The following is a 57,671-nucleotide window of genomic DNA, read 5'->3' as shown; positions in this document are numbered from 1 at the left end:
CAAGTACCATCGGTGCATGGCACTCTTCGTGATGGCATCTAAGGCAGAAAAAGGTTCATCGAAAAGGGCTACTTCTTGCGAGAATAAATACGTTCTCAGCAAGGCTGCTCGTTGTCGCATCCCCCCAGATAACTGGGTGGGATACTTCTTAGCAGTCCCCTCAAGGCCGAAATCCCGGAAGTGGCTGGCAGCCTCCTCTCGAGCCTGGACCTTCTTCATACCCCGGATGAAAAGGGGTAAAGCCACATTATCCAATACTGTTAAGTGAGGCTGCATGAGGTCCTTTTGCTGCATATAACTCACTTTACCGGTCTGCCCCGTGATGTCCTGCCCCTCCATCAGCACTTGACCAGAGTCTGGGACTTGCACACCGGCAATTACATTAAAGAGTGTACTTTTGCCAATGCCACTTACCCCGAGCAGACTCACCAGTTCCTTTTCACCCAAGTGGATATTAATATCTTTGATGGTTAATTCACCCGCATAACTTTTGGAAATGTTTCGTGTTTCCAGCTTTATCTTACTCATTATAACTCCATTTTTTGTGCGTTTCCGCACCTACAATCTTGTCAAAAAAGCTGTCTACTTCGATAGGTAATCATTGGTAAAGCCTTGACCAGCCTCGATCTTCTTGGCGATTAGCTTGTTATCATACATCCATGCATAGAAGTTATCCCAACGACTCTGATCGATATAGCCCCATTGCTCTACTTCAGCTTTATACTCCTTAGCTAAATACTCTTGGCTAGCGGCGACGAGCTCCAGATCCAGTTCCGGTGCGTTTTTAACAAGAATGTCTGCTGCTTCTTTAGGTTGGGCAATCGCATATTCATATCCTTTAGCAACAGCTGCTAGAAAGGCTTTAGCCGTTTCTTGGTTTCCTTCTAAGTACTGAGGGCTTGCCGCAATAACTGGTGTGTAAAAGTCTAGGACAGGATCGATATCCTTGAACGCGAAGAAGTTTGTTTCTAAGCCCTTAACCTCTGTAGCTACACCGTCCCAACCAAAATATACCCAAATGGCGTCTACATCAGTTTGTAAAGCTGAAATGACATCGGTTACCGTACTAGGAATCATGTTGATCTCATCATAGTTGCCGCCATCCTTCGTGACAACTTGTTTAATGATGGCTTTCTCTACAGGGGAATCCCAAGTCGCATAGATCTTGTTCTCCATCCCTTTGGGGCTAGCAATTTCTTTTTCTTTTAAGGAGATGATTCCGGAGGTATTATGCTGTAAAATGGTCCCTACAGCCACCACATCGAGGGGGCTGTCTGAGGTAAGAGCTGAGGCCAGCTCCTCTTGGAAGCTGACACCGAACTCTGCCTTTCCGGCAGCTATTAAAGATAAAGCTCCGCCTTCAGGTGGTTGAACAATTTCTACATCAAGGCCTGCTTCTTGGAAGTACCCTAATTCTTTAGCTACATAGAGACCGGTGTGGTTAGTGTTGGGAGTCCAATCGAGAACAAAGGTAATCTTCTTATTTTCTGTCGCCCCTTGCTGGTTATTCCCGGTGTTTCCGGCATTATTCTGAGCGCCACAACCAGTTAAACCTAAAACCATTAAAACACTGATCATTATAGCAATAAATCTTTTCTGCATCTCAACATTCTCTCCTTAAATGGGTGTAATATTATCGTTTGTTTTTAACAAAGCACTATGGTTATGCTTCTTTTTGCACATCCTCAGTCTGAAGCCAAGGCATGGCTCTTCGTTCGATGAGCTCCACGCATTTCATAAGCACTAAGCTCAAGATGATAATGAGGAAAATCACGGCAAACATTTTATCAAAGGAATAGGATTTCCTGACCCGAGTCATATACACTCCCAGACCACTATTCCCCCCAAGCCATTCCGCGATGACTGCCCCCACAATGGAATAGGACACCGATATGCGCAAGCCGGAAAAAAAACCGGGCAGAGCGTTGGGTAACTTAATATAACGATAGATTTGCCACTTTTTCGCCCCCATAGCGCGCATGAGATTCATGGCATCTTGATCCGATGACTTAAATCCTCCTAAAAGAGCGATCGTCATGGGGAAAAAGCAAGTCAAAACGATTAGGGTAATTTTCGGTGCCATATCGAAGCCCATCCACAGCACCAACAGGGGCGCGATAGCTACCGTGGGAATGGTCTGAGTGATAACCAAAATGGGATGAAGGGCTTTATAAAGGCCCTCAAAACGATCCATCAATAAGGCAATCCAAAAAGCTAGCAAAATACTGATAGTTAGTCCCACAAAGGCCTCAGTCAAAGTAATCCGTGCGTGTATCATCAAATCAGGAAAAGAGCGTATCAAAGCACGGACAACATCCCCGGGGGAGGGCAACATGAACTTAGGCACGACTTCCAAGAAGGTCACCGCGTACCAGATTAATAATAAGCCTAAGAGTACAGCCGCGGGATACAGTCTATTGGTGATGCTTTGTAACCTTTTCATCGATGGTCAAGATCCCGCCTTCCGGCCTATAGCTAATTTTTACATAGGACATGACACTGGGAGCTCCTTCTTCAATACAGATTAGTTGGCACCGTTTGACCATTTCCATCAGTTGATCGTACTCTCCTTCGATGGTGGTTTCAAAAGGGCCCACATAAACATTTAACCCTGAGGATTTTAGGTATTGAATCACCTTATCCACCACACGGATCACGTCTTTCCCTTCTACAGAGGGTAACACTTGAATGGCAACACTGGCGTTAATCATTTTTCTCATTCTCCTTTTTAGATAAAACTTAATAAAAATAAAAAACCTTCTGCTAGCAGAAGGTTTCATTAATAAATCATAAGTGCATAAGCAGAAGCTCATACATCTTAGTCCCTCCGCTAGCATTACCTAGATCAGGTCTAAGGGTCGGAAACACTCGTTTCCCTCTCAGCCGTTCCACAGCTCCCCTATCCATATTCTCTTACTTTGTATCATATCACCTATCAAACAAAGGTGTCAAGAAGCATCTATCCTACCAACGTCTCGTGCTGCCACCGCCACCGCCAGAACCACCGCCGCCTCCGAAGCCTCCTCCACCTCCACCGCCACCACGGCCGCCTCTCATCAGCATGCCAATAATCATGCCGAAGATGAAGCCGTTGAAATAACGATGATCAAGATAGAAGAGAAAAACAAGCCCGATGATACCGAGAATTTTGACCCCTAGGGGCAAGGCAGCTAATTGATCGAATTCATCTCCAGAGGAAGAGGAAGATGGGTAAAGAGCTTGGGGTGAGCGGCTATCCAACACAACCTGGTACTCCGCAGCCACTTCCTGGATAAAGGCAAGATACCCGTTCAGTATCCCCTGATCATAATTATCTTCTTGGAAATACGGAATCATATATTCATCCTGAATCCGGCCCGTCTTGGCATCAGGAAGAGCTCCTTCCAGTCCATAACCGACCTCGATTCGAGAAACCCGCTCTTTGGGGGATACTAGAATCAACAAGCCATTGTTGAGTTGCTTATCACCGATACCCCATTCCCTTAAAATGGTTAAAGCGTACTCCTCCGGCTCATACCCGTCCAAATCATTGGTGGTGACTACCACAACCTGGGCCTTGGTTTTTTGGGCTAAGGCTGCAGAATTTTGGACAATGGTTTGCTCGGTAGCGGGATTCAATACATTAGCTTGATCTAATACAAAAAAGTCACGAGTAGGTTGAGGGATAGAAGGGGCAGCTTGTAATGGAGCTACTAAGGAAAGGAAGAATAGTACCAATGCAGCAAGTAGATGTTTTTTCTTCATGTGCTTCATTCCCTTCCTTTAAGCTATATCAATCTCTAACCTATACCTGTTGCACTCTTTTCCAATACCCTATACAGCATGGGAGTCTATTTTGAAAAATCGACAGTCGGTGTTTCTTGGGCACCTGCATCCGCTTTAAAGTATTCACGCTCATCAAAGCCAAGGATTCCGGCGTAGAAGGCCGTTGGTATGCGTTTGATCTTCGTATTGTAGGTTTGGACCACATTATTATAATCCATACGAGTTGTCGCAATTCGGTTTTCCGTTCCGGCCAATTCATCCTGCAAACCCCGGAAATTAGCATCAGCCTTGAGCAGTGGATAGCTCTCCGATATGGCTAACAAACGGCTTAAAGCACTGCTCAGTTCAGCATCAGCTTCGGCAGCCTCGCCGACGCTACCTGCACCAATCAAGCGTGATCTCGCATCCGCTATGTCAGTAAACACTTCACTTTCGTGTTCAGCATACCCTTTAACGGTGTTCACCAAGTTTGGAATCAGATCTGCTCTACGCTGCAGCTGGTTTTCCACCTGGCTCCAACTGCTGTCTACCGTCTCGGAAAGAGTGACTAAGTTATTGTAACCTGAGCTAAGTATCATACCCAAAATGAGAATGATTCCTACGGGGATTAACCATTTCTTCATTACGATTCCTCCATTCGTATAGTTCCCTTTTCATCTTCACTTTTTTTCCACACTCAATTATACCATTTCAAGGTCATATTACCTATTACCGCACAAGAGGATTCTTGATCTACAGCATCTGCATTGAAAAATAAAAGATAACAATGATGCCCAAGATAATTCGATACCACCCGAAAGCCTTAAAGTCATTCTTCTTAATATAGCCCATCAAGAACTTTATGGATAGAATGGATACAATAAAGGCTACAACCATGCCGATCAATAGAATCATTATTTCTTGTCCGGTAAAGTTAAAACCAAACTTTACTAACTTAAGAGCGCTCGCACCAAACATGACAGGAACAGCTAAGAAGAAAGTGAATTCAGTGGCAACTGTACGGGATACCCCTAACATAAGCCCTCCCACGATAGTAGCACCGGAGCGGGATGTCCCGGGAAAAACCGCAGCGATCAGCTGGAAAAGCCCAATCATTAGGGCAATCGGATAAGTAATCTGCGCAAGATGATTGATGCGTGATCGTTTACCCTTATTCTTGTTTTCAATGATAATGAAGAGAATACCAAATAAAATCAGCATAATTGCAACTGTCTGGTAATTGTAAAAGAGGGCATTCATCTCATCGTCATATAATAAGCCAATCACCGCAGCGGGAATGCAGGACACGATAATCTTCATCCACATCTCGATAGTCTCTCGTTTTACTGTAATTCTATTCCCCGCACCTCCCTTTTGAACCGAAAAGGGATTGAGCTTATGCCAATATAACAGCACGACAGCTAAGATAGCTCCCAGCTGTATCACCACGAAGAACATTTCCATAAAAGCATCGGACATATTCAGCTTAATAAATTCATCCACTAATATCATGTGCCCGGTGCTGCTGATGGGCAGCCACTCGGTAACTCCCTCAACAATACCTAAAATAATCGCCTTCAAAATCTCGATCAATTCTACTGTTCCTCCCTAATATAATTAATACTTCCCTCTAGGCAATTCATAACCCTATTATAACTGATGAAATCTCGATATAACCTTGTACATTTTCTTAAATTTTTATTAAGACTTTATACTTTGAAAACACTCTAGTCCACATTCTCAGCCTGAGACTTAATTATTGCATTAATCATGCCTCGAGAATTAATCTGAAAAGCAAACAGAGGTTGTTCTACATAATATTCTTTACTGCGAAAAACGTTTTCATATTCCACTAAAATCTCATCGACTGTATAGCCTAATTTCAAATAATGGAGTACTAATTGACGAGAGTATTCTGCAACATCAAGGCATTCCTGCCAATAATCCGGCTTAAGCTCTTGGTCGATCATTCCATAATGGGGGGAATAGATTACCTTGGGATTGAGAGCCTGGCATCTTTGGATGGACTGAATCGCTTGATCATAATCTACGATAAAGGACGGAGATATCTTACCTGATTGGTTCATAACACCCAAAGATTCACTGCCATAGAGAATCTCATCATTAATTAAAAAGGATAATGTACAACGGGTGTGTCCCGGAGTTTCTATGACCTTGATCTGTGTATTTCCTAAATCAATACAACGACCTTCAACTACCACTGTATCGATTTTCATCAGTTCATCATTGTATTCCTCGATGGTTTCCCCCGAATACATTTGGGCAGCTTCACTACTTAATTCCCGAATTGATTCCAGTGCACTTGGTCGTTCTAAGATTCTTAAGTCATATTCAGAACCCATAGCCTCTAGACTAGGCCATTCCTTTTTTAAGTAGGGCAGAGCTCCCACATGGTCATAATGAGAGTGGGTAATAAAAACATAATCCAACCGACGTCCTTGAAGAACGCCCTTTAGATTATCAATTAAATCCGCTGCACTAAAAGCCATGCCACAATCAAGCAGTGCCGCCTTTCGATCCCCCACAACAAGGTAAGAGTCTCCACCTACCCCACCCCTAACATCATATAGGGTATTCATCTTACAATCACATCCATTTAAACATTTCACCGTTTAGTATAACAAAGTTGACTTAACTTTCCTATGAGTTAATGTTAGAATGAAAGGAAGTGGACAACTTTAAAGATAAGGAAGTGAATTGCATATGACCAAAATCTTAGTACCTGTTGATGGATCCGCCAATTCAGACAAGGCTATTCGCTATGCTCTTACTCTAGCTGAAGGAAAAGCCGATTTGCTTATCTTCCTAAACATTCAGCCGAATTACAACAACGCACCCAATGTAAAACGTTTTGCAACTCAGGAGCAAATCAAAGATATGCAAGAAGATGCTAGCAAAGAAGTCCTCGATCATGCTCTGGAAATTGCTAAAGATTCAGCGGTCCCCATCCAAACTAAGATGCGCATCGGCGATCCCGGTCGGGAGATTTGTGCCGAAGCTGAAGAAAGCGCCATAGATAACATTGTTATGGGTTACCGTGGCCTAGGTGCCGTTAAACGGGCCATTCTTGGGAGCGTTGCAACCCATGTGCTTCATGAGACGCCTTGCCCTGTAACAATTGTTCCATAAGAGGCTATTGACATGAATAAAACCCCCTGGTTTGCCATTGTAAATCCCGCATCTGCAAACGGTCAAACGCGCAAAATCTGGCCCAAAATATACAAACGTCTTATCGATCAAAAAATCAATCTTGATTATGCTTATACGACCAGTCCAGGGGAAGCTACTACACTAACTCGACAAGCCTTGCATAACTATACACGAATCCTATCTGTTGGTGGAGACGGCACCCTAAACGAGGTGGTAAACGGCCTTTTTGAGAATCAACAACCCGTTAATTCGGAGGCAAGTCTCGCAATTTTCTCCCATGGAACAGGGGGAGATTTTCTCCGCTCTCTTAACCAAAGCCGCGGACTTCCTTCTCTTCTGGAGGTTCTGCACCGAGAGCAGATTACTTCTGTGGATTGTGGACTTGCTCAATACCAAGATTCTTCCGGTATCCTGCACCACCGTTATTTTCTTAATGTAGCGGATGTGGGCCTAGGGGGAGAGACCGCCGATCGCGTCAATAAGCGCAGTAAATTTCTTGGCGGAAAACTTTCTTTCCTTCTTGGCAGTCTGATGAGCATTATTGCTTATAAGAATAAGAATATGAAATGCGTTATTGACGGGGAAGTTGTCGTGAATGGTCCCACCAACAGTATTATGATCGCCAACGGACGTTACTTCGGCGGCGGGATGATGATTGCTCCTCACGCCGAACTAACCGATGGTCTCTTTCATATTACTGTGCTCGGAGACCTCCCCATCAGCAAAATTTTACGTCATTTGCCCAAAATTTATCAAGGACACCACCTAGATATTTCTGGAGTCTCAGTCTATCAGGGTAAGGAGATTTCCATTATCGCCAATCCTTCTGCTTTCCTAGAGCTCGATGGAGAGCATCCTGGCTTTACACCTGTGCATTTTTCTCTGATTCCCCAGGGAATCAAACTTTGGACCTAGCTCAATGGATGGTACACTCAAGGAAAGTGTACCATCTTTATCTTTAAAGAATTTTCAAAATAAACCCTAAAATCCCTACTTCGTTTAATCGCTGTATAATGAACGTAGAAATTACAAAAAATCAGAGGTGTTATGAATGTCTGTGACTATCGATGAAAAAGAAAAGATGATGAAAACCTGCCGCGAAATTATAGAACTCTGTGATCAGCCTTTTGTTTGGGAAGACGACGGAATCTATGAATCTGAACAAGCTAAACATCCCTTTAACCTTTTCTTGCCCCATGAGCAGATCTCTCAAGAATTGAATACCCTTTTTGAAAACTTCTCCGGCACATCCTATATCTACGACCAAGTAAAAGCCGTCTGCACTTTAGAGGCAGAATGGTATGAATATGGAACCTACGGCTTAGATCGTGATTTTACCAGAGTATTAAGCCGCTATAGCCTCAAGCCTGAATATATAGAACCTATCAAAACATATTTCAAAAAGAGACTTAGTGAGCTTGAAACCCAGAATTAAGCTAATACTATAGAATTCCGAAAGAGGAAGTGGCAGAGACAGTTGATATTTCTCAAGCCATTAATATTAAAAGATCATGGCCATAAGGGAGAACGTTTTGCTCAGATGATTGAGCGCCTTTCCTTCGAAACTTGTGGAAAAGGCCATGTTCGGCTAGGAGGACAAGTCGATGCACATTGGACAAAATCTTAAGGAAAAGATAATAGCTAAATTTAATACGTTCCAAGATGAAGCCAAAAGGACCCTCCTCAATCACGATGCAACCCAGGAAAGACTCAATGCTGTCTTTGCTAAGGCAGAGAAGCTCAATATCAACACCGGGCCCATTAATAAGGTCTACCAAGATATCCTCCTATTAATCCAAATCGTCAAAGCTTATATCACGAAAGAGTATCGTGATATCCCTACTGGATCCATCATTGCTATCTTTGCCGCTTTAATCTACTTCCTATCCCCTATCGATATCCTTTTTGATTATATCCCCGGAGTAGGCTATGTAGATGATATGTTCGTTCTGGGCTTGGTACTCAAGCAAGTGGATTCCGATCTGCAGAATTTCCGGAATTGGCTAAATAATCGTTAAACCAGCGACTTCGCCTTTTTGGATATATGCTTTAAAGGCAACAAGTGCGCAAGCAGTGCTTACGTCGCGAAGCCAGGTTTTCTTTATGCTTAAAGTAACTGGGCAGCGCGGGCTGCCAGTTCGCTGCGCTCTCCTTTGAGCAATCCTACTTGACCATAGAAAGACTGTCCCTTTAGTCGGGAAGCCACATAGGCCAACCCGTTGCTTTCTTTATCCAAATAAGGATGGTCGATTTGATCCGGATCGCCGCAAAGAACGATTTTCGTTCCCTCACCGGCACGAGTAATAATGGTCTTGATCTCGTGAGCGGTGAGATTCTGGGCTTCATCAATGATAATAAACTGATTAGCAATACTTCGGCCTCGAATATAGGTAAGGACTTCGATTTCCAGCTGCTTTCTTTTTTTGAGCAAATCCACAGTGCTTTCCACCAAAGCTTCGCTGTCTTTATCGCGAAGCTTATCCTGCTTTGGCCGCAATAAGAACTCTAGATTATCATAAATTGGTTGCATATACGGACGTACCTTATCCTCTTTTTCGCCGGGCAAAAAGCCAATATCCTTCCCAAAGGGGATCACCGGCCGGGCACAGAGGATTCGCGTATAGAGATCCTGATGTATGGTCTGCTCTAAGGCGCTGGCCAAAGTGATTAAGGTTTTTCCAGTACCTGCAGGCCCCATGAGGTTAACTAATTTGATTTGAGGGTTGCTCAAAATGCCTAAAGCCCATGTTTGTTCAATATTCTTCGGGACAATTCCCCAATGATCCTTATTGCGACTATGGAGCTTGATTAGCTTTGTTCCATCGCAGGAAACGATAAGGGGTATTACAGTGCCATCACTGAGCAATCCTTTGGCACAGCTATTAGGCAACTTTGGTTCAATTAAGCTGATATGGCCTATCTGATAGAGTCCATTTACCTCACTATCTTTTAGTTCAAGCTTGATTACATCATCATTTAAAGAAGTGAGGCTGATTTTATCATTGTAGTAATCTTGGGTTTTGACAGAGAGGGCATCCGCTTTCACACGCATAGCGATATCCTTGGTTACCACAATAACGGGTCGCTCATCTTCACGGCCTAAATTCAAGGCCACAGCCAATATCCGATTATCCGGCAACTTAATGTCTGAGTACAGTGGCAAAGGATTCTCCGAGTAATGGTTGAGCTCGATTCTGAAGGTTCCACCATCGGGTAGGCTCACCCCTTCGGCAAGTTGTCCGTTTTGCCTTAGCTGATCAAATAGGCGTATGGCTTCGCGTGCTGATCGACCTACCTCATCGAGAAGTCTCTTCTTGTTTTCCAGTTCTTCTAGTACTGCGTAAGGCACAATCACCTCATTGTCATCAAAATTGAAGATTGCCTTAGGATCATGAAGTAGGACACAAGTATCAAGCACAAACACCTTTTGCAAATTCTCCACCTCGCTAAATTAAATTATTCTGTATTCTGTCAACTCATAGGTAACCTTTTCATTCGTTGCTGTATAAACTCTAATCAATTGATACATTTCTTCGCAAGAAACTTCTCCGTAAGCTAAACTATACATTTGCGTCCTCCTCGTACTTATTCTGACGGGTCATTTTGGATAATACATTCCTATTACTAATATAAAGCAAAAAGCGAGTCCTAATGCCACTAGGATACTCGCTTTTGTGTTTGTTTCTTAGATCGAATCTTTTCTCTATAATCTCTACGTCAGATGAACAAAAACATTAAGCTAACCTCCTACTCTAGACATGAACTGGAATCGAAGGAAGCGCTTGATACAACCAATGAATTCCAAAAAGAACTTGAAAAAAAACTTGTTGTTATTTAGGCTAAACCTTATTGTCTTTACTATCCCCTTTAGAACTTAACACTACAAGTCCCATGAGATAAAGTACACAAGGCATCAACATAGCAATGTTTTGATAACAGGAAGTTATATAAAGATTATATAATGCATGGATCGTTACAGACAAAGTGAATAGCCCGAAAAGGATGGGCCAAACCGAGCCATCGAATTTTTTCGTCATAGTAAGACCAAAGCCGACCATGCCAGTGGTTATTGCATGAATCAAACAAGAAGTCACACTGCGAGTGATAACAAAGAGGACGGGTGACCCATCCCCTGTCATATGACTGAAAAGATACACATAGTTTTCCTGGATTGAAAACCCTATCCCTGCGGCAATCCCAAAATAGGCAAAAGGAATGTTCGTTTTTCCCGGTCTTAATATAAAGTAACCTAAAGGAAGAGCTTTAGTAAATTCCTCGACAATAGGAGCCCAAGTAATAGAAAGTTCTCGTGTATCAATGACCAAAATCCTCACGAGAGTGTTGTTCAGGGTTAAGGAGAGTGCAAAGGCAATCAAACCCCATGTGAAAAACAGCATCAGCAGTTTGTTCTCCCCTTTAAGGATAATGATTAAAAATGCAAGTGGTAAAATAGTTCCTACAAAGATTGCTTCACCCATCAGACATCTCCTCAACTTTCATAAATCCATAGGCAGTTAAGGAAAGAGCTATCGGGAATAAGGCCTCTGTCGTCAGGGTATATCCCTCAGGAAATAAGACCGCACTCAGCATGTATATGATATCACTCAAACACAGTAAGCCAATACCCGAAAGAAACAGCTGATACTTAGGCAGAGTGTAAATGGGCTGAGCCTTCCAAAGCAGATAGACAATCGCTAGAGTCATTGCAAAATTGTCGAGGTTGTGTACCTGCGAACATTCACCTACAAGGGCAATAAAGATTGGAACGACCAACAAGGCAAGTGGCCAAAGATCTCGGTATTTTATTACAATGGTATATTTAGGTATCCTGTTTGTGATTGTGCGCATTACCCCAATTAAAAAGAAATAAATACTAATAAAACCTAAATCACCGATTGATAGGCAAGGTATCATAGGCCCTTCTAACAGAAGATAAGAGAACCAATAGAGTTGCCCTAATGTCCAACTCAGCACCCCCAAGGCAATCCCCAATACTAAATAATATTCTTGGCTAAACCGAGCATAAACGAGAGTTTGGATCCCGATGATTAAACCACAGAACAATTGTATAGCATTGGCTACCTTATTAAGCTGCGCGAAGGGCATAGCATGGGACAAAGCATACATATAAAAAAGCACTGCCCAAAGCATTGTAAAAACAAGAACAGCCTTAACGGTAAGAAGCAACCATTCTTTTCTTTTCAGGATCCTTTCAACCACTTGATCCCGTGAAATCATGATAATCCCCTACCTTGATAATTCTACACAAAACATATCGACTGATTATTCAACATAATTTCCTAATTCTAGGGTCAGAATTTATCTATCCCTAATTTATATTATGGCATAGAAATCATAAGAATGTTATAATTTTCACAGATTTCTAAATAATTCTTTTGAATTATCCCATATTAATTTCTTATAATTAAAATAAGCCATCCCCCGATTTGGGAGACGGCATCAGTAGCATTTTATTCGCTTAACAAGCTTAACTATTTACAGCAATATTTTGGCTGGTCCGGTTTGCAATATGATTCATAACCTTCGTGATGGTAGCAGGCGAATTCGTCAATCTTACAACACGGTATTCTCTGGAGGTTTCGCCAAATAATGCTTTGAGGACGTTCAAGACTTGTTCTTTTAGATTTGAAAATTTGCTCTCAGCATTGAAGTTATGCTGATCAAGCTTGGAAAGCTTCTTAATCTCGCCATGAAGGGTTAGAAACTCATTTTGGAAACTCATAACAACCTCTTTCTTTCTCACTCAGTATTAACATATAGTTTGCGCACAACATTTGCACGCAAGGGGTATTGTAACAAGGATGGATATTGTTGTCAATAGTTTTTTTCTCTTTTTTTACAAATTTTAATTATTTCGGATTTTAAAGGAAGTAAGCTTTAAGATGCATCAAGCAAAACCCCGGGGAAACCAATTCATCAAGGTTCCCCCGGGGTTTTGCAATAATTATTCTATGAAGTTTCTTGAACATAATAGTTTTCAATCAGCCACAGTTCACGAACCTTTTTAACCTCAACAAGATAATTCATAGTTTGAGAAAAGGCTACCCCATTTTCAGTTCCTGACCCTTGAACAGCACACTCAACTTTACCAGAAGTATCAGAATCGAAAGATATATTTCCAATCTCTATAGAATCGAATTTTTCAGTGAGCTGTATTTCCGCAAATGATTTTCTGTATTCTGGGAAAATCATTTTCAATTTCTCAGCAAATCGATCTGTCGCATACTGAAGCTCAGCTTCACCATCCCAAGTGCTATAGTCAATAGTATAAGATGCTCGAAAGTAATCTTCCACTAACTGCCCAACAGCGACCTTCTCTACATCTTCTGAAAAAGCGGTTTTTTCAGAATTACATCCGGTAAGGGCTACAGCCAATAATAGCATGGTAATCAAAAAAAATACAATCTTCTTATTAATAATATACCCCCCTATACTGCATATTCTTATCTAGTTGATTGTGAACATTTACATTATATCAAGTGATCCCTTGCTAATCAATGTGCTAAAAAACTGGACCCCGTCATTGACAGAGTCCAGTGAAGAACGCTTTGCAATTTCATGAATTATTTATTGAACAGCATATTTACTTATCAACCATTTTCCATCTGTTTTTTGAATCTCAAGGAAGTATTTACTCTTCTGCGTGAAGGGCGTCCCACTTTCTTCCCCAGATGCTTGGACTAGGCAAACGACATAACCCGTTGCTTCCGTTTTTAAAGATATTTCGTCTATGACAAGAGAGTCCAACTTTTCAACAAGTTGCTTCTCCGTAAATGATGTTTTGTATCCCGGAAACGTCTCTTTTAGCTGTTGCGAAAGCTCTGGAGTCGTATATTGAAGTTCTGTCTCACCAGTCCAAGTCCTGTAATCAAGAGTTTGCGACGCTTCAAAGTAGTCTTTCATCAATTGCTCGATAGCAGGTTTTTCAGTCTCTAGGGTGGTGGTGGTGGATCCTGAATTACATCCAGTGAGTGCTACAGTTAATAGTAGAATGGTCATCATAAAAAAAGCAATCTTCTTACTAATAGCAAATACCCTCCTTATTAGTATTAATTATTTGTGAAATCTTTGTCATTATATCAATAGCTATAGAAATAATCAACGTTTTCGGGGAGTTCTTTAATTCAACCTGTATCTTTTCACGATAATACAGTTTCAGACCTGTTTCTGCCTTCATTCTTCGCCTTATATAAAGCAATATCCGCCCTCTTGTAGATCGTGTCCATGGTGTCACCCTCAACATACTGCGCAAGGCCTAAGCTTATGGTGATTTCCCCAACATGTTTGAAGCTATGAACTTCAACAATTTTTCTAATTTTTTCAGCTCTCAAAGGCAACATCTATCGATTCAGGAATGAGTATTGCGAATTCTTCTCCTCCAATCCTGAATAGTAGATCAGACTTTCTAATATTAGCCCCTACAAGATTGGTTAATTCTAATAAGACATAATCACCTACATCGTGGCCCAATCGATCGTTAACTCGCTTGAAATAATCAATATCATACATGATCAGTGATAATGGCTTCGCGTATCGTTGGGATTTTGAAATTTCCAGTTTTAAATATTCGTTAAAGTGGCGCCGATTATACACATTGGTCATTTCATCTCTATTGACTAAATGCTCCAGCTTATCTTTGACGTATTTCTTTATCAAAAGGATGATCAGCAATCCCAATACTAGATTCATCGCAAAAAAGGCATTGCTAATCTGATAATTGATGAGCTTCCTCTCACTGACAATCTGGGATATCAAGACCATGCTATTAGACTTTTCCCAAACTTCTTCACTCTTATCAATTATTGCTTGTCTGATATCCTCAGATGGATTGCTTCTGTAAGCATAGATCATCTGCTTTAATTGCAGCCAGGATAGGGATAGATTATCTAGAGCTTGATCAATCTCATGATCGTCATCATACACTACTATTTTGTTTTCATTGAATTCTTGAATTCTTGAATCGATCTCGCCAATTATATCGTCCCTTGCCGTACCTTGGGCTTCAAGCTTCACCAGACGCTGTAGCGATCCTCGAATAATACCCAATTTATTGATGATTTGAGCATCAGACCTTATCGTATGCGTTAAATAAATAGTATAGATTCCACCGCTACTCAGCAAAACCATTAAGCACACAACGGCAATAATAAGCACGGAGGATCTCGTTGTCTTACTTCTCATGGGTCATCCCCCCATTCTTATAGGTTGGTCCCAATATTAATAGTATTCTGATATAATTCATCTTTTCCTTTGAAATATCCTTTAATTTCAACTAAATCTTTATAAATTTTCATTACAAAAAAGGGCTGTTCCCGTGATGGTAACACCCCGACAGGGCAAATTCCCAAACGTGGGTCTGTTGACAAAAGCACAGAAGCTTATCAGCCAATATCAAGCCGTGGCAAGTTTGTTCAAAACCAAGTGTTTTTAGGACATACCATTTAGCTGAGCCAATATCAGAAATCGGCTAATATTTAAATTTATCACCGGAAATCTCCAGAAATCGAGAGATATCACCCTCAAACGTGGTATAATAGAGTAGGGGGTGGAGCCAATGATGAAAGAGGAAAAACAGAAACAAAACCGGATGCTTTGCGTCTTTATGGAGAACCTTGTTCCTAAAGGGCACTTTCTGCGCAGGTTGGACGCAGCGATAAACTTCAGTTTTATCTATGACATCATGAGACCGTTATACAGCGATAAAGGAAGACCATCGATTGATCCGATTGTTCTGGTAAAGATGCTCTTGATCGGCTACCTCTACGGAATAGACTCTGAACGGAGGTTGGAACAAGAGATTATTGTGAATAACGCCTATCGCTGGTTTCTAGGCCTTGACTTAGAAGATAAGGTTCCGGATCACTCCGTTTTCTCCCAAAATCGCAGACGCCGATTTAAGGATACAGAAGTATTTCGGGAGATATTCACCACCGTGGTTGAGCGTTGCGCTGAAGCGGGACTCATCGGAGGAGAATGTGTTGTCATGGATTCAACCCATCTCAAAGCCAATGCTGCTAACGGTCATGCGGAGAAAGTTATCCTTATGGAAGGTCCCAGTGACTACTGGCTTAAGCTTAACGACGAGCATGGTGGTCATATCCAGCAAAAATCAGAGGCGGCCGACATCACTTCGACGGTAAAAAAGAAGTCCCTCGCCGATCCTGAAGCAGGGTGGATGCACAGACATCCCAAGCCGGCTGGCTTTCACTACCTTTGCCATCAAAGCTCAGATATCCGCTATGGCATCGTAACCGATGTCCATGTCACGCCAGGGGATGTGACCGACGCACCTTATTGTGTCGAACGGATAGCTTACCAAAAGAAAGAATTACGGCTTCCCTTCCGTTATGCCGGATTGGATAGTGGTTATGATACAGTGGCTGTTCATCATGGTTTACATCAGCTCGGAGTAAGAGCTTATATCCCTATTAACCCCGGTCATACAGCCCATTGGCGTAAAGAAAGAGGATTATTTGCCATTGAGGATTTCCACTATGATGCTCTGAATGACTGCTACATCTGCCCTAACGGCTGTACGCTGCGTTACATAGGTGTAAGAAAAGTACGATACAGAGTGGGCAAAAATTATGTCACACGATCAGAAGATTGTAAAAACTGCCCGTTGAAAAGCCAATGTATTGCCGGTAAGGCTAATTATAAAGAAGTCAGACGGGACTTCTATCAAGAGGATCAGGAACGCCATCACGCATTAGTGGGAACAGCCTTATACCGCTACATCATGCGCAAGCGGCAGATAATATGCGAAGGGAATTTTGCTCTTCAAAAACGATGTCACAATCTAAGGTTCACTCGGAAGCGAGGCATTGAGAAAGTCCAGGAACAATGCCTCTTTTCGGCGATGGCCCTGAACCTAAAAAGACTGGTAAAGTATGGGGCAGCACCGCTAAGGCCGGCTGTCGCATATCCGCGTGTTGGGCTGATGATGTTGGGGCTGCAGAAAAATCTCTCAGTTAACTTTGCTAATTGTCCTTAATAGCTATTATTTACCCTGTTTGTCAACAGACCCACGTTTGGGAATTTGAACTTACACCAAATATGAATACTCCGGGTCAAAATGAGCCTCGATTCCGGGCTGTGAGAGCCACATTTCTGGAATTTCAGAGCCACCATTCTGGATAGGGAGCCACCTGATGTTATTCCGCGAATGTAGAATAACTGGAAGTTCACTAAATGGGAGTTTAGCGAACATCCCTGTCGGGGTAAAGACGCAATCACCGAAATTCTTTTCTATTCCTCAGCGATCTCCTCCAAATAAATTTATGCAGGTATCATTTAATTAGGCTATTGTATCTTTCAGGGCCTTTTTTGAATTTCTTGTCCAGTATAAAATGAAGCGGAACTAATCATAATAAATGCGAATAATAAAATTCTATATTTTACCTTTATCGCTAAATTATTAATCTAAGGTGTTGACCGCTTATGTTTTGGAAAAAGAGGAAGAGTGGAAGCGACCGGAAACAAAATGACCCTAACAAGGAAGTTGAAAATACAACTTTAACACTAGATACTCTGAAAAACATTGTGGTGAACATGGATGATGCAGAAATCATTGAACGTCAAATTAATCCAGACCATAAGGTTACACTTCTGTATATAAGAACGTTGATTAATCAAGAACGTTTGAATGATGAAATTATTGAACCGTTGATCCATCATTCTCCAGCCCCTATTCACGAATGTATAAACGTTTGTAAAGCATCGAAAGTCAATGACTTAGATGAGGCTCAGAGGCAACTGATGGAGGGGGCGATACTTCTTCGTGATCGTAGTGAGGACCAATGGTTGGCCATTAAACTAGAAAATCCATTAAGCCGTTCCATTGAATCCTCTGAAACGGAAACCATTTTATTCGGTCCAAAAGATAGCTTTAGTGAACAAATAGAACAAAATGTTACACTGATTCGAAGGCGGCTACCACTGACGACACTCAAAACGGAAAAGTTCACAGTCGGTTCTCTAACTAAAACACCGATTGTACTTATGTACATTGAGGGATTGACTAATCCTGAATTAATTACCATTGCGAAAAGTAAAATTCTTACGATTGATTATGATTTGTTTTTAGATTCATCTCAAGTTGCCGCGTTTATGGAGGATCACGTTCATAGTATCTTCCCCCAATTCCAACAGACAGACCGTCCGGACTCATGTGTTTATGCTTTGGGCGCCGGAAAACTCACGATTTTGGTTGGCAATACTCCATTTGCATTAATTGCCCCTATCACATTTTTTGATCTCTTTATCTCTCCCGACGATTATATCCATCGATGGCTGATTGGAAGTTTTTTGCGTGGCGTTCGCTTTGTAAGCTTTTTTCTTTCGTTGACCATGATCCCTCTCTATGTCGCTTTAAACACACATCATTATCAGATGTTTCCCCTTCAAGTGCTATTCGTTTTATTAGAATCCAGAAGCAAATTGCCTTTTACCCCATTTTGGGAAGCATTTCTAATGTTAATCATAATCGAAATCATAATTGAAGCCAGTCTTCGAATGCCTACGAAGACTGGACAAACTTTAGGAGTAATTGGCGGGATTGTCATTGGGCAGGCTTCTGTTGAAGCCGGATTCGCAAGTAAAGTGTTAATTGTCACAGTAGGTATTTCCACAATTGCTTCGTTTTTAGTTCCCAATTATCTGATGGTCAAAGCTAACAGGCTACTTTTATTTGCTTTTATGCTACTTTCGTCAATTCTTGGAATATTTGGTATGGCACTTGGGTTCATTATAGTTCTCGTTCATTTAAATGGGCTTACATCACTGAAGCAGCCTTACTTTGCCCCAATCGCTCCTTTACATATGAGCGATTGGAAGGATCTTTTTATTCGAGCACCCCTGCAGTGGATCAAGACGCGTCCTGTTTCTTTATATCCCCGACAGAAATGGCGATCCAGCCGAAGGAGATGATCACTTGCCCTCACCTTCGTTATTTGAAAAATCGTCTCCCTTTAGCGGCGTTTATTTCATGTTGATGGTCAATCGAATGCAAATGCTTTACTATTTTATAATCATGCCGAGGCATTTAGTTCATCCTTATATGATTATGGGGATTATGGCCGTAGGAATCTTATCGCAAGTTAATTTGATGCTGTTATCCAAGTGGTTTTCATCTGATTTTTCAGTGCAGGGTTATCAAGGATTCGTGCAGCTATTAGGTGAAAGGACGGTTAGAGTATTTGCTTTTCTTGGTTTGTTTCTAATCTTGCTCAGAATAACTGTAATGACACTGGGATTTGTGGAAATCGCGCACCAATATATATTTCCCTCGATGACTTCCAATTGGTTAATTCTTTCCATCTTTATAGTCTGCTTTTACCTAGCCTCTCAAGGGATGGAGAATACCATACGTTTTGTTGTGATCGCATTTCTAAGTACAATTTGGATGGTGATCATATATTATTCATTTTTCTTTCCGCCGATTGCTTCTATGCATGATTTATATCCTTTGATGCCGCCGGAATGGTCGGCAATTTCTTGGAAAGGGTTGTTATTGGTTTGGTCATCACTGTCAGGAGTTGAATTTTTGGTATGTTTGACTCCTTGGCTAAGGCCAAAGCAAAAGATGCTAAAATACTTGACGATCGCCAATACGATCTCAGTCTTTGAATATATGGTTTTATTTATATCATCGTTATTATTTTTTAGTTCCAATTACTTAGACAAAACGAAGTATCCTGTACTCGATATGGTTCGGTACCTGCAATTTCCTGCCTATGAACGAATTGATATAGTTTTGATCTCGGTCCATCTGTTTGTCCTTGTATTTGTTAACTCAATTTTCATTTTATTATTTTATGGGGCTACCCGAATCCTCTTGGGAAAAGGGGTGCGACAGACCACACGAATGGGTTTTGCGGCAAGTTTTATAATAATTCTTGTAAGTATCCTCATAGTCAATCAGTGGTTCTGGAAATCCGCCGAAGAACAGAACATTTGGCTGAACCTTCAGATTGGAGTAGGGGCATTCACCTACCTTTTAGTTCCGGCCTTCCTTCTGGTAGCCACAAAACTGAAGGGGCGTTTCAAAGTATGACGCATATAAAACCAGTAGTTTTATTGATGATAATAATGAATATCGTCTTGTTGAGCGGATGTTCTTCTTTTTTTGTGGAGAACAATACGGTCGAAGAAATCGCTCCTGTTATTTTCTGGTCTATCCAAGAAGGTGAATCAGGTAAATTGAAAATAAGCACATTGGTGCCGCCATTGATCAATGAGAAGAAAAGTATGCTCACCCTCCAAGTTAATCTATTAAAACAGGGAAGAAAGGACTTTAATTTAGTTTATTATCGCGAATTGAAATCAGGACAACTCCGAATGTTGTTTATCAGCGAAGAGCTTGCCAAGAAAGGGATTCTTCCCCTTATCGACACCCTTCTCACAGATCCCGATATCTCCCAACGGCTCTATCTCGTGGTCATCAAAGGAAATTTTGAGGATTACATCAGAAATCAAGTAGATAAACAAGAGAACCTAGATTATTTTCTTTATCGTATGCTTAAACATTATGAAACAAAAAATCAAGGGGATATCACTGTAATTAATTTGCATCAATTCTTGAAACGGTTGTACTCTCCATTTTCAGATCCCATACTGCCTGTTTTTAAAGTTAACAAAGAAAATTTCATCTACGATGGAACTGCCTTTTTCAAGGATGACAAATTAGTTGCAACCATCAGCGACATGAATGATCAAATTCACCAACTCCTTAATAACGATTATTACCTCAAAATTTTACCGATTCCGTCCTTAGCCGTCTCTTTAGGTCAGATTCGTTCAAAGGTTATTATAAAATTAGCTCCAGACTACTCGTCAATTTCAATTAAGGTGAATTTGGTCGGCAGAATCGAGGAGTACCGGGGGGATAAAAATATAAGCGATAGTGACGAATTAGAGGACCTTAATCAAGAGATCAAATCCTATTTAGAAATACAAACAACTGCGTTACTACAGAATATGCAACAGTGGAAAGTTGATCCTTTGCAAGTGGGGACACACTCGCTTACCCCCTTCTCGCAACCGATCAAGGACGAAGAGTGGTTAAGGAAATGGGGGAATATGGAATTACAGATCAATTATCAGCTTGATCTCCAAACAATGACGAATGTGAACAAATAAGTGATGGATGAATTAAGATTGGTCGTTGATTAGTGGACAATCACATCTCAAATACATCAAATAAAGTTACTCGACTAATCTAAACATTGCTATTAGCATCTCACAGTTTAATCTGTGGTTTTTTGCACAGGATGCAACTCGCACGTATAGCGTTGTTCATATAGTGTTAGATATAGATGGATTTTTAAAAGAAGATGGTGTATGGGTTAAGGGATCTAGTATTGATTTTTTAACAACAAATTTTGGACTTTATGTAACCGCAAAAGAGATGGAAAACGCAACACAAGAGGACGACCTCAGGCGATTTTTAAATTACTGTAAGCGGTCAAGTAAAATGATCTCTTTTTGGCCACAAATTGATCGGTTTTTTTGACCGCATTGATCTTAATAACAGTACTAGAATATTTAGCATCACATTGTGGATAACTCTTGTGAGATTATAATATCGTCTTTCGGTTTTTGAGCCGGTAACCTTCTCCAGTCATGTTGAAAATCTCACACTTGTATACCAGTCGATCTAGGATAGCCGTTGTAATGACCTCATCTCCCAAGAAACCACTCCATTCGCTAAAACCTTTATTGGATGTAATAATGAGCGAAGTCTTTTCATGCATGGCTGCAATGAATGTAAAGAATAGATTAGATTCCGTTTTGCTCACAGGCAAGAACCCGACTTCATCTATTATGATGAGATCCGCCTTATAGAGATATTTAAGCTTTCTCCTTGATGACGCCGTAATTTCGGCCGTTTTAAGGATTTTGATCAATTCATCCAAGCATAAAAATGATACGGTATACCCTTTCTGAAGCGCTAGATAACCGAGGGCACTGGCCAAATGCGACTTCCCAACGCTTGGTGGTCCCAAAAACATAATGTTATAAGCCTGTTCAACCCATGTAAAGTCGGATAACCTGAGCATTTGTTCCTTGGTTATACTTTGTTGAAAGCCAAAGTCGAATTCTTCTAGGGTCTTAAGTTGTGGCATACCTGATCGCTTGATTCTGCTCTCAGTAGCCTTTTGATCTTTAAGACGAATCTGCTCGGACAGGAAAAGGCTTAGGCTTTCCAGCGGACTGTGTTCTCCTTGGAAAAGATTCTCGAATTCTACTTTTTCAAGATGGAGTGCTGTCAGCATTGATTCAATAGATTCCATGGTTTTTGTCCTCATGATAACCCACCAACCCGTTCATACTGCTTAATCGACCGCTTTTGAGTGATTACAGCTGCAGCCTTTGGATTGGTCAGGGTCTTAATGACAGGGGCAACTTCAGGAAGATTATCCTCACATTTTTTGCCTTTAAGATAGATTACCGTATCTCGAAGATCTGTCGCACTGTAGATTTCCAGAGACCGACAATAGTCGATCGACTCTCTTACCAAATTAACTTCATGCTGGCGTACAAGCTCCATGACGAGCTGGCTCTGGTCTTTAAAATACCGTGGCTTCAAGGTTCTCATGGTTTCGAAGTAGTCATGGTATTCATGACCAAGAACTTCGCAAAGATTATCTAGATGGCGATGTGCACTTTGCTCATAATCCTTTCTGTGAGCTGGGAGTTTTATGAGTTTCCCTTTCTCCGTTGAAATAGTATGCTCTGCGATGATATAGTCGCCATAAACTTGCTCGACGACAAGCTTTTCACCGTCAATCCTTAAGACAACATCTTCCTTCTTACCAAATGTCCCTTGAGGGACTGAGTATCGATTGCTTAGGTAAAGAACGGTATTGTCTTTTCGAACACTTCGAGTTATACTTTCCTCACACATAGATATTTTCGTGGGAAGTACTGGTTTTAAGTGTTCTTGTTCGAGCAGAAACACTTTAGCCGGTACTTTTTTTGTTGTTCCATGAACTTTCGCATTCCCTGTGCGTTCAAGCCAGGCTTCAAAACTTTGATTTAAAAGATCTAAGCCCATGTAGAACCGATTCTGAAGAAAATTAATCTTGATGAACTTTACAACCGATTCGACCTTGCCTTTACTCTCAGGGTCGGCCTTTCGACAGAGATACACATCAATTTTCTCGGCTTGCTTGAACTGCTCAAACTCATAGGTGAACATAATATCCCCATAATTTTCATTCGCGGAAACGATACTGTCTTGGTCAAATACTAACTCACGGGGTTTACCCCCCATGTATTCAAAGCATCCGTAGAGGCTTTGAACAAGTTCCCCACTGGTAAATGGCTTATCCTTAAAGCACCCCCACTTGTAACGAGAATGAGACAGGACAAATCCCACAAAGTGCACTTTGACGTACTGTCCATCTGGAGTTCTGATGTGCTTTTGCCCAAAGTCTACTTGCATCTGGTGCCCCATGGGAAGTTCATCAACGGCCTCGTACGATCGGGGAATCGATGCCTTCTTGATCTTGTGGGTTTCACGAAGTAACTCTACAAGTCTTCGCGTAGTTCGTTCGGCTGTCTTAATTTTGTAATGCTCCAACAACCAGTCATGGATCTGAGCCGAACTAATCGATGGATACTCGTAAAGCCATTTAAGTATTACCGGTTCATATTGGGCTAAGGTATGAGATTTCCTAATAACTTCTGCACGGGCGACGTATTCATCAGGGGTCATGTCCCAGTACTTACGTACTGTGTTCTTGCTCATGTGTAGCAACTTAGCTACGGGTTCTTTCTTAAATCCTTGGGCTTTCAATTGTTGAATTTGACTGTACACCTTAATCTCCTTCATCTTTTCTTCCTCTCATGCTTGATTCTTTGTCTTATTTAGCATGAGGGTGTAGTTGTATTTTTTCAAGATGATACCGATCAATTTGTGGCCAAATTCCGATCAGTTTTGATGTCCGAAAACCGATCAATTTATTTTACCACTCACAATTACTTAGCGCGATAGGAATTACTTGCAGAATTACATTCGCTAAAGACCCAAATTATGAACGTATCTTTAAAACTTTGACTTCCAGTTATTCTTATACTGCGTACTTAACAAAAGAATATCAAAATGCCATTATTTAGCAAAGCTCACCTTGTCTTGATCTTTAAGAGAAGCGAGCTTTGCTAATCTGTTCACTGGAGAAATATTTGATTAACACGAATTTGCAATCCAAACGTGGCTCTCAACCCGGAAGGACGGCTCAGTTTTTCCGGAGAGATGGCTCAGCGACATCCGGAACATCGGCTCTCTCGAACCGTAATATTCAAGTATAGAGGAAATAAAAGAATTTCTTTCATTCTCAATTGCATCTTTAAATTTTCTATTGCCTTGTAGTTGAAGACATGCAAAAATTATAGCTTTAAGAAGCTTTTCAAAAAACTTCTCATCATTGGATATATCGGCCATTCTTTTATCGAATTCTTTTATAATATCATCAGGCAATAAATCTGTATAATCACTAAAATTAATGCCAAAGGCGTTTTCGGCAAAATCTGGATTTAATCTATAAACGTCAATAAACATATGTAAATCTAAGAAATCGAGATCTTGGAACATGTTCTCAATGTAAAAATGAATATCATCATTTATCCAATACTGTTCTTGTTCGTTTTTAAACTCATAACCATCAAAATTGGTTATAAAAGTAATATAACCATCGCGAAAATTTTCCTCAGTAACGTCAAACCACCAATTAATCATTTGGAATAATATATACTCGTATAATGGTTTTAAATAGTTTCGTTTGTAATTATCCAAAACCATGTCCCTAAGCTCATATAAAACCCCCTTACATTTTACTATGTTTTTACAGTAATGCTTGGGAAATACGATAGGTAACATTTCTTTATAACAATCAGCCCCATCCGCTGTAACAATAAACATATCAAACATGTCACTAATATTTTGATTAATTCTTTTAATGAATTCATCTGATACTTTATTAAGATATACCGGTAACAAAATAACACCTCCAAAAATAAAAGCTTTATAAGCTCATCAAATCGAACTAATCTTTATAGTATACACTGGGATTTTTTATCGTCATTAGGAGTTTCACCTAGCGAGGCTGTGTAATCTTTAACCTTGCCTAGAAAGTTTCCCATACCAATTAAACTCCTTTATGCTTATAGATATATGTTTTTCATCACATTAGGATAAATATCCTTCAGAGTCCTACAAAAAGAACGTTATGAAAAGAGCTGATAAATACTGCTTCTTTTCATAACGCCCCGTTATTCCCTACTCTCTTAAAGCAAGTCTTTTAGTCCCTAACTTTATTATCAAGTCCATTTCTTTATTATTTAGTCCATAACTATATTACTCGAAGACAACATTAAGCATCTCAATCTCTTCCCCTACTCCACCGTCACACTCTTAGCCAAATTCCGTGGCTTATCCACGTCACAACCTCTGGCCACTGACACATAGTAAGACAACAGTTGCAGTGGAATCACTGTAAGAATCGGAGCAAGCTCAGCAATGGTCTCAGGTATATAGATCACATGATCCACAGACTTAACTAAATCCTTATTACCCTTGAAGGTAACTCCGATAACGCGAGCATCCCGGGCTCTGACCTCGATGATATTGGAAAGAGTTTTTTCATAGACATCCATCTGGGTAGCTAGGGCAATTACAGGTGTCTTTTCGGTGATCAAGGCCAAGGTACCGTGTTTTAGCTCTCCTGCTGCATAGGCCTCTGCGTGAATATAAGAGATTTCCTTGAGCTTCAGGGCGCCTTCCATAGCCACATTCCAATCTAAGCTGCGGCCGATGAAGAAGGTGTCTTCTACATCCACAAAGGATTCAGCAAAGTCTCTAATATGCTCAGCCTCATCAATAACTTCCTGTGCTTGAGCAGGAATCCTCTTTAAGGCAGCGATGACCTCTTTAATTTTTTCAGGTGCTAGGGTGCCTCTAATCTGGGCAAGGTAAAGTCCCAAAAGGACCATGCCTTCTAGCTGAGTAGTATAGGCTTTAGTCGAGGCTACGGCGATTTCCGGTCCGGCCCAAGTGTAGATGACATCATGAGCTTCCCGGGCTACGGAGCTACCGACTACGTTAGTGACGGCGACCACACGGGCACCGTTTCTTTTGGCTTCCCGCAGAGCCGCTAGGGTGTCAGCGGTTTCCCCAGATTGGCTGACAACGACAACTAAGGTATGCTCATCCACTAATGGTGCGCGATAACGAAATTCTGAAGCTATATCCACTTCCACTGGGAGGCGAACCCAGCGCTCAATCAAGGTCTTGCCCACTAAGCCAGCATGCCAGGCAGTGCCACATGCCACGATAAAGACTTTCCGGAAGTTTTGCAGCTGTTCTGCAGTAAGATCAACTTCTTGAAGGACAACTTTATCATCTTCTAAGCGACTGATTAAAGTATCACGCAGCGCCCGTGGTTGTTCGTGGATTTCTTTAAGCATGAAATGGTCATAGCCACCTTTTTCAGCTGCTACAGCATCCCACTTCACTTCATAAAGCTGCTTTTCTTTTTCTTGACCCTTAAAATCCATAACCTTGACTCCGTCTTTAGTAAGAACAACCATCTCACCATCTTCGATGATATAGGTATTACGGGTATAGTTAAGGATAGCAGGAATATCACTGGCGACAAAGAACTCATTCTCTCCCAACCCTACGACCATCGGACTGTCTTTGCGGGCAGCCACGAGAATATCTGGATTTTGACGACTCATGACCAAGATGGCGAAGGACCCTTTTAAATGATTAAGTACTTCACGAACGGTTGCGACGAGGTCTCCCTGATAGAAATATTCTACCAAGTGCGGCAATACTTCGGTATCCGTCTCCGAAATGAAGTGATGACCTTGCTCGATCAACCATTCCTTCAACTCTAGATAGTTCTCTATGATCCCATTATGGACGACGGCAAATTTGGCTTCTGTATCCATATGAGGGTGAGCATTCAGATCGGAGGGGCGGCCATGGGTTGCCCAACGCGTATGCCCAATGCCCATACAGGTCTGAGAAAAATCTGCACCTAATTTATCTTCTAAAGCGACTAGTTTGCCCACTGCCTTGCAGGTGGTAATGCCTCCCTGCTCAAGCACGGCCACGCCGGCAGAATCATACCCGCGATACTCCAACTTTTTTAAGCCATCTAACAGGACGGGAATAGCCGGACGATGACCGATATATCCAACGATACCACACATATTTATTCTGTTCTCCTCTCAAATCATGATTCTCATGCATACTTACGCACGAAAAACATTAAAGTGAATTTTTTAGTTAAACTGCTGATAAAATAAAAAACCGCTTTTCTAAGCGGTTTGAACTATTCTGGCGATATGAACAGGGAAAACCCAAAAGGGTAGACTGCTCCCGTTCCTTGATGCTTACTCTTTGTTCCGCAAATCACTTCGCGGTTTTGTAATAAGCCTGCGGTGCCAAGACACCGAGAGGGCATCCGCCGAATCTTTCGATAACCCTCTTCCTCGTCAACCATGCTCAATACTTGATGTTCGCTCACGGTCCAGGCGCTGTATTAACTTGCCAGATTTTCAAACCACACTGGATTCAATACTTCGCTAACGCTCAGTAAGATTAGACTTAAGCTCGAAGCTCGCAGATATTGGAACCTCGCGCTTCGCTATGAACATGGCATCCCTCCCCTTAAAGGTGTTCATGTACGCTCTCAAGCCTATTGAGCTCCTTAGCTTTACCTATTGTTCTTGCAACAAAGATAAAGTTAGAGGTACATGAACATTATACGTGTTTTTTAAAAAATAGCTACAGTTAATATTTGCTTTGCAAGATTTTGACCAAAAACTTCGCTTCAGAAGAACACCCTTGCCTTTAAATACAACCTTACTCAACTCTTATCGTTCTTCGCGCTTAATAATCTCAACGACGGATTGTGCAAGCCTTGTCAGTTGATCATGATCCTGCCCTTCGACCATCACCCGAACTAATGATTCGGTGCCTGAGGGTCGGACGAGCACTCGACCACGGTCCCCAAGGAAGCGCTTAACTTCCTCAACCTTTTGTAAAACATAGGGGTTCTCCATGGATTTCTTTTTATCCTTGACTTTAACATTAATGAGTACTTGAGGCAGACGTTGCATTTGAGCCGCCAGCTTAGATATAGGTTTACCTTGTTCCTTGAGGACAGCCATAAGTTGCAATGCTGTAAGTAGACCATCACCGGTGGTATTGTAATCCAAGAAAATAATATGACCGGATTGTTCCCCACCGAGCTTTGCTCCCGTATTCAGTAGCTCTTCCATGACATAACGGTCTCCTACTTGGGTCTCATGAATCTTAATACCCGCATCCTTTAATGCAATATACAGGCCCAGATTGCTCATGACAGTGACCACGATGGAATCCTTGGCAAGCCCCCCTTTGGCCTTTAGAGCAAGGGCACAGATGACCATGATAAAATCGCCATCAATAATCTCACCCTTTTCGTCTACGGCAATCAGTCGGTCTGCATCACCATCATTGGCTAGTCCAATATCTGCCTGATGCTCAATGACGGCTCGTTGAAGAACCTCAGGATGCGTCGACCCGCAACCCGCATTAATATTGACCCCATCAGGAGAAACGGCGAGTGGGATAACCTCTGCCCCTAATTCCTGAAGCACTTGCGGGCCCACCCGATAGGCAGCACCATTCGATCCATCATATACTACCTTGAGCCCTTCGAGAGAGCCTACCGTGCCTTTAAGAAAATCTATATATTGACGCTCGGCGTCAGTAATTTCAATGACTCTTCCTACTTCCCCACCAGTAGGAATGCTCCAGGGTCTTTGATTGTTCAATACAAGCTCTTCTATTTCTTCTTCCAAGGTGTCGGGGAGTTTGTAGCCTGTGGATGAGAAGAATTTAATACCATTATCTTGAACCGGATTATGAGATGCTGAGATGACGACCCCAGCACTAGCGTCCAAAGTGCGCGTTAAGTAGGCTATTCCAGGTGTAGGTAAAACGCTGACCCGTAAAACATCGGCTCCCACAGAACAAATTCCTGCCATGAGGGCCGCTTCTAACATATCTCCGGAAATCCGGGTATCCTTGCCAATGACAATGCGAGGATGGGGATGTTCTTTACTCAAGACATACGCGCCTGCTTGACCTAGACGAAACGCCAAATTCGGCGTGAGCTCTTGATTGGCGATACCGCGTACCCCATCAGTTCCAAATAGTTTACCCAAGACATCTTCTCCTTCCATATTGCTTTCTATCTTCAGAGCATACTATATCCTCAGCTATCGTTAACATTCTATTCCGAATGAATAGACTATAAAACCCTACTTAATCTGATTCTATAGTTAAATACGTTATTTCTTTTGTTATTCACTCAACTAAGTAAATAATCAACACAAAACATAATAGTGAACATAAACCATGTTGCGTAATACTTCTTAACCTACTCAGCAGGATAATATTGCGCCATTACTTGCTCCGCACTGCGGATACCATCCACTGCAGCGCTCATTATCCCCCCGGCGTATCCTGCCCCTTCTCCCGCTGGAAATAGGCCTAAGAAATTTAAGGCTTCCCCGGTCTTATCCCGAGTCATGCGCACAGGGGCACTGGTACGCGTTTCAATTCCAGTCAAGGTCCCCATATCTCCTGCAAAACCGTGAATTTTATGATCAAATGCAAGGAGGGCGCGATCCAAAACATCCCCTACTTCCTGAGGCAATACCGTGTGCAAATCAACGGCCTTAGTTCCCGGAGCATAGCTTGATTGCAAAGGAAATTCTCCGCTAACACGTCTCGCTAAAAAATCCCGGACACTTTGTGCCGGAGCATTATAATCCTTACCCCCTGCTAGGAAAGCCTGGTGCTCCCAATACTGCTGAAACTCCACTCCCGCCAAGGGATCATCTCCCCAAAAGTCCTTTCTACCTACTGTCACCACCAGAGCACTATTGGCCACACCAGAGTCCCGCCTGTATTCGCTCATGCCGTTGGTCACGACCCGACCTTCTTCCGATGCAGCCGCTACCACTTTGCCACCGGGGCACATGCAAAAAGCATAGGCACCTCGACCGGTCAATGCGTCTTGATAGGTGAGCTGATAATCGGCCGGACCTAGCTTGTGATGGTGTTCTACTCCAAATTGAGAAAAGTTGATGAGCTCTTGGGGATGTTCTACTCGAAGACCGATGGCAAAGGACTTCGACTCAAAATGAACACCTTGCTCCTGTAAAAACCGATAGGTTTCCCGAGCACTGTGTCCGATTGCCAAAATTACTGCCTCTGCCGGAATCACTTCCGAGTGATTAACCTGGACGCCGGTGATTCTACCATTCTGATGTTGCAGACCTGTAAGCTGAGTGCGAAAACGCACTTCCCCTCCCAAGGCTTCGATCTTTTTCCTTAAGCCCTGGGTAACGATTCTTAATCTATCTGTTCCTATATGCGCCTTCGCTAAGAAAAGGATTTCCGGAGGTGCTCCTTGTTCCACGAAGGTCTCTAATACTTCCGTAATTCGGGGATCTGCAATGCGAGTAGTTAATTTGCCGTCAGAGAAAGTTCCCGCTCCTCCTTCACCAAATTGAACATTGCTTTCACAATCTAGCTTGCCGGTTTTCCAGAAAGCCTCAACTTTCTGAGTTCGGGTCTCTACATCATCCCCGCGCTCCAAGACTATGGGAGCATAGCCTCTTTTCCCTAAAGCCAGAGCAGCAAAATATCCAGCAGGGCCAGCGCCCACAATAATAGGGCGATGGCTCAATTTCTTTTCAGGTTTAAACAGCTGCACCGGCCTACCCTGAGGCTCAGGCTTGAGCTCAGGCATCCGCCGCAGAACACGATTCATTTCATTATACGGAATATCCAAGGAAAATCGGAGGGTATATGAGAAAAATAGCTGAGGTTTCTTCCGAGCATCTACTGAGCGACGTAAAATCTGTAGATTGTCAATGCTCATTTGAGGAACTTTTAGCTTACGGGCCATCAACAGAGGAAGCTCACGCTCATCCTCGTCTACCGGCACTCGCAAATTCGTCCATATGAGATTCAAGGGATATTCCTCCACTTTTCTTAGGGTATTTGGTAAACTCTAAATCGAGAGTTATGGCTTATTCCACCGAAGGCTTAGTATCCGGATTATCTGGTTTATTCGGGTCACCCGGTTTATCTGATCCATCCGGATCATCCGGATCCCCAGGATTTTCCGGAGCCGCCTTGGCTTTTAGGGTATAGGTTATATCCGGCACAGAAACTACTTCCACCCCCGCAGGTAGCTGCCAATAAGGCTTGACCGTATACTCCCCTGCAACCTTCCCGGTCGCATCAAGCCAAAGGGCTATTTGCTCATGGGTCAAGGGGTCGAGGACTTCCGGATAGGCTCTTATTGTAATGCTAACCGCAGGAAGGGGCTGTTCAAGGACCAAATCCTGCGAGAGGTTTTTCATGGTGATGGGAAGATTATAAAGGGTTTTATCCTGGATCGCATTGCCAATTTCTACGATAACGGAAAAGCTAGTTCTGGAAACATAGCTCAAACCGTCAGGCAAGCTTACTTTATCAGAGGAAATCTCATAAGTCGTCGTTCTCGAAATTCCATTGATGTTCACCGGACCTATGTTTAAAAGATCAAAGTTGTCCAGTGCCTCGGCTTCCCCATAGACTTGAACCCCATTAGGAACCACCCGAACCGAGCGTACTGCTTTTCCTTCTGCCGGTGTCCCTGTGGTTGGCGCATTCAAGGGAACTCTTTTGCTTTCCAGTTCTTTTGCCACTATGGGTACAATAATATCTACACTGGTTGGGCTGGAGGTGATGGTTTCTGCACTAGGGTCCGGACCGAAGATGGCCGACCCATTTTCATCACGGAAAAGCAGAGGTCGCGAAACTTGTAAAGTATCGCTAGCACCAGCCACACTAAGCTCAACGAGAACTTTGTCTACAGCATTGAGCAAGCTACTCGGTCCTCTAACATTAACCATACTCGGTTTAACTATGGGGTCTTCTACTCTACTTCCCGGGGCAGGTTGACCGGTAAGATCGACGGTCACCTGGAGCATTTTCTCCTCCACAGTATCTAATTGCAAACTGACCACCCTTGGAGTAATCTCGACAATTTTAATATTTGGTATGGGATCAACCTTCACTTCAAACTCATGCTCACCAGGCTCGCTGCCGCTAAGATCCACATAAGCAAAGATCTCATTGACATTGATACTGGGGTTGTATCCTTCCGTCTTGACCCGTACCGAGGGTAGCTTGGTCATAATCACGGAGTTAGCCGGAGTATTCTTAGTGACCAGGGAGAGGGTCAGGGTTGGGTCGCGATCCAAAGTTTGACTCGTTCCTTGGCTGGTCACCCAAAGCCAAAAAAGAATGGCTAAGACCAATGAAATTGACTTATATCCTAAGTTCCGTTGTAAAAACTCTTTCATTACTTAAGACCTCCAAAAGGGCACATAACTTTTGGCCGTGGTATCCACTTGTAACTCCCTAGACAATAATTCCTTAAGGCTTTTCTCATCAAGAAAACGAGTAAGAACTCCATCGATAGATACCGATATGCCTCCTGTCTCTTCGGAGACGACAAGGACCACCGAATCCGACACCTCAGTGAGGCCGATAGCAGCCCTGTGACGGGTTCCAAGTTCTTTTTGGATAGAATTATTCTCGGAAAGGGGCAAAAAGCATCCTGCAGCTGCCACACGATCACTACGGATAATGACTGCGCCATCATGGAGAGGTGTATTGGGAATAAATACGTTCAGCAAGAATTCCGAAGAAACCACCCCATCGATTTTGATTCCGGTCTCCACATAATTTTGCAGACCCGTCGTACGCTCTATGACGATAAGGGCACCAATGCGGTTCTTAGAAAGAACTTGAGTGCATCGAACCAATTCATCAACGACTTGAATCATGGCCTCATTGCCAATCGTCTGTGGATGGCGGATGAAAAACTTACCTCTTCCGATTTGCTCCAAAGCCCGACGCAACTCCGGTTGAAAGACCACGGGCAAGGCTATAAACAACATAGCCCAGACTTGGTCCAGCAGCCAACCCATGGTCGACAATTTAAGAAACTGTGCAAAATTTGAAATAATAAGTAGGACAAGGATGCCTTTAAGAAGCTGAACAGCACGAGTTCCCTTAATCAGCATCAAAAGCTGATAAAGGACAATAGTAACGACCGCAATATCTAGAATGGTCCGCCAATCAAATGATGATTGAAGTTGTGAAAGAAACTGGCTCACGGTCTACCTCCTCTGCTTTTCTAGCTTCCCCATTCAATTCTTCGTAAAGGGCCTAAATCCCTTGCGTGTCCTAAGAAATTATTTTACACTTTAATAGGTGTAAATAAAAGGCATTTACTTATTAACATTTTATTAATATTTCAAATTGCTTATCAAAACATCAGGAGGTTTTTCATCATGGAGATTAAAGATTGGCAAAAACAAGTGGATGACTGGATTTCTCAATTTGAAGAGGGCTATTGGCAACCCTCTTCCATGATGCTCCGTCTCACAGAAGAAGTGGGGGAATTGGCTCGAGAAGTCAACCATCGTTTTGGAGAAAAGCCCAAAAAACCCAACGAACCAGAAGGCGACTTGGCCTTAGAGATGGCCGACATCCTTTTTATCATTATATCCATGGCCAATTCTCTAAATATTGACTTAGAGGACGCCTTCGCTCGCATGATGGAAAAATATCGCGTGCGGGACAGCGACCGCTGGACACGCAAAGAGCAAAGGGTGGATGAATAATTATAATTGCTTAATCTTACTACTTAAATAACCTTCTACCCAGCCTCGGCTTACGAATTCCTACTGCCTGTCGGGGACAAAGCTCTTGACAGCAAAAACAACGTATACAGGCCTCGAGATCAATCTCGGGTCTTTTTTTGTCATTAAAGGCTAACGCCTTAGGAGGACAGTTATTAATGCAATCCGCACAGCCCACACACTGGTCGTAGTTAAATACCGGCTGAGGCCGAACTTGGTTGAGGATAAATCTTTTCGCACTCTGAGGAAGGGGCACTCGATCGATAAAGTTTACAGACATGGATTTGGGGACCCTGAAGTTCTCAACACGCCATAAGGATAATGGATCTCCTACAAGACTTACTTCCTCTAACCGACTGACAAAGCCCCTCTGCCGTGCAGCCACGACAGTTGGTACGTGCTCAGGCTTTAGTCCGATCAGGTGGGTAGCTACTACATCTAAAGCGAAGGGATTCTCACTGATGAGCAAAGCGCCCACAGCCCGAGGTTGTCCGGCAGAGGGACCATCTCCCTCCATCCCTACGATTCCATCCATAATACTTAAAGCTGGTTTAACCCAGGTAGCAATATCCACGAGAAGTTCAGCAAATTGCTTCACCTCTGGCATCTTAAAATGATATTCTGCTTTCAGCAGCCCGGGTATAACCCCAAAAAGGTTCTTTACTGCACCGGTAAAGGTCATCATTGCGTGAGTTTTTAATTTAGATAAAGAAATAACCACATCAGCATCATAGACGCTTTTGGTCACCGTTAAGCTTTTGATTAATTGTCCGGCGGGATGCGATACCACTTCCTGCCCGACGTCAAAATTGAGTTCTGCACCGGTGCGTTCAGCTACGTCCTTGAGACCTGATCGAGTATAAATTCCTTGCAACGCTCCTACTGTATAGGGTCCACCTGGGCTATCCCCGATAATCGGGATTCCTCCCGCTTCCTGCACGAGGCGGACTACAGCCTCTACTACGGTGGGATGTGTAGTGACAGCTTCATCAGGGCGTTTCTTCATCAATAAATTTACTTTTAGAAAGACTCTCTGACCAGGCTTAACAAAAGCTTCCACCCCTCCTAATTCTTGTAATCCAGCTCTTAAAAATTCTTCGACTCCAGAAGTATATTCTGGACAATATTTCATGACGACTTTGGAGCCCACGAGCTCACAACCTCTCCGAAATGATTTCTTTATCCTCTTTCCTTTGAACGAAATCTAGAGTTGAGACCCAATGAAATCGTCGTGATTAACCGTATTAAAATTAAGACCTATGGAGTAATTGTCTCTAACTAAGGTTCACGTTAATCCTTTGGATTATGTAGGATAATAATATTATACCTTTTTTGATTTGCTTTGGGAAATCACCCGACAACTCCAATGTCCAAAGAAAGTTGGTAAGATGTTCTAGTAGGTTTCTGTAGTTTAGAATGTTATACTCGACTTGTCCTAAAACGGACAAGCACGGCAAAAGATTTTCGACTAGACGACTTAGTTCTAAGTTATTAACGGAAAAGGATCACAAAAAATGTTTGGAGGTCTTCTAATGAAAAAAACCAAAAAATTGACGATTGGCGTATCCTTAGTCGTATTATTGGCAGTTGCTGCTGCGCCTGTTCAGGCGGCAATTAAGGTGAGCAATTCTTATTCTTCCAGCGGTTCTAGTGGTTCGATTATCTCCCTCGGCTCATATAATATCCCCTGGGTTAATAATACGATCCCAATCACCCCAAGCACACCAACAACTCCTATAAATAACGGCGGTTCTACTCAAACGGGTTCCGCACCCGTTAACACGAATCCCGTGAATACATCCAAAGGGTATGGTAGCATTATTTCCTTAAAGAATTTTAGATTCACTTCTCCTTCAACCCCAACACCCGCACCAACGCAACCTGCACCCTCTCAACCTGCCCCGACTCAGCCCGCTCCAACCCAGCCTGCACCGACTCAGCCTAGTACTCCTACTCAACCGGCAACCCCTCCTACTAGCGGAACTACTACAGTAAGCACCCAAGAACAGGCTATGATTAATGAGATCAATAAAGAAAGAGCATCTGCAGGTCTTGCTCCTGTGAAAATAGATCTTCGCTTAGCGGAAGTCGCTCAGTTAAAAGCTAATGATATGAAAACTAATGGTTACTTTAGTCACACCTCGCCAACCTATGGTTCTCCTTTTGATATGTTAAGAGCCGCTGGCATTCAATACCGAGCCGCCGGTGAGAATATCGCCCGCAATAGGTCTGTAGACTTTGCTATGGCTGCCTTCATGAGCAGTGACGGTCACCGCAAAAACATCTTGAATCCAGCCTACACACACGTCGGTGTCGGTGTCGTCAGCAGCAGCTCAGGTAACTACTACGTGCAAATCTTTGCTCAGCTGTAAACCATCATTTGCACAGTTTATACTATTTCTAAAACACAAAAAAGACAACGACTATAACTTATTAAAAGTTAGTCGCTGTCTTTTTTATTGAATGATCCTTAGGGGACGTTCGGGTTATTCATGCCTAAAGCTTTCTGGCATTCAATGAATCAAGGGGGGCAGGTATCATTTCACCAAAGCGAGCTGCAGAAATTTACAATAAAATTCTAACGTAGACTCTCGCCTAAGTAATCCTGTAACACTTGAGACGATACTTGAATAGAATACCCCGAAAATACAAAAAAGGAGGGAAACAACTCATGGCCGACCTCTATCCATACGACCCAACTCAAGAGAGAGTATGCATAATCGTTGAAAAAGTCTTCTTCAGTTGCCAACAAAGAGAGTGTTTTCCAAACTTCCCCATCGACTTGCCTAATATCGGCGGTCCCTTCACCTTCGTCGACATCCTTTTCCAAAATGGGGTCATACTCCCCGACAGTATTGTAATCACTCCTATTCCCAGTCGCCCCAATTTCGCTCGCGCTCAATTTACCGTCCGTATTTGCTTCACAGCCACAGTAAGAAATGGCGCAGGGCAGCTCATCTCCGTTCCAGGTTGTCTACCGGATATTTTCAAGGACATCGTCATCTATTATCCGCCTACTCGTCCTGAATTCGATTTCAACTTAAGAGTTGAAACACGAAGCGAACTTCTGGTTCCAGCCTTAATTTCTGGAGATGATCTTATTGTCACCGTTGGTTCTTTTGTCATCACTAAGCTGACAGGATTTGTGCAACTGGCTATAGATGCCTTTGGCTATTGCCCAGAGCCTCCATTCTGCGAAGAATTCCCAACCGAAGAGCCTTGTATCGACTTCTTGAATCCAAATCTCACTCCATTCCCCACCGATTTCTTCCCACCACAATTGCCCAGTCCAGTTCCTGGTCGGGCCACGTATGTAAATCTCAGCTAAAAATCTCTAAGTAGACCAAAATACTAGGGCTGTCTTTTGACAGCCCTAGTCAATCACTTTAGGAGGTGGAGCACGTTGCCTTCTTTTACGATTATACCTCAATCCAGTTTTTTACTTAATGAAACTTCTTTCTTTTCCTTGGTTCGGAACAAGGATGGTATGACCCTAAGATCTTCAACCAGCCCGCAGTTATTGTTTGAACTAAAGGAATCCGTTCTCCTCGCCCAAGGAATCATGGATGATGCCAATCAAGTCCATCTAGCCTACATAAAAGAATCTGGAGAGCTCTGTTATTCGATCATCCTGACCACAGGGGATCAGCAGACGATGACTTTAGGAAAACTAGATATCCGTAGCCAGCGTTACGACCAGCTTCTCCTTTTCCCTATGGGCAAAGTGATTCATCTCTTTTATGCGAGTTCCCATAATAGCCTGCCTGATGTTTGGCGCATCACCCATCTTTTTTGGAATGGCCAAACCTGGAAGTCTGCCCAACTGGGGGAAGTGGTCCATCCCCGCTATCCCCTGTACCAAGTGTTGGTGGATTCAAACTCCAATCTTCATGCCCTCATGATGACCTTCTCCGGAAGTCGATCGATATTACTCACCAGCGTCTTCAACGGAAGCTTCTATATCTGGTCGAAGCGCCAGGAAGTATTATCAATTCCTCGCGAAGTGGTCGATATAGCCGCTATCCTTACAACTCAGGATCAGGGCCATTTGTTTTGGGCAGCCAAACAACCGGGAAGTGATTCCTTCGAAATCGGTCATGGGGTTCTTGATAAGATGAACGGGTTTAGAAATTCCTGGCGCATTGAGGCTACACCAGCTGCCAATCTTGAGGGGCCATGGCAGGGCATGGGTATTCTTCAGTCTCGGGGTGTGCTCAGCCTCTTAGCGCATAGTAACCAAGCCATTCTCCTGCAAACCCAAGGCTCGGGCTGGAAACCTGTAAGGGCCCTTACCGGGAGCTTCTCTCCTTTGCAAATTGCTCAAAAGTCCGAAGGAGTAACCAACTATACCCATTGGTTGCATCAGGAAGATGAACAAGGCCCCTTGTATGCTGACCTCTTAGGATTACCCATATCCCCAGCTTTTCCTAATACGGTTCCTCCTAGTTGGCTCTCAACAGAACCGACTGTAGATCCCTCCAAATCACAGTGGCAGCTGGAAGCTCCACTCAAAACCCATCACGAAAATCAAGATGTTTTGGAGACAGGCCAACGCATCTCTGTAAATACCGTAACAGATAGCGATAATTTAAAGTCTATCTTTAGCAAGCTTGAAGAAACTACTTCAACGTTACCCAGCAATTTGGAGAACTGGGACGAAAAGATCAATTCCCTTCCTGAGATGCTGAATATCCTAAAACTATTGAGAAGCCAAAATGAACTGACCTTGAATGTCCTCCAAGAACTTGAGACAAAAATATGCGATATGCAAACTCAAAAAGAAGTTGCAAGTAAGAAAGGATTCTGGCAACGATGGTTAACATAAACAGTCTGATGAAATATGGGGATGTTCTAAAGCAATATCCCCAGCTCAAGCCTCTCTTCCGTAGACTAGGCATTCCAGTCTCCGGGTGCGGCATCTATTACTTACTGGATATGACCCTCGATCAGCTTGCTCAGCGCTATAATCTCGCAACGGAAACCTTGCTGAAAGTATTGCAAAGGGGATATTAAAGTGAAGGTTCTTTTTCAAGTACGTCAGGATTATCGCAAACACCCAGCAGGAGATACCATACAGCTCTTAGCCACCGCTCAAGCTCTTAAAAACCTTGGGGTTCAAGTATTTTTAAATCTTAACCCCAAGGTCCAACTTGAAGAATATGACTTGGTTCATATTTTCAATGTCACCCCGGTGGTGGATGTATCTATGTTCTTTGAGAACGCCAAAAAGCAAAATAAGCCCCTTGTGGTTTCTCCCAGCTATTGGAATATGGAATCTTACCTTAAAAATGATAATGCACGTTCACCGGCTTTCGAGCAATGGGAGTCCTATCAACCCTGGCGGGGACAGTTACTGCGGGAATGCGACCTTCTTCTTCCGAGTGGGCACTCAGAAATGGAGCATATCCAAAAGGATTTTCAAGTCACTACATCCTACCAGGTTATCCCCAATGGATTCCCCACCGAATATCTCGGCATCGACGAAACCTGCTTTCGGGAGCAATGCCCCGGACTTCCCGAGGAGTTTGTACTGTCGGTAGGTCGTATCTCCTCTCGTAAGAATCAAAAATGGCTTGCCCAGTGCTGCCAGGAACTGGGGCTCACCCTCGTCTTAGCCGGTCCTATCGATGAACCCCAGTACTTTGAGGAAGTGCAAGCTTATCCCCATGTAATCTATCTGGGTACACTCCAAGGGAGACTTCTTGCCTCTGCCTACGCGGCAGCTAAAGTTCATGCTATGCCGAGTTGGTATGAAACCACGGGCTTATCCAGCTTGGAAGCTGGGGCTTGTGGAGCTAGAGTCCTTACCACTAATCAAGGATGGTCCAGAGAGTATTTTCAAGATATGGCTGTTTATGTGAATCCCTTTGAGGAAGATAGTCTGATCCCTGCTTTAGAAAAGGCCTTGACGATCTCGCCAAAGCCTTTAACAGAACATATTCACAAGCATTATTCTTGGGCTAGGGTCGGAGAATTGACTTTGGCTGCCTATCGACATCTACTGGAGAGCTAGCCATTGTCTAAACCTTGCCTGTACGAATAAAATCAAGCACTTTTTGGCAGGTAGCATAGCGATCCCCACCTGAAATCAGGATTGCACGCTCCACTGGCTTACTACTGCCACCGACCACATAAATCTTCTTAGCTGCATCAAGGTATCCCTTACTTAGCCGATCTAAATAGAGAATAGGCGCCTGGAGGTAATCTGCTAGATAGCCTGCAGCCCTCTCATCCGCACCGCGACCCACTAAAATCAGGTTATCCACTTGGTCATCTCCTCCTCCATTGTTCTTCTGTAGTCCATCAATTTCCCCCTCGAGGGCCATTAACAGATCCTCCCATGTGTAACCGTACGTCTTAAAATAATCGATAGGATCCGTATGGTTCGATTCTCCATAGTTTAGGGATATATCCCGATGGGAGAAGACATTTTTTTGTGTCCAACCATAGCGGACACACGCATCGGCAACTAGCCACAGGGTGCGTTTCCAGACTTCATGAAATTTATCCGTGTCGTAACCTTGGGGTTCGCTCATCTCCACAGATAAAAAGCGGTGATTGCCCGTGTGACCCGCATGCCAAGCCACTTCATTTTCCGGAATGGCTCGGATAATCTCACTCCAGTCCACAAAGTAGTGGGCAGAGGCCGCCCGGTATTCGCTGTTGAAATAGTTGAACTCATTTTGAGCCGTAGCCCCAGGAGTAGCGGTAGAATGAATCACAAATCCTTGAGGCTGCAAAGGTTCTTGCGGTCGATTATTGACCAATATCTGTTCTCTAACTTCATATCCCGTAGCAATCCCTCCTTTAATCATGGTCTTCGATCGTTTATATTCTATGCTCCAGCTTTCCCTATGCTCCATCTTTTGGTTTGGTATTATTACGGCGAAAGAAGTCATGGGTAATAAAAAAACGCTTCTTGGAAACGTCATTTTTTTATTGCTTTCCTTTTCCACATCCACAGACCGGGCACCCCTGCAGAGACAGGGGCATCTCTAAGCCGCAGGCATCCAGGAGTTCCGCATTGGTTAAGATTTCCGCGGTCGGGCCGTCAGCGGCAACTTGACCCTGATGAATGACGATAATTCTGTCACATAATTCATAAACCATGTCGATATCGTGACTTGTAATAATCTTGGTATGTTCAAAACCCTGAAGTAACTTCATTAGCCTACGTCTGGATTTGGGATCTAGGGCTGAAGAGGGCTCATCCATAATTAAGATATCCGGTTGCATAGAAAGCACGGCGGCAATAGCAGCTGCCCGTTTTTCGCCGCCGGATAATTTATAGGGAGCTCGATCCTTTAAATGAGAGATTCCGACCATTTCTAAAGCTTGAAGGACCCGTTTCTCTACTTCTTGTTCATCCAGCTTATAATTGCGAGGTCCAAAGGCCACATCCTCATAGACTGTATTCATAAACAGCTGATCATCAGGGTTTTGAAAAACCATCCCCATCCGTTGGCGGACTATGGGCAGGGTTTTTTTTGTGACAAGAACCTCCCCAACCCGAACTTCCCCTTGGCTAGGGAACAAAACTCCCATGAGTAGCATAAGTAAAGTAGATTTCCCCGCACCGTTAGCTCCGATAATCCCTACTGATTCCCCGTGATGAATGGTGAAGGTCATCCGCTTGATCGCCTTATGCCCATCAGGGTATATAAATTGTAGATCTCTAACTTCTGTCATATGGTGACTCATAAGGTTCCTCCTGTACATATCCATCCGTCAGTCTTCCTTCAGTATGCCAAATAGTTGGGACCTCTGTCATACTAAGCGAAGCGATGTATCCTGTGCTACCTGTGCGCACTCATATTAATAAAATAAGTTACCTATCAGCAGAGGAATATTGATCATTTTAGCAAGAATAAAAAAGGCACCCCAGCTCAACGCATAAATGAAATCCTTACCCGTAGGCTTCTGCTGCTCTCCCGTATTATATTCCCCTGTAAATCCTCTTAAACACATAGATTGATAGACCCTCTGGGCCCTCTCATAGGTCCGTAGTAACAGTTGTCCGATTAAGGGCCCCCAAACCTTGTGATTAATCCCCTTCTGCTGAGGGGACCGTAAGGAATAAGCTCTCCAAATCGTCGAAACCTCTTCCAGTAAGACAGAGATATAGCGATAGGTTAGAAGGAGCTGAAGGACAAACAATTTGGGGATCTTGAGCAACCGCAAAGCAGATCCTAATTTATCCATCCCCGTAGTGGCTATCAGCAAAAGGGCTGCACTTACCGTCAGGATAGATTTAATAAGAATTGATAAAAAGGTGATCCAGCCTCTAGACAGGGTGATTCCACCAACCATAAAGACCTGATGATCAAAAAAGGGGTTGAGTACTCCTATTCCCAAAGCGAAGGGGGCCGCCAAGAGCATGCGCTTCATGATGGGGCCAAGAGGCAGCTCCCCCAAGGACATTACCAGCACCGGAAAGAAAACCAAGGGCAGAAGGCCAAAGATTTCATAGCGGTCGTAGGATACAACCACAACGATAAAGAGAAGTGTTGTGAGAAGCTTTGCTAAAGGATGAACTCTATGGATCAACGTTTCCTTGCCGGATAAATCATCCAAAAGCCGCATATCAAAGACTGTATCCATCATATTCGCCATAATCTCCACACCTCACAAAGACTAGGGGTAATTTCCGATCTTCTACTGCTCAATTGAGTTGATATTATTTCGCTGGGCTAGAATTTCTTTTTTTTAGTAATGTTACAACAAAGCCGATTATACCCGCCAAAACAAGGGTCAAGCCCGCTCCCACGATTCCCGCTGTGGTCGTGCCGCTATCGACTGCAGGCCATACTTCGCTGCCTTCGGCAGTAGCTGGTGCACTTTCTTCCTCTGAAGCTCTGAAACCATAATCCGGTAAAAAAGCAATATTGCTTTGAAGATCAGCAAGCATTTGATGAATTCCCCCCGTTGCCTCCAGCTCTTCCACTCCTGCCGCTTTATGCATAGACCATTCCAGTCCATCAGGATTAGACGAAGCAAACCAAGAGAACACTCCACCGGTAAGGACTGCAGCCAAGACAAGAACCGTAAGGACCCGTTTCAAGGAGATGCTACCTAGCCTTTCTCCCCATCTTGCATTCTCAAGTATCTCTGGACGTTCCTTCCAGACAAAAGTAACCACTGCAGCTATCACCAGACCCTCAACTATCCCAATTGCCAAGTGGATGGGCTGCATAAGTAGGAGGAAAGTGTTAAAAGGCAATTCGGTCTTCCCTGAAAAAAGAGTCTCAAGGACAACGCTCAAGGAACCCAACTGAAGACCAATAACTGCTGCCAAGAGAGCAGCACCTAATATCCGTTTCGAATTATATCCTTTGGCCATCAGCGGTTTATAGATAAGAGGGTAGACTACAAAGCATGTAAAAAAGCCAAGATTAAATATATTCGCCCCTAATGCCAAAAGCCCTCCATCGGCAAAGAATAAGGCCTGTATAGTCAGAATCGCGGCCATTGTCAAAAATCCAGCATAAGGCCCGAGAAGAATCGCCAGTAACAACCCCCCACCGAGATGTCCGCTAGATCCTGTTCCGGGTATCGTAAAGTTAATCATCTGAGCAGCAAAAACAAATGCCCCCATGACCCCCATCAAAGGAATCTTCTTTTCATCCATATCGTCTTGGATTTTCTTTATGGAGTATGCGGCGACACCTGCGGTCGCTGCCCACATGGTTACCCCTACTGCCGGTGAAATCAAGGCATCAGCCATATGCATACTAATCATCTCCCTCTCCAAAAATAAAACCATGAAGATCCGCCCATTTCCTCAGGCAAGACCTTCATGGTCATATCCATCGTTTGAATTTATCACTACTAATAAACCTAGTTATCTTATAAAACTAGTTGTTCTTACAGAACAAGAAGTATCTCCATGATACTTTTATACTATGTTATAGGTTATAAAAAGATATATTCTAGATTACTTATAAAATTCCTTCTTATCCCAAAGGGTGAGTGTCGAAATCTTCGAATAATATTTTCTAGGTCTCGCTTGCTGTGAGTTGGCTCAGGCGATCACGGGTCGTTTTTAGGACGTTTTCCAGAAGAGGTAGATCGACGCTGGTTAAGATCTCTTCTTTATTGGCCTTGATCTTCTCGACGGTTTCTTCCACGGGGATGACACGGAAGTGTTGCCTGCCTTCTTTGGTATAGCTATGGGAGAAGGTAGAAATAAGCTTGACCTCGTCAAGTTCTACGGTGTGTGAAATCAAACTAGCATTGGTCTTCATTGCCTCGGGTGATGCCACAGATTCCGCTGTGCTTGGCTGCAGTACTTTTTCAACACCAAACTTCAGTTGAAGAATAACCCCGCTATTGCGTTCTTGACCCCGTTGATCCCCAATAAAGTTCCCAATGGAATAGGCTACAAATTTCTTTTTGCCATTAATAGTAAAATACTCAACAGGCTGAATGACATGAGGATGGCTGCCTACGATAGCATCGGCCCCTGCTTCCAAAAACTCTCGGGCCAGGCTCCTCTGTTCTGCTGTAGGCTCTGTGCTGTATTCCACTCCCCAATGCAGAACTAGAATCAATAGCTCCACTTGGGGTCTAAGAGCATCAATATCTTGGAGAATGCGCTCTTTTTCCAGCATGTTTATAAAGTAAGAATGCTCGGCAGGGAGACTTAGGCCATTGGTTCCGTAGGTATAGGATAGATAACCAACCTGAGTGCCACGAATATCCTTGATCAAAAATCCGGATTCTTCAGCGCTTTTCTTAATACCAAGAGTATCTAGGCCCGCTTCTTCGATGACTTTCACAGTCCTTAAAGCTCCTAGGTAACCCCGATCAAGAAGATGATTATTAGTTGCGACTACTCCATCCACTCCGTATTCTTTGAGATGATCTACGATAGGGTCAGGACTATTAAAAAGTGGATATCCTGTATAGCCCGTTTCCGGTCCGGCTAAAGCCGTCTCTAAATTCGTAGTGCAATAATCCCCCTCCTCCATCAGGTCCCGAACTTCCCCAAAGAAGTCAAAGGCATAACTTCCATCAGGCTGTCCACCTGCCCAAGTCAAGGTATTATGCATCAGAATATCCCCTAAGGCTGTCAAGGTAATGGTGTCCTTCTGGGTAATAGACTCAGGGACTGGATCAGGTTCTAGTGCTGGCACAGGATTGCCAGTTTGCCCAATTGGGGCTAAGGAGGTGAACGATTGACTCTGGCAGCCTGCTAAGGATAATGACAGAAAAAGCAACAAGAGAAAAACAAGTAAGGACGTTAAAGGAATATGTTGCGGGGAGTAACCCTTCTTCATGTTGAACCTCCACCAATTTTTACAGCGTTTTCCTTTTTAATTCGCCTTCATTTTCCATATCCCTTTAATCCATAATCCTTAAATCCTTACCTTAATCTTTAATCCATAACTCGTTGTTTTCTTTTTCCACCTTATGCATAATAAATCAGCTGCTTTATAGGTCTCACTAGAAAGGAGGTGCTGTCTACGAACACGTTCGCTGGCAGCACCTCCTCGAGTTAAGATTCAGTTTTAGATCTGGAACTCTGGTTCCTCTCGATTGACCTTCGTAATCATCACCTTGTCCACGCGCACATGATCCATATCCACAACTTCCAAACGCAGATTCCCGACAATGACCCTCTCTGTCACTTTCGGTATATCCCCGATGTGATTGGTGATAAAACCCCCTAAGGTGTGATAACTCCCAGTGTAAGGCATGTCTGCGTCCTCTAAGTCAAAGTAACGTCTGAAGGTATCGATAGCCACTAGGCCATCAGCTAACCAGGAAAGTTCATCCTTCTCGATGATTTCCGGATCGGTTTGTTCTTCTCTTAAGGGCATATCGCCGATGATGTTCTCCATGATGTCGTGAAGGGTGACAAAGCCCTCAATCCCACCATACTCATCGATAACCATAGCTTCATGGCGACCAGCTACTTGAAAGGTTTTTAAGGCTTGGAATACCTTCATAGACTCGGGATGAATTAAGGTATCCTTAATGCAGTCCGCAATCTCAAAGTCTTCACCGGATACCATCTTGGCGAAAACATCTTTGGTATGGAGTATCCCTTGAAAATCATCCAAGCTATCCTTCCCCACGGGGAATTTAGAGTGCGGACTTTCATTCATTTGACTAATAATATCCACAAAGGAATCTTCTATATCAATCCAGACTATTTGGGTACGGGGAGTTAAAATATCGGCCAAACGCCTATCTCCCAGATCAAAAATCTGTTCCATCATGTCCTGTTCGATCTCTTCGACCACACCGCTGTATACCCCTTGCTCGATGAGTGAAGTAATCTCTTCCTCGGTCACATTTGGTTCTGTACTGGGTTTAATGCGCAGGAGCTTCAAGACGAGTTCTGTGGATTTGCTGAGAAACCAGATTAGAGGGCGACCAAATTTCGAAAAGTAATACATTGGTTTAGCCACCCTACAGGCGACTTTTTCCGGATTGCCCATACCGATCCGCTTGGGGACGAGTTCACCAATGATTAGAGATAAATAAGTCGATAACCCGACCACTAAAAAAAAGCTGAACTGATAGCTTATCGGTGCCAGAACTGCAATATCATCCACATATTCGGCCAGCTGTCCAGCGATAGTTGCACCACCAAAGGCCCCGGTAATTACCCCAATGAGAGTAATGCCGATCTGAATGGTTGAAAGCAACTGATTCGGGTCTTCCGTCAGCTTTAACGCATAGGCTGCTCGGGAATCTCCTTTTTCCTTGGCACTCACCAACCTATTCTTTTTAGATGTCACAATGGCGATTTCTGTCATGGCAAATAAACCGTTAGCCATGATTAGAATGATCACGATTATAATCGAGGTTCCCAAACTGCCCAAAACCATCATCCTCGTTTCCTGTAGCAATCCTTCTATTATCTATGCCTACCTAAGGCTCCACTCTTCGTGCTTATATCTTTGTGCTTATCCCTATGACACTATCAAACACTTGCCGCTTATTATATACTATTTTATCTTTATGCCATAGTTCTATCCTCATTGATTGCACTTCATGAATACGTCACAAAAAAGATTGACACCTATTCTATTTATGGATATCATGGATACACGAAGTTTATAATTAGGAGGGTGTTTTTTTGTGAAATATTCTCGGGCGACGGACTATGCTCTTCACACGATCTTATTTCTCGCCAAAAACGGCTCAGAAAAAAACATGGGGGTTCAGGAATTAGCTGAAAAACAAAGTGTTTCACCGACCTACTTATCCAAAATACTTAACAAGCTGGTTAAGGAAGGGATGATTCGCTCTTCACCAGGAGTTAATGGTGGGTATTCTCTAAGTCCCCATTGGGAAGAGATTTCGTTCTTGGATATCATTCAAGCTATCGAAGGGAAAACCTCCTTGTTTGACTGCTGTCTGAACTCGAACCCAGATTGCTCAATAAAGAAAGTCATGCTCGCCGCAGAGATGAGTATGGAACAGAAATTAAGAAATACGAAACTATCAGATCTTGCCTAAGGACTGATAGAGAGGGGTAACTTTATGTCCGTTACAGTAAAACAATCGATTGAAAAACAACCGATTGAATACTCTAAGATTGGTGTATTATCTCTAGCCCATATGCTTAATGATCTCTATAGTAACTTTCTTCCCCAGATGCTTCCCTTTCTCATTATTCTACATCCGGACTTTACAGCAACTCAAGCAGCCATCCTTGTATCTTCCTTTACCATCTCATCTTCCTTAGTTCAACCTTTTATCGGCTACTATCTGGATCGCCGAGGTAAACGCTGGTTTCTCTATGTCGGAACCCTTTGGATGGCCATCATGCTCAGCTTGACGGGGGTGGTTCATGAGAATTATGTCCTTCTCGTCATCTTAGCGACTCTGGCCGGACTTGGTACGGCAGCTTTCCATCCCCAAGCCTCCACCATGGTCAATATACTCAGCGGGGAATATAAAGCGGTGTTGCTTTCTGCCTTTATTGCCTTTGGTAATTTTGGTTTTGCTCTAAGCCCCCTGCTCTTAGTGCCCTTATTCGAGGCCCAAGGCTTGCAGGGAACCCTTTATATGGTGATTCCCGGCGTAATGGTATCCTTGCTGCTGCTCTTCTTTGCTCCCCGAGTCGATCTCTCTCCCCAAAAGCCGCCTGAATTTTCTGCTTTGCTGGTATCCCTGAAAGCCGCTGCCAAAGAATTGATCGCGATCGTCGGAGTCATCGCTGTACGCTCTTTAGCTTATACGGGAATGCTCACTATGCTTCCTCTGTATTTTAAATCCCAAAACCTATCCAATATTGCAGCCAGCCACTTGGTCACCATCATGCTGGCTGCTGGGGCGATGGGTGGAATCACTGGCGGTTTTATCTCTGATCGGTTTGGTCGGAAGCCGTTGATTGTGGGTTCTCTCTTCCTGGCAACCCCTTTGTTCTTTGCCTTCCTCTTTACAGAGGGAACATTGAGCACTATCTTTCTCGCCTTAGCTGGGGCCTCTCTGCTTTCGAGCTTTTCTGTGACCGTGGTTGCAGCTCAGGAAGTTATTCCTCATAACAAGGCCATGGCAGCAGGTTTGACATTAGGCTTTGCTGGAGGAATCGGAGGGCTGGCAGTGGTTCTGATCGGAGGCATCGCCGATCTATGGGGACTGCAAATGGCTATTTCCACCCTCTTTGTCCTACCACTCATCGCCGGTATAATTGCGCTTTTCATGAAAAGCCATCCTGCGGCACGAGCTCAGCGAAGCGCTTAGACCTTCAGTTATAACGATTATTCTCGTTTTTAGTCTCCTGAGTGGTTGCTTCGGCTTCTCTCAGGAGATCTTTTTTCACTTGCTTTGCAAAATAGGTATAACAAAAAGCCCGCAATTGCTTGCGGGCTTATACTTCATATGGAGCCGATGGCAGGACTCGAACCTGTAACCTGCTGATTACAAATCAGCTGCTCTACCAATTGAGCTACATCGGCTTGTCTTGCGACAGAACTTATAATAGCATAAGGCAAAAACTTTTTCAACACTAAAACTAAATAAAAATTTTTCCAGCTAAAATTCTCGCCTTCTTCTCTTAGTAATTGTTATTGCATTGCCCATTTATGTAAAAGTGGAGTGAGCAAAGCAGGTTAGGGGTATACTAATTTCGGTCAGCATATCGGAAAGGCTAGCTTTCACGGTGTACAAAGGCAAACAACGACTTCGCCTTTCCATGTATTGACATGAGGCCTAACAAAGCCGAGTCTTCTATGAAAAGGGAGGGCAAATGATGAGTCATCTAACTTATGAAGAAATATTCGGCCGCTTGGTCAAAGCCTCTTATCAGGGAAATCTTCAAGAGGAAATCGATGCCATAGAGTCTACTGGGGATGAGCATACTAAACAGTATATCCAGTATGCCTTAGGAAAAGGCGACCCCGACAAGGTTGTATTTCAGGTTAAGTCATGTGATAAGGGAAGCGATGATGAAAATCACAATTGCGAGGCCGCCTGTCTCTTTGATGCGGTGGTCCGTGATATGGAAGGCCATGTGGTTATCCAAGATCGTAACTGTACCCATTGTGGCGAATGTATTGAGACCTGTTCCCTCGATAGTTTAGTGGATAAAAAAGAATTTATTCCTCTTGTGGAGCTATTGCAAGGGAAGGAAGTACCCGTCTTTGCCATGGTCGCTCCCGCCATTATTGGGCAATTCGGCAGTGAAGTTACAATGGGTAAGCTTCGTGCGGCCCTGAAGCATCTGGGCTTTTACGGAATGGTCGAAGTGGCACTCTTTGCCGATGTCTTAAGTTTAAAAGAAGCCTTGGAGTTTGATGAACATGTTAAAACAGATAAGGACTTCGTTTTAACCAGCTGCTGCTGCCCTATCTGGGTAAGTATGGTCAAAAAGGTTTATGATAAACTCGTTCCTCATATCTCACCCTCCGTTTCTCCTATGGTTGCCTGTGGACGTGGAATCAAACGTATGCATCCCTGTGCTAAAACTGTATTTATCGGTCCTTGTATTGCTAAGAAGGCAGAAGCCAAGGAGCCGGATATTCGGGATGCTGTCGATGCAGTTCTCACCTTTCATGAGTTAAAGCAGATTTTCGAAGCTACCGATATCCATCCTGAAGATATGGAGGATATCCCCAGCGAACACTCCTCGACCAGTGGTAGGATTTATGCCCGTACTGGCGGGGTATCGAAATCCATCTCCGATACTTTAAACCGGATTCGACCGGATAAGCCGGTGAAGATCAAATCGATCCAGGCGGACGGAATCAAAGAATGCAAGGCCATGCTCAGTGACCTTATGAACGATGATATTAAAGCTAACTTTTACGAAGGAATGGGCTGTGTTGGTGGCTGCGTCGGTGGCCCCAAAGCTTTGCTCCAGGTAGATAAAGGTACGGCATTTGTAAACAATTACGGGGCAGAAGCTGAGGCCCCTACTCCGGCAGATAACCAGTATGTTCTTGGGCTGCTTCAACAACTAGGCATCGATAGCGTGGAAGAGTTGCTGGGCGGGGAGTCAGCCGCAATCTTCCAGCGGGACTTTTAAACGAAGTCGAGTCCATAATGGGAGTTAACCGCCCTTTGACGCCCCACCCCTATCGAGGCAGGCGACAGGACGGGTAGTCCAGTGTTCACTTTTGATATCATGCTCAATTTGCAATCGACATGGAGGCCGAGAATATGAATGCACAACAAAAAAAGGCCACGCAAACTGGCCAAGTCAAAGAGCAAAAAACGAACTCAGGAGATTTGAGCACGAACCTAGCTAAAAATAAGAAAATGACCCTGCTGATGTTCAGCGGTGATTATGACAAGGCACTCGCAGGTTTGGTTCTTGCCAATGCCGGGCGAGAGATGGGCCTGGAGGTCACCATGTTTTTTGCTTTTTGGGGACTGACCCTAGTACGGGATCCTGACAAAATGACCTTTGAGGATAAAACCCTTTTTGAGCAGATGTTTGGCCTCGTCACTCCCAAGGGAATCGAAGAGTTACCCCTCTCCCGCATGAATATGGCAGGGCTGGGTAAAGCCATGCTTAAAGAAATGATGGAGGACGATGACACTCCACCTCTCACAGCCTTCCTCAATGGAGCACGGAAAAAGGGTGTAAAATTCTATGTTTGCAAGCTCTCCGTGGATGTGATGGGCTTTAAGCAAGAAGAATTACTCTCTGAAGTGCAGATCATAACCGCCACTGATTTTCTACAGGAGGCCCTAGAGTCTCAAATCCAGTTGTTTATCTAGCTTTTGACTCACAACCTTTGGACAACGTGAATAAGTTATAGCAGACAAGGCTATCTTCTTCTCGTGAATCATGAGAATCCAAAAAGGTGGTGAAGTAATGTTTGATATCAATATGGAAGCCATCCCCCTTTCAACCGTCATTGCTGCTAGTGTGGCTATTCTCTTAGCACTAAGAATTGTGCTAGGTGCTCTTAGAAGTCTCCTCAGTGAATTGCTGCTAGGCTAGTTCGCTTAACCTTTTCTGATTCGAGAAAAAGCCAAGAATTTTCTTGGCCTTTTTCTTTTGTGCAACTTACCTTTGGTTTCTGCAACCTACCTCCTGACCTATTGATGGATCCCAAGATTAGGATTATTCTCCTTGTAGAATCTAAATTATGGGAGGGTACTTTAATGATGAGTACTATCATTTTGCTCTTAGTTCTGGGAATTGAAGTTGGCTTAGTAATTTATTCTCTAAAAACAAACGTAATGCAAAACCGATTCAAGCCTATTGTCCGCCTTGCCACCTTTGGCCTTTTTGCCCTACTCCTCGTCTTCCAAGTCATCCAATGGGGTTTTCAATGGATTCCTCTTTTTTTGGTATTACTCATCGAGGCTGTGTTAAGTGGATTTTACCTTGTGAGAAATAGCCCAACACCTGAAAAGCCTTTGAAAATAAAACGCGCCATCCTAATATCCTTAGGACACTGCCTCTTCCTAACCGTCGTACTTGTACCCGCTCTAATCTTTCCACAATTTGAAGCACTCCCGGTTACAGGAACTTACCCAGTGCAAACAGAAAGCCATACCCTGACAGACCCCACCCGAATTGAAAGCTATGACGATACTGGTAGTTATCGGAACGTAACCATCCAGTTTTGGTATCCGGAAAAACAGCAAGAGAACGAAACCTATCCTTTGATCCTCTTTTCCCACGGCTCTTTTGGTTTTCGCGGCAGCAATTATTCCACCTTTATGGAACTGGCCAGCCATGGCTATGTGGTCGGCAGTATCGATCATACCTATCACGCCTTTTTTACAAAACAAACGGATGACAAAATGATCTTTGTTGATACTAACTTCATGAATGATGCTATCGCTATCCAATCCCAAACGGGTAAGTACAATGAGCAAGAGACCTATGAACTCACCCATCGATGGTTGAAACTAAGAAGTGAGGATATGAATCTGGTCTTGAATGCCATCCTCGAAAATGTAAAAAAAGAAAGGGCATCAGAGGTCTACACTATCATTGACCCTGAACGCATCGGCCTCTTAGGCCATTCCTTAGGAGGTGCCACCGCTGCTGACTTAGGAAGAAAGCGCATGGATATTGATGCCGTAATCGTCTTGGATGGAACCATGCTTGGTGAAGAAATCGATTATGTTGATAACCAAGTAATCTTAAATCAAGAGCCTTATCCCACCCCTCTCTTGGATATTTTCAATGAAGAACATTTTGCTGAGGCGTCCGCAGCGGGGGAAAACTATGGTAATATGAAGGCAACCAAGCATGCTGTTGATGCTCGCCAAGTGGTTTTCGTAGGAGCCGGACATTTAAACTTTACGGATCTGCCCTTATTTTCACCGGTATTGGCTGGGATGTTAGGTACCGGAAATATAGACAGCCGCTATTGTCTTGAGACGATGAATGAGGTTGTGCTCAATTACTTTGATTATTACCTCAAGGACTCAGGGGGCCTTAAGATCAAAGCAGTTTATTGACAAGCCACATGTTCAGGCGGCTTCCACTTTCTTCTCTACAACAAGATGGCTAAGGAATGAGGTTGCTTTCCCCATGAAGATCAATGTGGAAACTATCGACGAGACAGAAGAAGAACAGGTTTTAATCCAATGCCATGAAGTCACTGCCAGTATTAGTGAGATTGTGGATTTTCTTAAATCTAGGGAAATTTCAATGGAAGCCTTCCAAGGTTCGCAAATCTTCTATATCTCCTTGAAGGATATATATTATATCGAAGCCGTGGACAACAAGGTGTTTGCTTATTTAGAAAGCAAGGTTTATGAGCTTAAAAGTAAGTTATATGAATTGGAGTCCGGCTATGAAGAATGCCACTTCTTTCGTTGTTCTAAGTCAGTCATCGTGAATCTGATGAAGGTTCACTCCATCAAGCCCGCCCTTAATGGTCGCTTTCTAGCGAAACTGACCAACGAAGAATCGGTGATTATCTCAAGGCAATATGTTCCCCAACTCAAGGAAAGGTTAAAAGGGTGTTAGCATGAGCTTCAGTGAATTTTTCAAAAAAAGTCTGATGAGCTTTTTTATCATCGTGACTTGCGTCACCCTCGTCATTGCTGTCCTCGGCCTAATCTATGAGCCGGATCGACGTTTTGGCTATGACGCCTATTTTTCACCATTTATTTTTGGTTTAATTGGGGTGGTCCCTTCTTTCGCGACCTATTCGAAAAGGGAACTTACAATTAGGCAGATGATTATCCGAAAGATTCTGCAACTCTCTGTCCTAGAAGCAATGATCCTGTCCTTTGGTTACTTAATGGACATCATGTATGGACCAATGATGTTTGCTGTTGCCGGAGCTGTATTTGCTGTCTTTCTTGTGGTTCACTTCTTTTCCTATGCTATCGATTATAGGGAAGCCACACGATTAAATGCGGAGTTGAAGGTTTTCCAAGAGCGGTAAATGGCTAATACATATCTCTTGGCACCCCTTGTGGTATACTATTTTAGATAAGGCCTTGTATTAAATCTTGGTCGAATTGGAAAACTACATCAATATAGATATAAAAAGGAGATTAAAATTATCATGTCAACCTTTAAAGAACTTGGTTTATCAGAACCTCTAATTAAATCTGTGCTCAATATGGGTTTCGAAGAAGCCACCCCGATTCAAGAACAAACAATACCCCTTGCCTTAGAAGGCAAGGATGTCATCGGACAAGCTCAAACGGGTACGGGAAAAACGGCGGCCTTTGGAATCCCTTTGATTCAGAAAATCGCCGAGACCTCCGAAGATATTCAAGGAATCGTACTTACACCTACTCGAGAATTAGCGGTACAGGTCGCTGAAGAACTCAATAAAATCGGTCAGTTTAAGGGAATCCGCACCCTGCCGATATACGGTGGACAAGAGATTGACCGCCAGATTAGGGCGCTTAAAAAAAGACCCCATATCATCGTAGCGACGCCGGGTCGCCTCATGGATCATATGCGCAGACGCACCATTCGCCTGCAAAATATCAATATGGTTATTTTGGATGAGGCCGACGAAATGCTAAACATGGGTTTCGTAGAAGATATTGAAACCATACTTCAGGAAATCCCAGAAGCACGACAAACCTTGCTGTTTTCAGCGACCATGCCAAGGCAAATCCAAAATCTCGCCCAAAAATTTATGAAAGATCCAGAGCTCATCAGCATAAAGGGCAAAGAGGTTACGGTTGCGAACATCGAACAAGATTACCTTGAAGTACCGGAAAAGATGAAATTTGATGTTCTTTGTCGTTTGTTAGATATTCAATCTCCTGATTTAGCCATTGTTTTTGGACGGACAAAAAGTAGAGTTGATGAGCTTTCCGAAGCCTTAAACAAACGGGGCTATTCAGCGGAAGGCATTCATGGAGATTTATCCCAGAGCAAACGGGATAGCGTCATGAGACAGTTCAAGGAGGGATCCATCGAAGTCTTAGTGGCAACGGATGTTGCGGCGAGGGGATTGGATATTAGCGGAGTAACTCATGTCTATAATTTCGATATTCCTCAAGATCCAGAAAGCTATGTGCATCGAATTGGTCGTACAGGCAGAGCGGGAAAAACAGGCCTAGCTGTAACCTTTGTCACCCCACGGGAGATAGGTCATCTAAGGCTGATTGAACAGCTTACTAAACGTAAAATAACGCGCAAAAATATTCCTACTATGATCGAAGCTATCGAGGTTCAACAACGGGTTGCCATAGAAAAAATGCTACGCGTCATAGCTGAGGAAGACCTCCAGAATTACAAACACCTAGCTGAAAATTTATTGGAAGATACCGATTCAGTAACCTTATTATCGGCAGCCTTAAAAATAATGACAAAGGAACCTGTTCAGGCTGTAACCGAATTGACAGGAGTCGCTCCCTTACGAGTAAAAGGTAATCAAGGACGTCCCGATCAAGGTGGGTATGGTCGACGCGGAAATTATCGCGATGGCGGACCCGGTGGAAACTATCGCGGCAGACAAGGCAAAGGAAATTCTCGTAGTAACTCGGCAGGTGCACGTGGTTATTCCGGAGCCAGTAGCCGTAACAGCGATAAAACAAATAGATAGATAGATAGATAAACCAAGCCGCCAAAACTGATACTTTTGGCGGCTTATATGTATTTTAAGTGGGCAGTTGTATAACTTGTAAACTCTTTGCCGTAAAAAAACACCTTTTTAAATTTGGACCTTATAAATAGGTATAAAGTTAGTAGAATTTACCAATAATATCATTATCACTTTAATAAATTATAATAGGAGGCTTTATTAATGAATTGGTTATCAAGAACAGCTCTTATCCTCGTGATAGTTGGGGCCCTCAATTGGCTACTAGTTGGAGTATTCCAGTGGGATCTTGTAACTTCTCTTTTTGGAGGGGATACAGTAAGACCTTCCTCTGGATTAAGCAGAATAATTTATTCTCTAGTCGGCCTTGCCGGTCTTTATTCAATCACTTTTCTTTTTAATGACTCTGATGTACGATCTAAATAATAAATAATTAACGTACAATGGGCACCCGAAGGTGCCCTTGTTTATTTAGCTTACTTATTGCGCATATTGAATCTACTGTGCTTTGTGCTAGTATAATAAAAAACACCGCAATCTCTTGCGGTGTCTAAGTCCTACTGGAGCCAATGGTCGGAATCGAACCGACGACCTGCTCATTACGAGTGAGCTGCTCTACCCCTGAGCCACATTGGCATTTTTTTAACGATTGTAATTCTACCTGATTTTAATAGGGAAGTCAACTGTCATTGATTGAGTTGTGTTGCTCAGTGATGTCTTAAGGCATCTTGAACAGGTACCCACCTATTCTCAATTATAAGCGCTATTTTTGCTTATTTGAGAAAATTCGTATATTTTGATGTCTATTTTTGTTGAAAACATTGACTTTACGCATGTCCCATGATACTTTTTTGTAAGAGTCAGGAAATAAAGCAATCAAAGCCATACAATAACTGGCGCTTTATCTTCTGGATTTGCGCAATGGAATCCCCAGATGTGGGGATTCTTTTCATTTTCACAAGGTAATGCTACACTCGAGTGCAATACACTCGTGTACATAAAAAATAAGACCCTGCCATTTCTGGCAGGGGAAGAAAATATATATCTTCAAAGGAGGCTAAAAGGAAAAGGTATGATTATATAATAGCCCATAAAAGTGAGCAATATGTTGCTAGTTTGTGAACGATTTGTGAAAAGTTATAACAAATTACTGAAACTATATCTATTCCACGGAATAGGATTGTATAAGAAAGCCAATCCCTAACTATCCCAAGTCACGCTTATAAAGCATATCCTGTATTGAACGATACTTGATTCAAAGCGAGGCGATTTTATGTATTCAAATCATGTGCATTCCTATGGTGCACTGACTTCTTGTGTGAATGCGCATATACACTGCACGAGTGGCATAACCGGCCCAGTTGTCTCTTATGGCAATTCTCACGTCCACTATTATGCAGGTGTAACCACCTGTGATCATGGTCATGTTCATCATTATAGAGGGTGTACAGGACCGAGTATACCCTGTCCTAATGGCGGGCATGTCCACTGCCTGCAGGGCTGCACAACCTGTGACTGTGGCCATTCTCATTCCTATAGGGCTTCTACTAGCAACGAAGAAGGTTCTAGACTTTTTAGAAATCACGCAAGCTAATTAATACTAGCTCTATTGAGCAACACTAACATACAGAGGGCGATTCAGCCCTCTGTATGTTAGTCAGGGGTTAATATCCCATCTTCGCTGAGCGTAAGGATCTTGACCGAGTACTGACAATTCGCCCTAATATATCAATAAAAACATCAATTTCTTCTTTGGTGTTATAAAGGCCAAGGCTCACTCTGACCATTCCTGGATGAGGCAAGGAGGGATTGGCCATATGCTGTTCCATCTCCTGCTTAGAGATATGCAGAAGTCTCTGAACATAGGGTTGGGCACAAAAACAACCATTCCGCACGGCGATTCCTCCCTCGCGGGCGAGAAGCTCGGCCACATCTTCATGAAATAATCCTTCTACATTGAAAGGGATGACTCCAATCCTTTGTGAGAGCTGTTGCTGATTAAGAGGGATTCCACCATAGAACGTTAGGCCATCCATCCAGCGCAGACGTTCATAGGCGTATCCCAATAACTCTTCTTCATGCTGTAGCACCTTTTTCATACCAAGAGCGCTTAGGGTTCGGATTGCTGCAACGAGGGCAACGACCCCCATCAGGTTAGGCGTTCCGGCTTCTTCTTTATGAGGCGCATCCTCCCAAATTATCCGGTCAGGCGTCACCAGTTGGGCTGTTCCCCCGCCCGAATAATCTGGGGCACCCTGTTCAAAAAAAGCCCGGGGACCAATCAACACTCCGGTTCCGAAGGGCGCATACATTTTATGGGCTGAGAAGGCTAAAAAATCAATATGCTCAGGGGAATGGCTTGGACGCATATCGACAGGAGCATGGGGAACCAGCTGGGCTCCATCCACACAGATCTTCGCTCCATAACGATGGGCTAGCTCGGCAATCTTATAGATGGGATTCCGATGGCCTGTCACATTGGAAGCTCCGGTGACCGTCACCAGCTTGACAGCC

Annotated in this window: 59 protein-coding genes, 2 tRNA genes and 1 riboswitch (2 of these 62 cut by a window edge); of the genes, 26 read left to right on the top strand and 35 right to left on the bottom strand. The window is 43.3% G+C overall.

What is annotated here, in order from left to right; translation table 11 throughout:
- The 8 genes from DESDI_RS03125 to DESDI_RS03090 all read right to left on the bottom strand — a co-directional run.
- On the bottom strand, nucleotides 1–528 hold the 5' portion of the coding sequence (locus DESDI_RS03125; RefSeq protein ID WP_015261182.1) for an ABC transporter ATP-binding protein. The gene continues 219 nt to the left of window position 1, outside the view; only the first 528 of its 747 coding nucleotides appear in the window; it begins with the start codon at nucleotides 526–528; its stop codon lies beyond the left edge, outside the window.
- Between the two features lie 54 nt (nucleotides 529–582).
- Nucleotides 583–1,602, bottom strand: coding sequence for an ABC transporter substrate-binding protein (locus DESDI_RS03120; protein WP_015261181.1), 1,020 nt, complete (start codon nucleotides 1,600–1,602; stop codon nucleotides 583–585).
- Nucleotides 1,603–1,663: 61 nt separating this feature from the next.
- Nucleotides 1,664–2,443, bottom strand: a complete 780-nt coding sequence (locus tag DESDI_RS03115; RefSeq protein WP_015261180.1) for an ABC transporter permease — start codon at nucleotides 2,441–2,443, stop codon at nucleotides 1,664–1,666.
- Entirely contained in the window at nucleotides 2,415–2,711 is a 297-nt protein-coding gene (locus DESDI_RS03110; RefSeq protein ID WP_015261179.1) for a thiamine-binding protein, read from the bottom strand. The genes DESDI_RS03115 and DESDI_RS03110 overlap by 29 nt, the downstream gene beginning before the upstream one ends.
- A gap of 94 nt (nucleotides 2,712–2,805) precedes the next feature.
- Nucleotides 2,806–2,911: riboswitch (TPP riboswitch) on the bottom strand.
- Between the two features lie 53 nt (nucleotides 2,912–2,964).
- Complete coding sequence (locus tag DESDI_RS03105) at nucleotides 2,965–3,744, bottom strand: TPM domain-containing protein (protein WP_041219241.1); 780 nt, start codon at nucleotides 3,742–3,744, stop codon at nucleotides 2,965–2,967.
- A gap of 86 nt (nucleotides 3,745–3,830) precedes the next feature.
- A complete protein-coding gene (locus tag DESDI_RS03100) occupies nucleotides 3,831–4,388 on the bottom strand; it encodes a LemA family protein (RefSeq protein ID WP_015261177.1) in 558 nt (185 codons plus the stop codon).
- Between the two features lie 109 nt (nucleotides 4,389–4,497).
- Entirely contained in the window at nucleotides 4,498–5,337 is an 840-nt protein-coding gene (locus tag DESDI_RS03095; protein WP_015261176.1) for an undecaprenyl-diphosphate phosphatase, read from the bottom strand.
- A 134-nt stretch (nucleotides 5,338–5,471) separates the two neighbouring features.
- Nucleotides 5,472–6,344: an MBL fold metallo-hydrolase gene (locus DESDI_RS03090; RefSeq protein WP_015261175.1), complete on the bottom strand. Its 873-nt coding sequence runs from the start codon at nucleotides 6,342–6,344 to the stop codon at nucleotides 5,472–5,474.
- Between the two features lie 124 nt (nucleotides 6,345–6,468).
- Here DESDI_RS03090 and DESDI_RS03085 point away from each other — a divergent pair, with 124 nt between their 5' ends.
- The 4 genes from DESDI_RS03085 to DESDI_RS03070 all read left to right on the top strand — a co-directional run bounded on the left by DESDI_RS03085 (nucleotide 6,469) and on the right by DESDI_RS03070 (nucleotide 8,933).
- Nucleotides 6,469–6,894 carry a universal stress protein gene (locus DESDI_RS03085; RefSeq protein WP_015261174.1) on the top strand — a complete coding sequence of 142 codons (426 nt, stop codon included), beginning with the start codon at nucleotides 6,469–6,471 and terminating at the stop codon, nucleotides 6,892–6,894.
- Between the two features lie 12 nt (nucleotides 6,895–6,906).
- Nucleotides 6,907–7,830, top strand: coding sequence for a diacylglycerol/lipid kinase family protein (locus DESDI_RS03080; RefSeq protein ID WP_015261173.1), 924 nt, complete (start codon nucleotides 6,907–6,909; stop codon nucleotides 7,828–7,830).
- A 136-nt stretch (nucleotides 7,831–7,966) separates the two neighbouring features.
- Nucleotides 7,967–8,350 (top strand): hypothetical protein, encoded by a 384-nt coding sequence (locus tag DESDI_RS03075; RefSeq protein ID WP_015261172.1) that lies wholly within the window; start codon nucleotides 7,967–7,969, stop codon nucleotides 8,348–8,350.
- Nucleotides 8,351–8,519: 169 nt separating this feature from the next.
- Nucleotides 8,520–8,933 carry a YkvA family protein gene (locus tag DESDI_RS03070; RefSeq protein WP_015261171.1) on the top strand — a complete coding sequence of 138 codons (414 nt, stop codon included), beginning with the start codon at nucleotides 8,520–8,522 and terminating at the stop codon, nucleotides 8,931–8,933.
- Nucleotides 8,934–9,022: 89 nt separating this feature from the next.
- Here DESDI_RS03070 and DESDI_RS03065 read toward each other — a convergent pair whose 3' ends face one another.
- The 8 genes from DESDI_RS03065 to DESDI_RS18375 all read right to left on the bottom strand — a co-directional run bounded on the left by DESDI_RS03065 (nucleotide 9,023) and on the right by DESDI_RS18375 (nucleotide 15,117).
- Nucleotides 9,023–10,348 (bottom strand): PhoH family protein, encoded by a 1,326-nt coding sequence (locus DESDI_RS03065; RefSeq protein WP_015261170.1) that lies wholly within the window; start codon nucleotides 10,346–10,348, stop codon nucleotides 9,023–9,025.
- Nucleotides 10,349–10,754: 406 nt separating this feature from the next.
- Nucleotides 10,755–11,393, bottom strand: coding sequence for a PrsW family glutamic-type intramembrane protease (locus DESDI_RS03060; RefSeq protein WP_015261168.1), 639 nt, complete (start codon nucleotides 11,391–11,393; stop codon nucleotides 10,755–10,757).
- On the bottom strand, nucleotides 11,386–12,153 hold the full coding sequence (locus tag DESDI_RS03055) for a hypothetical protein (protein ID WP_015261167.1): 768 nt from the start codon (nucleotides 12,151–12,153) through the stop codon (nucleotides 11,386–11,388). The genes DESDI_RS03060 and DESDI_RS03055 overlap by 8 nt, the downstream gene beginning before the upstream one ends.
- Before the next feature lie 250 nt (nucleotides 12,154–12,403).
- A complete protein-coding gene (locus tag DESDI_RS03050) occupies nucleotides 12,404–12,658 on the bottom strand; it encodes a hypothetical protein (protein ID WP_015261166.1) in 255 nt (84 codons plus the stop codon).
- A 227-nt stretch (nucleotides 12,659–12,885) separates the two neighbouring features.
- On the bottom strand, nucleotides 12,886–13,320 hold the full coding sequence (locus DESDI_RS03045) for a hypothetical protein (protein WP_015261165.1): 435 nt from the start codon (nucleotides 13,318–13,320) through the stop codon (nucleotides 12,886–12,888).
- A 183-nt stretch (nucleotides 13,321–13,503) separates the two neighbouring features.
- Entirely contained in the window at nucleotides 13,504–13,938 is a 435-nt protein-coding gene (locus DESDI_RS03040) for a hypothetical protein (RefSeq protein WP_041219238.1), read from the bottom strand.
- Between the two features lie 137 nt (nucleotides 13,939–14,075).
- On the bottom strand, nucleotides 14,076–14,276 hold the full coding sequence (locus DESDI_RS18525) for a GGDEF domain-containing protein (RefSeq protein WP_051015651.1): 201 nt from the start codon (nucleotides 14,274–14,276) through the stop codon (nucleotides 14,076–14,078).
- Nucleotides 14,257–15,117 (bottom strand): sensor domain-containing diguanylate cyclase, encoded by an 861-nt coding sequence (locus tag DESDI_RS18375; protein WP_051015649.1) that lies wholly within the window; start codon nucleotides 15,115–15,117, stop codon nucleotides 14,257–14,259. Before DESDI_RS18375 ends, DESDI_RS18525 begins: the two co-directional genes overlap by 20 nt.
- Nucleotides 15,118–15,490: 373 nt before the next feature.
- On the opposite strand from DESDI_RS18375, the gene DESDI_RS03030 reads away from it, so the two are divergent.
- From DESDI_RS03030 to DESDI_RS18010, 5 genes are all read left to right on the top strand, one after another.
- Nucleotides 15,491–16,930, top strand: coding sequence for a transposase (locus DESDI_RS03030; RefSeq protein WP_015261163.1), 1,440 nt, complete (start codon nucleotides 15,491–15,493; stop codon nucleotides 16,928–16,930).
- Nucleotides 16,931–17,376: 446 nt separating this feature from the next.
- On the top strand, nucleotides 17,377–18,864 hold the full coding sequence (locus DESDI_RS03025; protein WP_015261162.1) for a spore germination protein: 1,488 nt from the start codon (nucleotides 17,377–17,379) through the stop codon (nucleotides 18,862–18,864).
- Between the two features lie 58 nt (nucleotides 18,865–18,922).
- On the top strand, nucleotides 18,923–19,990 hold the full coding sequence (locus tag DESDI_RS03020; RefSeq protein ID WP_345787209.1) for a GerAB/ArcD/ProY family transporter: 1,068 nt from the start codon (nucleotides 18,923–18,925) through the stop codon (nucleotides 19,988–19,990).
- Nucleotides 19,987–21,075 (top strand): Ger(x)C family spore germination protein, encoded by a 1,089-nt coding sequence (locus DESDI_RS03015; RefSeq protein WP_015261160.1) that lies wholly within the window; start codon nucleotides 19,987–19,989, stop codon nucleotides 21,073–21,075. Before DESDI_RS03020 ends, DESDI_RS03015 begins: the two co-directional genes overlap by 4 nt.
- A gap of 163 nt (nucleotides 21,076–21,238) precedes the next feature.
- On the top strand, nucleotides 21,239–21,448 hold the full coding sequence (locus DESDI_RS18010) for a hypothetical protein (protein ID WP_172635878.1): 210 nt from the start codon (nucleotides 21,239–21,241) through the stop codon (nucleotides 21,446–21,448).
- Between the two features lie 64 nt (nucleotides 21,449–21,512).
- Here DESDI_RS18010 and istB read toward each other — a convergent pair whose 3' ends face one another.
- The 9 genes from istB to cdaA all read right to left on the bottom strand — a co-directional run bounded on the left by istB (nucleotide 21,513) and on the right by cdaA (nucleotide 33,180).
- Nucleotides 21,513–22,229: an IS21-like element helper ATPase IstB gene (istB, locus tag DESDI_RS03010; RefSeq protein ID WP_015261159.1), complete on the bottom strand. Its 717-nt coding sequence runs from the start codon at nucleotides 22,227–22,229 to the stop codon at nucleotides 21,513–21,515.
- A gap of 11 nt (nucleotides 22,230–22,240) precedes the next feature.
- Nucleotides 22,241–23,773: an IS21 family transposase gene (gene istA / locus DESDI_RS03005; RefSeq protein ID WP_015261158.1), complete on the bottom strand. Its 1,533-nt coding sequence runs from the start codon at nucleotides 23,771–23,773 to the stop codon at nucleotides 22,241–22,243.
- Between the two features lie 354 nt (nucleotides 23,774–24,127).
- The gene (locus DESDI_RS03000) at nucleotides 24,128–24,937 is read right to left on the bottom strand and encodes a hypothetical protein (protein ID WP_015261157.1); all 810 of its coding nucleotides are present in this window, start codon (nucleotides 24,935–24,937) and stop codon (nucleotides 24,128–24,130) included.
- 395 nt (nucleotides 24,938–25,332) lie between these two features.
- Nucleotides 25,333–27,156, bottom strand: a complete 1,824-nt coding sequence (glmS, locus tag DESDI_RS02995; protein ID WP_015261155.1) for a glutamine--fructose-6-phosphate transaminase (isomerizing) — start codon at nucleotides 27,154–27,156, stop codon at nucleotides 25,333–25,335.
- Nucleotides 27,157–27,278: 122 nt separating this feature from the next.
- Nucleotides 27,279–27,473, bottom strand: coding sequence for a hypothetical protein (locus tag DESDI_RS17790; RefSeq protein ID WP_156801099.1), 195 nt, complete (start codon nucleotides 27,471–27,473; stop codon nucleotides 27,279–27,281).
- Between the two features lie 349 nt (nucleotides 27,474–27,822).
- Nucleotides 27,823–29,160: a phosphoglucosamine mutase gene (gene glmM / locus DESDI_RS02990; RefSeq protein ID WP_015261154.1), complete on the bottom strand. Its 1,338-nt coding sequence runs from the start codon at nucleotides 29,158–29,160 to the stop codon at nucleotides 27,823–27,825.
- A gap of 215 nt (nucleotides 29,161–29,375) precedes the next feature.
- Nucleotides 29,376–30,980, bottom strand: a complete 1,605-nt coding sequence (locus DESDI_RS02985; protein ID WP_015261153.1) for an NAD(P)/FAD-dependent oxidoreductase — start codon at nucleotides 30,978–30,980, stop codon at nucleotides 29,376–29,378.
- A 58-nt stretch (nucleotides 30,981–31,038) separates the two neighbouring features.
- Entirely contained in the window at nucleotides 31,039–32,361 is a 1,323-nt protein-coding gene (locus DESDI_RS02980; protein ID WP_015261152.1) for a CdaR family protein, read from the bottom strand.
- 3 nt (nucleotides 32,362–32,364) lie between these two features.
- Nucleotides 32,365–33,180, bottom strand: a complete 816-nt coding sequence (gene cdaA, locus DESDI_RS02975; protein ID WP_015261151.1) for a diadenylate cyclase CdaA — start codon at nucleotides 33,178–33,180, stop codon at nucleotides 32,365–32,367.
- 177 nt (nucleotides 33,181–33,357) lie between these two features.
- Here cdaA and DESDI_RS02970 point away from each other — a divergent pair, with 177 nt between their 5' ends.
- On the top strand, nucleotides 33,358–33,690 hold the full coding sequence (locus DESDI_RS02970) for a nucleotide pyrophosphohydrolase (RefSeq protein ID WP_015261150.1): 333 nt from the start codon (nucleotides 33,358–33,360) through the stop codon (nucleotides 33,688–33,690).
- Between the two features lie 19 nt (nucleotides 33,691–33,709).
- Here DESDI_RS02970 and DESDI_RS02965 read toward each other — a convergent pair whose 3' ends face one another.
- Nucleotides 33,710–34,858 (bottom strand): DUF362 domain-containing protein, encoded by a 1,149-nt coding sequence (locus DESDI_RS02965; RefSeq protein WP_015261149.1) that lies wholly within the window; start codon nucleotides 34,856–34,858, stop codon nucleotides 33,710–33,712.
- Nucleotides 34,859–35,240: 382 nt separating this feature from the next.
- Between DESDI_RS02965 and DESDI_RS02960 the strand changes: the two genes are divergently transcribed.
- The 5 genes from DESDI_RS02960 (at nucleotide 35,241) to DESDI_RS02940 (ending at nucleotide 39,721) form a co-directional block, all read left to right on the top strand.
- Nucleotides 35,241–36,080, top strand: coding sequence for a CAP domain-containing protein (locus tag DESDI_RS02960; protein WP_015261148.1), 840 nt, complete (start codon nucleotides 35,241–35,243; stop codon nucleotides 36,078–36,080).
- A 299-nt stretch (nucleotides 36,081–36,379) separates the two neighbouring features.
- Nucleotides 36,380–37,036: a hypothetical protein gene (locus tag DESDI_RS02955; RefSeq protein ID WP_015261147.1), complete on the top strand. Its 657-nt coding sequence runs from the start codon at nucleotides 36,380–36,382 to the stop codon at nucleotides 37,034–37,036.
- A 75-nt stretch (nucleotides 37,037–37,111) separates the two neighbouring features.
- Nucleotides 37,112–38,533: a hypothetical protein gene (locus DESDI_RS02950; protein WP_015261146.1), complete on the top strand. Its 1,422-nt coding sequence runs from the start codon at nucleotides 37,112–37,114 to the stop codon at nucleotides 38,531–38,533.
- Nucleotides 38,521–38,721: a DUF1858 domain-containing protein gene (locus DESDI_RS02945; RefSeq protein WP_015261145.1), complete on the top strand. Its 201-nt coding sequence runs from the start codon at nucleotides 38,521–38,523 to the stop codon at nucleotides 38,719–38,721. The genes DESDI_RS02950 and DESDI_RS02945 overlap by 13 nt, the downstream gene beginning before the upstream one ends.
- 1 nt (nucleotide 38,722) lies before the next feature.
- Complete coding sequence (locus tag DESDI_RS02940) at nucleotides 38,723–39,721, top strand: glycosyltransferase family 4 protein (RefSeq protein ID WP_015261144.1); 999 nt, start codon at nucleotides 38,723–38,725, stop codon at nucleotides 39,719–39,721.
- A gap of 7 nt (nucleotides 39,722–39,728) precedes the next feature.
- On the opposite strand, the gene DESDI_RS02935 is transcribed toward DESDI_RS02940, so the two are convergent.
- From DESDI_RS02935 to DESDI_RS02910, 6 genes are all read right to left on the bottom strand, one after another.
- Nucleotides 39,729–40,523: a peptidoglycan recognition protein family protein gene (locus tag DESDI_RS02935; protein ID WP_041219665.1), complete on the bottom strand. Its 795-nt coding sequence runs from the start codon at nucleotides 40,521–40,523 to the stop codon at nucleotides 39,729–39,731.
- 121 nt (nucleotides 40,524–40,644) lie between these two features.
- A complete protein-coding gene (locus tag DESDI_RS02930; RefSeq protein WP_015261142.1) occupies nucleotides 40,645–41,409 on the bottom strand; it encodes an energy-coupling factor ABC transporter ATP-binding protein in 765 nt (254 codons plus the stop codon).
- 114 nt (nucleotides 41,410–41,523) lie between these two features.
- Complete coding sequence (cbiQ, locus tag DESDI_RS02925) at nucleotides 41,524–42,321, bottom strand: cobalt ECF transporter T component CbiQ (RefSeq protein ID WP_015261141.1); 798 nt, start codon at nucleotides 42,319–42,321, stop codon at nucleotides 41,524–41,526.
- 64 nt (nucleotides 42,322–42,385) lie between these two features.
- A complete protein-coding gene (locus tag DESDI_RS02920) occupies nucleotides 42,386–43,438 on the bottom strand; it encodes an energy-coupling factor ABC transporter permease (protein ID WP_041219234.1) in 1,053 nt (350 codons plus the stop codon).
- A 265-nt stretch (nucleotides 43,439–43,703) separates the two neighbouring features.
- Entirely contained in the window at nucleotides 43,704–44,987 is a 1,284-nt protein-coding gene (locus tag DESDI_RS02915; RefSeq protein ID WP_015261139.1) for a CapA family protein, read from the bottom strand.
- Between the two features lie 231 nt (nucleotides 44,988–45,218).
- Nucleotides 45,219–46,547 (bottom strand): hemolysin family protein, encoded by a 1,329-nt coding sequence (locus tag DESDI_RS02910; RefSeq protein WP_172635922.1) that lies wholly within the window; start codon nucleotides 46,545–46,547, stop codon nucleotides 45,219–45,221.
- Nucleotides 46,548–46,800: 253 nt separating this feature from the next.
- On the opposite strand from DESDI_RS02910, the gene DESDI_RS02905 reads away from it, so the two are divergent.
- Nucleotides 46,801–47,181 carry an RrF2 family transcriptional regulator gene (locus DESDI_RS02905; RefSeq protein WP_015261137.1) on the top strand — a complete coding sequence of 127 codons (381 nt, stop codon included), beginning with the start codon at nucleotides 46,801–46,803 and terminating at the stop codon, nucleotides 47,179–47,181.
- Between the two features lie 24 nt (nucleotides 47,182–47,205).
- Nucleotides 47,206–48,411 (top strand): MFS transporter, encoded by a 1,206-nt coding sequence (locus tag DESDI_RS02900; protein ID WP_015261136.1) that lies wholly within the window; start codon nucleotides 47,206–47,208, stop codon nucleotides 48,409–48,411.
- 139 nt (nucleotides 48,412–48,550) lie between these two features.
- Here DESDI_RS02900 and DESDI_RS02895 read toward each other — a convergent pair.
- Nucleotides 48,551–48,626 (bottom strand) — tRNA-Thr (locus tag DESDI_RS02895).
- A 293-nt stretch (nucleotides 48,627–48,919) separates the two neighbouring features.
- Here DESDI_RS02895 and DESDI_RS02890 point away from each other — a divergent pair.
- The 8 genes from DESDI_RS02890 (at nucleotide 48,920) to DESDI_RS02860 (ending at nucleotide 55,583) form a co-directional block, all read left to right on the top strand.
- Nucleotides 48,920–50,194 (top strand): [Fe-Fe] hydrogenase large subunit C-terminal domain-containing protein, encoded by a 1,275-nt coding sequence (locus DESDI_RS02890; protein WP_015261135.1) that lies wholly within the window; start codon nucleotides 48,920–48,922, stop codon nucleotides 50,192–50,194.
- A 134-nt stretch (nucleotides 50,195–50,328) separates the two neighbouring features.
- Nucleotides 50,329–50,892 carry a DsrE/DsrF/DrsH-like family protein gene (locus DESDI_RS02885; protein WP_015261134.1) on the top strand — a complete coding sequence of 188 codons (564 nt, stop codon included), beginning with the start codon at nucleotides 50,329–50,331 and terminating at the stop codon, nucleotides 50,890–50,892.
- Nucleotides 50,893–50,989: 97 nt separating this feature from the next.
- Complete coding sequence (locus DESDI_RS18370) at nucleotides 50,990–51,118, top strand: hypothetical protein (RefSeq protein ID WP_015261133.1); 129 nt, start codon at nucleotides 50,990–50,992, stop codon at nucleotides 51,116–51,118.
- 164 nt (nucleotides 51,119–51,282) lie between these two features.
- Nucleotides 51,283–52,596, top strand: coding sequence for an alpha/beta hydrolase family protein (locus DESDI_RS02880; protein ID WP_015261132.1), 1,314 nt, complete (start codon nucleotides 51,283–51,285; stop codon nucleotides 52,594–52,596).
- Nucleotides 52,597–52,669: 73 nt separating this feature from the next.
- Nucleotides 52,670–53,110: a LytTR family DNA-binding domain-containing protein gene (locus tag DESDI_RS02875; protein ID WP_015261131.1), complete on the top strand. Its 441-nt coding sequence runs from the start codon at nucleotides 52,670–52,672 to the stop codon at nucleotides 53,108–53,110.
- Nucleotides 53,111–53,144: 34 nt separating this feature from the next.
- A complete protein-coding gene (locus tag DESDI_RS02870; RefSeq protein WP_172635877.1) occupies nucleotides 53,145–53,534 on the top strand; it encodes a hypothetical protein in 390 nt (129 codons plus the stop codon).
- A gap of 123 nt (nucleotides 53,535–53,657) precedes the next feature.
- Entirely contained in the window at nucleotides 53,658–55,160 is a 1,503-nt protein-coding gene (gene cshA / locus DESDI_RS02865; RefSeq protein ID WP_015261129.1) for a degradosome RNA helicase CshA, read from the top strand.
- Nucleotides 55,161–55,361: 201 nt separating this feature from the next.
- Nucleotides 55,362–55,583 (top strand): DUF378 domain-containing protein, encoded by a 222-nt coding sequence (locus tag DESDI_RS02860; protein WP_015261128.1) that lies wholly within the window; start codon nucleotides 55,362–55,364, stop codon nucleotides 55,581–55,583.
- Nucleotides 55,584–55,718: 135 nt separating this feature from the next.
- Here DESDI_RS02860 and DESDI_RS02855 read toward each other — a convergent pair.
- Nucleotides 55,719–55,793, bottom strand: a tRNA-Thr gene (locus tag DESDI_RS02855).
- Nucleotides 55,794–56,430: 637 nt separating this feature from the next.
- Between DESDI_RS02855 and DESDI_RS17510 the strand changes: the two genes are divergently transcribed.
- A complete protein-coding gene (locus tag DESDI_RS17510; protein WP_015261127.1) occupies nucleotides 56,431–56,751 on the top strand; it encodes a YmaF family protein in 321 nt (106 codons plus the stop codon).
- Between the two features lie 70 nt (nucleotides 56,752–56,821).
- On the opposite strand, the gene DESDI_RS02845 is transcribed toward DESDI_RS17510, so the two are convergent.
- On the bottom strand, nucleotides 56,822–57,671 hold the 3' portion of the coding sequence (locus tag DESDI_RS02845) for an aminotransferase class V-fold PLP-dependent enzyme (RefSeq protein ID WP_015261126.1). It continues 509 nt past the right edge of the window; the window shows 850 of its 1,359 coding nt (coding positions 510–1,359); the start codon falls outside the window, past its right edge; the stop codon is at nucleotides 56,822–56,824.

Origin of the sequence: Desulfitobacterium dichloroeliminans LMG P-21439 (assembly GCF_000243135.2) — a bacterium.
GTDB lineage: Bacteria > Bacillota > Desulfitobacteriia > Desulfitobacteriales > Desulfitobacteriaceae > Desulfitobacterium > Desulfitobacterium dichloroeliminans.
The sequence above is the reverse complement of the archived record's forward strand: the minus strand, read 5'-3'. Positions and strand labels throughout refer to the sequence as shown.

Coding starts and splice junctions, on each gene's coding strand:
- DESDI_RS03105 (WP_041219241.1), bottom strand. CDS start 3,744: ATGAAGAAAAAACATCTACTTGCTGCATTGGTACTATTCTTCCTTTCC.
- DESDI_RS18370 (WP_015261133.1), top strand. CDS start 50,990: ATGTTTGATATCAATATGGAAGCCATCCCCCTTTCAACCGTCATTGCT.
- istA (WP_015261158.1), bottom strand. CDS start 23,773: ATGAAGGAGATTAAGGTGTACAGTCAAATTCAACAATTGAAAGCCCAA.
- DESDI_RS18375 (WP_051015649.1), bottom strand. CDS start 15,117: ATGAGAAGTAAGACAACGAGATCCTCCGTGCTTATTATTGCCGTTGTG.
- DESDI_RS02910 (WP_172635922.1), bottom strand. CDS start 46,547: ATGGTTTTGGGCAGTTTGGGAACCTCGATTATAATCGTGATCATTCTA.
- DESDI_RS02880 (WP_015261132.1), top strand. CDS start 51,283: ATGATGAGTACTATCATTTTGCTCTTAGTTCTGGGAATTGAAGTTGGC.
- glmS (WP_015261155.1), bottom strand. CDS start 27,156: ATGTGTGGTATCGTTGGATATATCGGTCATCGTCCGGCTATTCCCGTC.
- cbiQ (WP_015261141.1), bottom strand. CDS start 42,321: ATGGCGAATATGATGGATACAGTCTTTGATATGCGGCTTTTGGATGAT.
- DESDI_RS03060 (WP_015261168.1), bottom strand. CDS start 11,393: ATGGGTGAAGCAATCTTTGTAGGAACTATTTTACCACTTGCATTTTTA.
- cshA (WP_015261129.1), top strand. CDS start 53,658: ATGTCAACCTTTAAAGAACTTGGTTTATCAGAACCTCTAATTAAATCT.
- DESDI_RS03050 (WP_015261166.1), bottom strand. CDS start 12,658: ATGAGTTTCCAAAATGAGTTTCTAACCCTTCATGGCGAGATTAAGAAG.
- DESDI_RS03075 (WP_015261172.1), top strand. CDS start 7,967: ATGTCTGTGACTATCGATGAAAAAGAAAAGATGATGAAAACCTGCCGC.
- DESDI_RS03110 (WP_015261179.1), bottom strand. CDS start 2,711: ATGATTAACGCCAGTGTTGCCATTCAAGTGTTACCCTCTGTAGAAGGG.
- DESDI_RS02955 (WP_015261147.1), top strand. CDS start 36,380: ATGGCCGACCTCTATCCATACGACCCAACTCAAGAGAGAGTATGCATA.
- istB (WP_015261159.1), bottom strand. CDS start 22,229: ATGGAATCTATTGAATCAATGCTGACAGCACTCCATCTTGAAAAAGTA.
- DESDI_RS02870 (WP_172635877.1), top strand. CDS start 53,145: ATGAGCTTTTTTATCATCGTGACTTGCGTCACCCTCGTCATTGCTGTC.
- DESDI_RS03085 (WP_015261174.1), top strand. CDS start 6,469: ATGACCAAAATCTTAGTACCTGTTGATGGATCCGCCAATTCAGACAAG.
- DESDI_RS02980 (WP_015261152.1), bottom strand. CDS start 32,361: ATGAAAGAGTTTTTACAACGGAACTTAGGATATAAGTCAATTTCATTG.
- DESDI_RS02885 (WP_015261134.1), top strand. CDS start 50,329: ATGAATGCACAACAAAAAAAGGCCACGCAAACTGGCCAAGTCAAAGAG.
- DESDI_RS02960 (WP_015261148.1), top strand. CDS start 35,241: ATGAAAAAAACCAAAAAATTGACGATTGGCGTATCCTTAGTCGTATTA.
- DESDI_RS03115 (WP_015261180.1), bottom strand. CDS start 2,443: ATGAAAAGGTTACAAAGCATCACCAATAGACTGTATCCCGCGGCTGTA.
- DESDI_RS03025 (WP_015261162.1), top strand. CDS start 17,377: ATGTTTTGGAAAAAGAGGAAGAGTGGAAGCGACCGGAAACAAAATGAC.
- DESDI_RS02970 (WP_015261150.1), top strand. CDS start 33,358: ATGGAGATTAAAGATTGGCAAAAACAAGTGGATGACTGGATTTCTCAA.
- DESDI_RS02935 (WP_041219665.1), bottom strand. CDS start 40,523: ATGATTAAAGGAGGGATTGCTACGGGATATGAAGTTAGAGAACAGATA.
- DESDI_RS03055 (WP_015261167.1), bottom strand. CDS start 12,153: ATGATTTCACGGGATCAAGTGGTTGAAAGGATCCTGAAAAGAAAAGAA.
- DESDI_RS03030 (WP_015261163.1), top strand. CDS start 15,491: ATGATGAAAGAGGAAAAACAGAAACAAAACCGGATGCTTTGCGTCTTT.
- DESDI_RS18525 (WP_051015651.1), bottom strand. CDS start 14,276: ATGTTGCCTTTGAGAGCTGAAAAAATTAGAAAAATTGTTGAAGTTCAT.
- DESDI_RS03080 (WP_015261173.1), top strand. CDS start 6,907: ATGAATAAAACCCCCTGGTTTGCCATTGTAAATCCCGCATCTGCAAAC.
- DESDI_RS03020 (WP_345787209.1), top strand. CDS start 18,923: ATGTTGATGGTCAATCGAATGCAAATGCTTTACTATTTTATAATCATG.
- DESDI_RS03090 (WP_015261175.1), bottom strand. CDS start 6,344: ATGAATACCCTATATGATGTTAGGGGTGGGGTAGGTGGAGACTCTTAC.
- DESDI_RS03040 (WP_041219238.1), bottom strand. CDS start 13,938: ATGATGACCATTCTACTATTAACTGTAGCACTCACTGGATGTAATTCA.
- DESDI_RS03100 (WP_015261177.1), bottom strand. CDS start 4,388: ATGAAGAAATGGTTAATCCCCGTAGGAATCATTCTCATTTTGGGTATG.
- DESDI_RS02875 (WP_015261131.1), top strand. CDS start 52,670: ATGAAGATCAATGTGGAAACTATCGACGAGACAGAAGAAGAACAGGTT.
- DESDI_RS02860 (WP_015261128.1), top strand. CDS start 55,362: ATGAATTGGTTATCAAGAACAGCTCTTATCCTCGTGATAGTTGGGGCC.
- DESDI_RS03070 (WP_015261171.1), top strand. CDS start 8,520: ATGCACATTGGACAAAATCTTAAGGAAAAGATAATAGCTAAATTTAAT.
- DESDI_RS02890 (WP_015261135.1), top strand. CDS start 48,920: ATGAGTCATCTAACTTATGAAGAAATATTCGGCCGCTTGGTCAAAGCC.
- DESDI_RS02930 (WP_015261142.1), bottom strand. CDS start 41,409: ATGAGTCACCATATGACAGAAGTTAGAGATCTACAATTTATATACCCT.
- DESDI_RS02920 (WP_041219234.1), bottom strand. CDS start 43,438: ATGCATATGGCTGATGCCTTGATTTCACCGGCAGTAGGGGTAACCATG.
- DESDI_RS03015 (WP_015261160.1), top strand. CDS start 19,987: ATGACGCATATAAAACCAGTAGTTTTATTGATGATAATAATGAATATC.
- DESDI_RS02900 (WP_015261136.1), top strand. CDS start 47,206: ATGTCCGTTACAGTAAAACAATCGATTGAAAAACAACCGATTGAATAC.
- DESDI_RS02915 (WP_015261139.1), bottom strand. CDS start 44,987: ATGAAGAAGGGTTACTCCCCGCAACATATTCCTTTAACGTCCTTACTT.
- DESDI_RS03045 (WP_015261165.1), bottom strand. CDS start 13,320: ATGCTATTATTGGCTGTAGCCCTTACCGGATGTAATTCTGAAAAAACC.
- DESDI_RS02945 (WP_015261145.1), top strand. CDS start 38,521: ATGGTTAACATAAACAGTCTGATGAAATATGGGGATGTTCTAAAGCAA.
- DESDI_RS17510 (WP_015261127.1), top strand. CDS start 56,431: ATGTATTCAAATCATGTGCATTCCTATGGTGCACTGACTTCTTGTGTG.
- DESDI_RS03120 (WP_015261181.1), bottom strand. CDS start 1,602: ATGCAGAAAAGATTTATTGCTATAATGATCAGTGTTTTAATGGTTTTA.